The organism is Saccharothrix sp. NBAS 001 (assembly GCF_056640475.1).
Genome location: NZ_CM153251.1, coordinates 2,630,487 through 2,687,380, shown reverse-complemented (window position 1 = coordinate 2,687,380; position 56,894 = coordinate 2,630,487). Strand labels below are relative to the sequence as shown.

At 73.5% G+C, this 56,894-nt stretch carries 55 protein-coding genes and 2 pseudogenes (2 of these 57 cut by a window edge); 27 read left to right on the top strand and 30 right to left on the bottom strand.

All coding sequences use genetic code 11. The annotated features are described in order from the left end of the window. The 8 genes from AC0HI0_RS11215 to AC0HI0_RS11180 form a co-directional block, all read left to right on the top strand. Positions 1–128: the end of a hypothetical protein gene (locus AC0HI0_RS11215; protein ID WP_480932241.1), read on the top strand. The gene continues 1,147 nt to the left of window position 1, outside the view; only the last 128 of its 1,275 coding nucleotides appear in the window; its start codon lies off the left edge, out of view; the stop codon is at positions 126–128. Beyond that, positions 125–1,123: a glutamate ABC transporter substrate-binding protein gene (locus tag AC0HI0_RS11210; RefSeq protein WP_480932240.1), complete on the top strand. Its 999-nt coding sequence runs from the start codon at positions 125–127 to the stop codon at positions 1,121–1,123. Before AC0HI0_RS11215 ends, AC0HI0_RS11210 begins: the two co-directional genes overlap by 4 nt. Before the next feature lie 2 nt (positions 1,124–1,125). Beyond that, entirely contained in the window at positions 1,126–2,208 is a 1,083-nt protein-coding gene (locus tag AC0HI0_RS11205; protein WP_480932239.1) for a hypothetical protein, read from the top strand. Then, on the top strand, positions 2,205–4,448 hold the full coding sequence (locus AC0HI0_RS11200; protein ID WP_480932238.1) for a serine/threonine-protein kinase: 2,244 nt from the start codon (positions 2,205–2,207) through the stop codon (positions 4,446–4,448). The genes AC0HI0_RS11205 and AC0HI0_RS11200 overlap by 4 nt, the downstream gene beginning before the upstream one ends. Before the next feature lie 2 nt (positions 4,449–4,450). Beyond that, entirely contained in the window at positions 4,451–5,590 is a 1,140-nt protein-coding gene (locus AC0HI0_RS11195) for a PP2C family protein-serine/threonine phosphatase (RefSeq protein ID WP_480932237.1), read from the top strand. After that, positions 5,580–6,875 (top strand): vWA domain-containing protein, encoded by a 1,296-nt coding sequence (locus tag AC0HI0_RS11190; RefSeq protein WP_480932236.1) that lies wholly within the window; start codon positions 5,580–5,582, stop codon positions 6,873–6,875. The genes AC0HI0_RS11195 and AC0HI0_RS11190 overlap by 11 nt, the downstream gene beginning before the upstream one ends. Next, positions 6,875–7,567, top strand: coding sequence for an FHA domain-containing protein (locus AC0HI0_RS11185; protein WP_480932235.1), 693 nt, complete (start codon positions 6,875–6,877; stop codon positions 7,565–7,567). Before AC0HI0_RS11190 ends, AC0HI0_RS11185 begins: the two co-directional genes overlap by 1 nt. Positions 7,568–7,694: 127 nt before the next feature. Then, positions 7,695–8,381: a S1 family peptidase gene (locus tag AC0HI0_RS11180; RefSeq protein ID WP_480932234.1), complete on the top strand. Its 687-nt coding sequence runs from the start codon at positions 7,695–7,697 to the stop codon at positions 8,379–8,381. Positions 8,382–8,456: 75 nt separating this feature from the next. Here AC0HI0_RS11180 and AC0HI0_RS11175 read toward each other — a convergent pair whose 3' ends face one another. Continuing rightward, positions 8,457–9,311 (bottom strand): SDR family oxidoreductase, encoded by an 855-nt coding sequence (locus AC0HI0_RS11175; protein WP_480932233.1) that lies wholly within the window; start codon positions 9,309–9,311, stop codon positions 8,457–8,459. Between the two features lie 58 nt (positions 9,312–9,369). Between AC0HI0_RS11175 and AC0HI0_RS11170 the strand changes: the two genes are divergently transcribed. Together AC0HI0_RS11170 and AC0HI0_RS11165 are read left to right on the top strand one after the other, a co-directional pair. After that, positions 9,370–9,852, top strand: coding sequence for a MarR family winged helix-turn-helix transcriptional regulator (locus AC0HI0_RS11170; protein ID WP_480932232.1), 483 nt, complete (start codon positions 9,370–9,372; stop codon positions 9,850–9,852). Positions 9,853–10,078: 226 nt separating this feature from the next. Next, positions 10,079–10,564: a MarR family winged helix-turn-helix transcriptional regulator gene (locus AC0HI0_RS11165; RefSeq protein WP_480932231.1), complete on the top strand. Its 486-nt coding sequence runs from the start codon at positions 10,079–10,081 to the stop codon at positions 10,562–10,564. A 95-nt stretch (positions 10,565–10,659) separates the two neighbouring features. Here the strand turns inward: AC0HI0_RS11165 and AC0HI0_RS11160 are convergent, their stop codons facing one another. The 4 genes from AC0HI0_RS11160 to AC0HI0_RS11145 form a co-directional block, all read right to left on the bottom strand. Beyond that, positions 10,660–10,863: an EF-hand domain-containing protein gene (locus AC0HI0_RS11160; protein WP_480932230.1), complete on the bottom strand. Its 204-nt coding sequence runs from the start codon at positions 10,861–10,863 to the stop codon at positions 10,660–10,662. 136 nt (positions 10,864–10,999) lie between these two features. Then, a complete protein-coding gene (hrpA, locus tag AC0HI0_RS11155; protein WP_480932229.1) occupies positions 11,000–14,902 on the bottom strand; it encodes an ATP-dependent RNA helicase HrpA in 3,903 nt (1,300 codons plus the stop codon). A gap of 67 nt (positions 14,903–14,969) precedes the next feature. Beyond that, on the bottom strand, positions 14,970–15,710 hold the full coding sequence (locus AC0HI0_RS11150) for an isocitrate lyase/PEP mutase family protein (protein WP_480932228.1): 741 nt from the start codon (positions 15,708–15,710) through the stop codon (positions 14,970–14,972). Next, on the bottom strand, positions 15,707–16,147 hold the full coding sequence (locus AC0HI0_RS11145; protein WP_480932227.1) for a carboxymuconolactone decarboxylase family protein: 441 nt from the start codon (positions 16,145–16,147) through the stop codon (positions 15,707–15,709). Before AC0HI0_RS11145 ends, AC0HI0_RS11150 begins: the two co-directional genes overlap by 4 nt. Before the next feature lie 46 nt (positions 16,148–16,193). Here AC0HI0_RS11145 and pdxR point away from each other — a divergent pair, with 46 nt between their 5' ends. Beyond that, positions 16,194–17,558, top strand: coding sequence for a MocR-like pyridoxine biosynthesis transcription factor PdxR (gene pdxR / locus AC0HI0_RS11140; RefSeq protein WP_480932226.1), 1,365 nt, complete (start codon positions 16,194–16,196; stop codon positions 17,556–17,558). A 193-nt stretch (positions 17,559–17,751) separates the two neighbouring features. On the opposite strand, the gene AC0HI0_RS11135 is transcribed toward pdxR, so the two are convergent. Continuing rightward, on the bottom strand, positions 17,752–19,854 hold the full coding sequence (locus AC0HI0_RS11135) for an ATP-binding protein (RefSeq protein ID WP_480932225.1): 2,103 nt from the start codon (positions 19,852–19,854) through the stop codon (positions 17,752–17,754). A 357-nt stretch (positions 19,855–20,211) separates the two neighbouring features. On the opposite strand from AC0HI0_RS11135, the gene AC0HI0_RS11130 reads away from it, so the two are divergent. The 4 genes and pseudogenes from AC0HI0_RS11130 (at position 20,212) to AC0HI0_RS11115 (ending at position 22,403) form a co-directional block, all read left to right on the top strand. After that, a complete protein-coding gene (locus AC0HI0_RS11130) occupies positions 20,212–21,186 on the top strand; it encodes a hypothetical protein (protein WP_480932224.1) in 975 nt (324 codons plus the stop codon). After that, positions 21,183–21,455 (top strand): annotated as a pseudogene (locus tag AC0HI0_RS11125) (MBL fold metallo-hydrolase); the annotation flags it as partial. The gene AC0HI0_RS11130 and the pseudogene AC0HI0_RS11125, both read left to right, overlap by 4 nt. Next, on the top strand, positions 21,353–21,904 hold the full coding sequence (locus AC0HI0_RS11120; protein ID WP_480934284.1) for an MBL fold metallo-hydrolase: 552 nt from the start codon (positions 21,353–21,355) through the stop codon (positions 21,902–21,904). The pseudogene AC0HI0_RS11125 and the gene AC0HI0_RS11120, both read left to right, overlap by 103 nt. 133 nt (positions 21,905–22,037) lie before the next feature. Beyond that, the gene (locus AC0HI0_RS11115; protein ID WP_480932223.1) at positions 22,038–22,403 is read left to right on the top strand and encodes a VOC family protein; all 366 of its coding nucleotides are present in this window, start codon (positions 22,038–22,040) and stop codon (positions 22,401–22,403) included. Positions 22,404–22,407: 4 nt separating this feature from the next. Here AC0HI0_RS11115 and AC0HI0_RS11110 read toward each other — a convergent pair whose 3' ends face one another. Then, entirely contained in the window at positions 22,408–22,716 is a 309-nt protein-coding gene (locus AC0HI0_RS11110; protein ID WP_480932222.1) for an ArsR/SmtB family transcription factor, read from the bottom strand. A gap of 78 nt (positions 22,717–22,794) precedes the next feature. Here AC0HI0_RS11110 and AC0HI0_RS11105 point away from each other — a divergent pair, with 78 nt between their 5' ends. Beyond that, entirely contained in the window at positions 22,795–23,958 is a 1,164-nt protein-coding gene (locus tag AC0HI0_RS11105; RefSeq protein WP_480932221.1) for a site-specific integrase, read from the top strand. Positions 23,959–24,350: 392 nt separating this feature from the next. Here AC0HI0_RS11105 and AC0HI0_RS11100 read toward each other — a convergent pair whose 3' ends face one another. From AC0HI0_RS11100 to AC0HI0_RS11090, 3 genes are read right to left on the bottom strand one after another with little or no spacing between them, the layout of a single operon-like run. Continuing rightward, the gene (locus AC0HI0_RS11100) at positions 24,351–25,052 is read right to left on the bottom strand and encodes a histidine phosphatase family protein (RefSeq protein ID WP_480932220.1); all 702 of its coding nucleotides are present in this window, start codon (positions 25,050–25,052) and stop codon (positions 24,351–24,353) included. Positions 25,053–25,061: 9 nt separating this feature from the next. Next, positions 25,062–25,886 carry an undecaprenyl-diphosphate phosphatase gene (locus AC0HI0_RS11095; protein ID WP_480932219.1) on the bottom strand — a complete coding sequence of 275 codons (825 nt, stop codon included), beginning with the start codon at positions 25,884–25,886 and terminating at the stop codon, positions 25,062–25,064. Continuing rightward, on the bottom strand, positions 25,883–26,932 hold the full coding sequence (locus AC0HI0_RS11090; protein ID WP_480932218.1) for an LLM class F420-dependent oxidoreductase: 1,050 nt from the start codon (positions 26,930–26,932) through the stop codon (positions 25,883–25,885). The genes AC0HI0_RS11095 and AC0HI0_RS11090 overlap by 4 nt, the downstream gene beginning before the upstream one ends. Positions 26,933–27,148: 216 nt before the next feature. Here AC0HI0_RS11090 and AC0HI0_RS11085 point away from each other — a divergent pair, with 216 nt between their 5' ends. After that, a complete protein-coding gene (locus tag AC0HI0_RS11085) occupies positions 27,149–28,114 on the top strand; it encodes an aldo/keto reductase (RefSeq protein ID WP_480932217.1) in 966 nt (321 codons plus the stop codon). Positions 28,115–28,439: 325 nt separating this feature from the next. Here the strand turns inward: AC0HI0_RS11085 and AC0HI0_RS11080 are convergent, their stop codons facing one another. Beyond that, positions 28,440–29,510: a M48 family metalloprotease gene (locus tag AC0HI0_RS11080; protein ID WP_480932216.1), complete on the bottom strand. Its 1,071-nt coding sequence runs from the start codon at positions 29,508–29,510 to the stop codon at positions 28,440–28,442. Positions 29,511–29,686: 176 nt separating this feature from the next. Between AC0HI0_RS11080 and AC0HI0_RS11075 the strand changes: the two genes are divergently transcribed. Then, complete coding sequence (locus AC0HI0_RS11075) at positions 29,687–30,679, top strand: YncE family protein (protein WP_480932215.1); 993 nt, start codon at positions 29,687–29,689, stop codon at positions 30,677–30,679. Beyond that, complete coding sequence (locus AC0HI0_RS11070; protein WP_360732483.1) at positions 30,676–30,888, top strand: DUF5703 family protein; 213 nt, start codon at positions 30,676–30,678, stop codon at positions 30,886–30,888. Before AC0HI0_RS11075 ends, AC0HI0_RS11070 begins: the two co-directional genes overlap by 4 nt. A gap of 52 nt (positions 30,889–30,940) precedes the next feature. Here the strand turns inward: AC0HI0_RS11070 and AC0HI0_RS11065 are convergent, their stop codons facing one another. The 3 genes from AC0HI0_RS11065 to AC0HI0_RS11055 all read right to left on the bottom strand — a co-directional run bounded on the left by AC0HI0_RS11065 (position 30,941) and on the right by AC0HI0_RS11055 (position 35,329). Continuing rightward, entirely contained in the window at positions 30,941–32,038 is a 1,098-nt protein-coding gene (locus AC0HI0_RS11065; RefSeq protein ID WP_480932214.1) for an SWIM zinc finger family protein, read from the bottom strand. Further along, the gene (locus tag AC0HI0_RS11060) at positions 32,035–34,542 is read right to left on the bottom strand and encodes a DEAD/DEAH box helicase (RefSeq protein ID WP_480934283.1); all 2,508 of its coding nucleotides are present in this window, start codon (positions 34,540–34,542) and stop codon (positions 32,035–32,037) included. The genes AC0HI0_RS11065 and AC0HI0_RS11060 overlap by 4 nt, the downstream gene beginning before the upstream one ends. A gap of 205 nt (positions 34,543–34,747) precedes the next feature. Further along, the gene (locus tag AC0HI0_RS11055; RefSeq protein WP_480932213.1) at positions 34,748–35,329 is read right to left on the bottom strand and encodes a PadR family transcriptional regulator; all 582 of its coding nucleotides are present in this window, start codon (positions 35,327–35,329) and stop codon (positions 34,748–34,750) included. Between the two features lie 61 nt (positions 35,330–35,390). Between AC0HI0_RS11055 and AC0HI0_RS11050 the strand changes: the two genes are divergently transcribed. After that, the gene (locus AC0HI0_RS11050; protein ID WP_480932212.1) at positions 35,391–36,542 is read left to right on the top strand and encodes a winged helix DNA-binding domain-containing protein; all 1,152 of its coding nucleotides are present in this window, start codon (positions 35,391–35,393) and stop codon (positions 36,540–36,542) included. Continuing rightward, positions 36,539–37,462: a GNAT family N-acetyltransferase gene (locus AC0HI0_RS11045; RefSeq protein WP_480932211.1), complete on the top strand. Its 924-nt coding sequence runs from the start codon at positions 36,539–36,541 to the stop codon at positions 37,460–37,462. The genes AC0HI0_RS11050 and AC0HI0_RS11045 overlap by 4 nt, the downstream gene beginning before the upstream one ends. Here AC0HI0_RS11045 and AC0HI0_RS11040 read toward each other — a convergent pair. After that, positions 37,437–38,222 carry a putative protein N(5)-glutamine methyltransferase gene (locus AC0HI0_RS11040; RefSeq protein ID WP_480932210.1) on the bottom strand — a complete coding sequence of 262 codons (786 nt, stop codon included), beginning with the start codon at positions 38,220–38,222 and terminating at the stop codon, positions 37,437–37,439. The two genes, AC0HI0_RS11045 and AC0HI0_RS11040, sit on opposite strands and share 26 nt — an antisense overlap. A 134-nt stretch (positions 38,223–38,356) precedes the next feature. Next, entirely contained in the window at positions 38,357–39,148 is a 792-nt protein-coding gene (locus AC0HI0_RS11035; RefSeq protein ID WP_480932209.1) for a TetR/AcrR family transcriptional regulator C-terminal domain-containing protein, read from the bottom strand. Between the two features lie 71 nt (positions 39,149–39,219). On the opposite strand from AC0HI0_RS11035, the gene AC0HI0_RS11030 reads away from it, so the two are divergent. After that, positions 39,220–41,484, top strand: coding sequence for an ATP-binding cassette domain-containing protein (locus AC0HI0_RS11030; RefSeq protein WP_480932208.1), 2,265 nt, complete (start codon positions 39,220–39,222; stop codon positions 41,482–41,484). Between the two features lie 35 nt (positions 41,485–41,519). Beyond that, positions 41,520–42,350 carry a siderophore-interacting protein gene (locus AC0HI0_RS11025; RefSeq protein WP_480932207.1) on the top strand — a complete coding sequence of 277 codons (831 nt, stop codon included), beginning with the start codon at positions 41,520–41,522 and terminating at the stop codon, positions 42,348–42,350. Between the two features lie 48 nt (positions 42,351–42,398). On the opposite strand, the gene AC0HI0_RS11020 is transcribed toward AC0HI0_RS11025, so the two are convergent. Continuing rightward, on the bottom strand, positions 42,399–43,211 hold the full coding sequence (locus AC0HI0_RS11020; protein ID WP_480932206.1) for a hypothetical protein: 813 nt from the start codon (positions 43,209–43,211) through the stop codon (positions 42,399–42,401). Between the two features lie 209 nt (positions 43,212–43,420). Here AC0HI0_RS11020 and AC0HI0_RS11015 point away from each other — a divergent pair, with 209 nt between their 5' ends. Together AC0HI0_RS11015 and coaD are read left to right on the top strand one after the other, a co-directional pair. Next, positions 43,421–43,879: a hypothetical protein gene (locus AC0HI0_RS11015; RefSeq protein WP_480932205.1), complete on the top strand. Its 459-nt coding sequence runs from the start codon at positions 43,421–43,423 to the stop codon at positions 43,877–43,879. A gap of 50 nt (positions 43,880–43,929) precedes the next feature. Further along, entirely contained in the window at positions 43,930–44,340 is a 411-nt protein-coding gene (gene coaD, locus AC0HI0_RS11010; RefSeq protein ID WP_480932204.1) for a pantetheine-phosphate adenylyltransferase, read from the top strand. Between the two features lie 473 nt (positions 44,341–44,813). Here the strand turns inward: coaD and rox are convergent, their stop codons facing one another. The 4 genes from rox to AC0HI0_RS10990 form a co-directional block, all read right to left on the bottom strand. Further along, positions 44,814–46,238, bottom strand: coding sequence for a rifampin monooxygenase (gene rox, locus AC0HI0_RS11005; RefSeq protein WP_480934282.1), 1,425 nt, complete (start codon positions 46,236–46,238; stop codon positions 44,814–44,816). A 310-nt stretch (positions 46,239–46,548) separates the two neighbouring features. Further along, entirely contained in the window at positions 46,549–47,010 is a 462-nt protein-coding gene (locus AC0HI0_RS11000; RefSeq protein ID WP_480932203.1) for a hypothetical protein, read from the bottom strand. A 133-nt stretch (positions 47,011–47,143) separates the two neighbouring features. Beyond that, entirely contained in the window at positions 47,144–47,320 is a 177-nt protein-coding gene (locus AC0HI0_RS10995) for a hypothetical protein (RefSeq protein WP_480932202.1), read from the bottom strand. Between the two features lie 170 nt (positions 47,321–47,490). Then, positions 47,491–47,934, bottom strand: coding sequence for a VOC family protein (locus AC0HI0_RS10990; RefSeq protein WP_480932201.1), 444 nt, complete (start codon positions 47,932–47,934; stop codon positions 47,491–47,493). Between the two features lie 118 nt (positions 47,935–48,052). On the opposite strand from AC0HI0_RS10990, the gene AC0HI0_RS10985 reads away from it, so the two are divergent. Continuing rightward, a complete protein-coding gene (locus AC0HI0_RS10985) occupies positions 48,053–48,778 on the top strand; it encodes a phosphotransferase family protein (protein WP_480932200.1) in 726 nt (241 codons plus the stop codon). Between the two features lie 43 nt (positions 48,779–48,821). Here AC0HI0_RS10985 and AC0HI0_RS10980 read toward each other — a convergent pair whose 3' ends face one another. The 9 genes and pseudogenes from AC0HI0_RS10980 to AC0HI0_RS10940 form a co-directional block, all read right to left on the bottom strand. After that, the gene (locus AC0HI0_RS10980; RefSeq protein ID WP_480932199.1) at positions 48,822–49,541 is read right to left on the bottom strand and encodes a hypothetical protein; all 720 of its coding nucleotides are present in this window, start codon (positions 49,539–49,541) and stop codon (positions 48,822–48,824) included. A 227-nt stretch (positions 49,542–49,768) separates the two neighbouring features. Continuing rightward, complete coding sequence (locus AC0HI0_RS10975; protein ID WP_480932198.1) at positions 49,769–50,413, bottom strand: response regulator; 645 nt, start codon at positions 50,411–50,413, stop codon at positions 49,769–49,771. Further along, positions 50,401–51,507, bottom strand: a complete 1,107-nt coding sequence (locus AC0HI0_RS10970) for a sensor histidine kinase (protein ID WP_480932197.1) — start codon at positions 51,505–51,507, stop codon at positions 50,401–50,403. Before AC0HI0_RS10970 ends, AC0HI0_RS10975 begins: the two co-directional genes overlap by 13 nt. Beyond that, complete coding sequence (locus tag AC0HI0_RS10965; RefSeq protein WP_480932196.1) at positions 51,495–52,061, bottom strand: hypothetical protein; 567 nt, start codon at positions 52,059–52,061, stop codon at positions 51,495–51,497. Before AC0HI0_RS10965 ends, AC0HI0_RS10970 begins: the two co-directional genes overlap by 13 nt. Continuing rightward, positions 52,058–53,074: a hypothetical protein gene (locus AC0HI0_RS10960; protein WP_480932195.1), complete on the bottom strand. Its 1,017-nt coding sequence runs from the start codon at positions 53,072–53,074 to the stop codon at positions 52,058–52,060. Before AC0HI0_RS10960 ends, AC0HI0_RS10965 begins: the two co-directional genes overlap by 4 nt. Positions 53,075–53,085: 11 nt before the next feature. After that, positions 53,086–53,448, bottom strand: a complete 363-nt coding sequence (locus AC0HI0_RS10955) for a hypothetical protein (protein WP_480932194.1) — start codon at positions 53,446–53,448, stop codon at positions 53,086–53,088. Beyond that, the gene (locus AC0HI0_RS10950) at positions 53,445–54,671 is read right to left on the bottom strand and encodes a hypothetical protein (RefSeq protein WP_480932193.1); all 1,227 of its coding nucleotides are present in this window, start codon (positions 54,669–54,671) and stop codon (positions 53,445–53,447) included. Before AC0HI0_RS10950 ends, AC0HI0_RS10955 begins: the two co-directional genes overlap by 4 nt. 628 nt (positions 54,672–55,299) lie before the next feature. After that, on the bottom strand, positions 55,300–55,425 hold the full coding sequence (locus tag AC0HI0_RS10945; RefSeq protein ID WP_480932192.1) for a hypothetical protein: 126 nt from the start codon (positions 55,423–55,425) through the stop codon (positions 55,300–55,302). A gap of 154 nt (positions 55,426–55,579) precedes the next feature. Then, a pseudogene (locus AC0HI0_RS10940) lies at positions 55,580–56,595 on the bottom strand (IS5 family transposase). Positions 56,596–56,876: 281 nt separating this feature from the next. Between AC0HI0_RS10940 and AC0HI0_RS10935 the strand changes: the two are divergent. Further along, positions 56,877–56,894, top strand: the 5' portion of a protein-coding gene (locus AC0HI0_RS10935; RefSeq protein ID WP_480932191.1) for a nuclear transport factor 2 family protein. It continues 384 nt past the right edge of the window; 18 of the gene's 402 nt are visible here — the first part of the coding sequence; the start codon lies at positions 56,877–56,879; the stop codon falls past the right edge of the window.

Sequence of the window (56,894 nt, the reverse complement as noted above, 5' to 3'; positions counted from 1 at the left end):
TGACGGACACGATCGCGCGGGCGCGGGGCGCGTTGTCCGGCGCGGTGCCGGCGGTGGTGCTGCTGGCGCTGATCGCGGCGGCGGCGTCCACGGCGGGCCTGTGGCAGCGGCTGAAGGAGTACCGATGACGAGGCGTTACGGGCGGGCGGCCGTCGGGGTCGCCCCGGTGGTGCTCGCGGTGGTCGCCGCGGTGCTGGTGGCCGGCTGCGGCGCGGTGCCCAGCAGCGCGCCGGAGATCGGCGGGAGTTCGGCGGTGCTGCCCAGACCGACCGGGGTCGCGGAGCTGACCGCGCCGCCCAGCGCGGCGGCCGTGGCGACCCCGTCGTGCGACGCGACGGCGAGCCTGCGGCCGGCCGGCCCGCTGCCCGCCGCCGGGCAGATGCCGACCGGGTCGACCATGGCGCGGATCCAGGCGGCCGGGCGGCTGACCGTGGGCGTGGACCAGAACACCTACCTGATGGGGTTCCGCAACCCGTTCTCCGGCGAGCTGGAGGGATTCGACGTCGACATGGCGCGCGAGGTCGCGCGGGCGGTGTTCGGCGACCCGACCCGGATCAACTTCAAGGTGCTGACCTCCGACCAGCGGATCCCCGCGCTGGAGAAGCAGGAGGTCGACATCGTGGTGCGGACCATGACGGTCAACTGCGAGCGGTGGCAGAAGGTCGCGTTCTCGTCGGTCTACTACCAGGCCGGGCAGCGGGTGCTGGTGCCCAGCACCTCCGACGTGACCGGGATCGAGTCGCTGGGCGGCCGGAAGGTGTGCGCGACCAAGGGGTCCAGCTCGCTGGCGAACGTGGCCAACGCGCCGTCGAAGCCGATCGCGGTGTCGGTGGAGAACTGGACCGACTGCCTGGTGATGCTCCAGCAGGGCCAGGTGGACGCGATCTCCACGGACAACACGATCCTGGCCGGGTTCGCCGCCCAGGACCCGTACACCAAGGTGGTCGGCCCGCAGTTCACCGCCGAGCCCTACGGGATGGCGTTCCCCAAGCAGGACGAGGACTTCGTCCGGTTCGTCAACGCGCTGCTGGAGCGGCTGCGCGCGGACGGCACGTGGGCCTCGATCCACCGCCGCTGGCTGGGCGACCCGCCCGCGCCGCCCGCCGCGTCCTACCGGGACTGAGCGTGGACGCGGGCGACGACGCGGGGCTGGCCGGGCTCCGCGCGGAGAGCGACCGGGTGGCGCAGTCGCTGCTGGCCATGGACGACCACCCCGGTCACCGGCTGCTGCGCGGCACGACGCTGTCCGGGGAGACCGCGCGGCGCTGGGCGTCGGCGAACACCGCGATGGTGGGCCTGTGGGAGTGGTTCGACGCCTACCGGGCGGTGCTGGCGCAGGCGACCGCGACCCGGGATGCGGCCGAGCGCCGGCGGCTGCTGACCGGGCCCGAGGTGGTGCTGTCGGCACCGCCGCCGGCGCGCACGCTGACCGGTCCGGCGGTGGCCGCGGAGCGGATCACGCTCACCGAGCTGGTGGCCCGGATGAAGGACCGCTACGCCGAGCTGACCGCGCTGTTCGACCAGGTGCACGCGGCGTGGTCGGCGCGGCTGGCGGTGCTGGACCCGGTCGCGGCCCGGCTCGCCGGGCTCGCCGAGGCGGCGTCGGTGGCGCGGCTGCGGGCGGAGGTGGCGGCGGCGCACGCGCGGGCGGTGGCCGACCCGCTGACCCCGGACCCGGCGGCGGCGGGGCTGGCCGACCGGGCGGCCGAGGTGGCGGGGCTGCTGGAGGGGTTCGCCGCGCGGGTGGCCTCGGTGACGGCGACGCTGGCGGAGGCGGGCGCGCTGCGTGAGGAGGTGGTCGCGCTGCGGCTCGTAACGGTGGCGGAGATCGCCGGGGAGCACCCCGGGACACCGGAAGTTTCCGGGCCGGCGGGGGCACTGGCGGGGCTCCGGTTGCGTTTTCCTGAGGTGCGGGAGCGGGAGTTGGCCGAGGTGGAATCGGCGGCGGTCGCGGTGCTGGAGCGGATGAGGGCGGTGGCGGCGCAGTTGGCGGGGTCGGTGGAGCGGCGGGCGGAGCTGCGGGGGCGGTTGGACGCCTACCGGGCGAAGGCGACCGCGCGCGGGCACGCCGAGGACGCCGCCCTGTCGGCGCTGCACCGCGAGGCGCGGGACGTGCTGCGCGCCGTGCCGTGCGACCTGCGGGCCGGCACCGTGGCGGTGGCGCGCTACCAGCGCGCGGTGCTGGACCGGACGGAGGCTGCGCGATGAGGACGTGTGCACGGACGGCGTGCGGCGGCACGATCGAGGAGGACGGGTTCTGCGACCGGTGCGGCATGGAGGCCCCGGTGCCGGCGGGCACCGCCGGCACCGCTGCGGGCACGGCCCCGGGAACGGCACCGGGCACCGGTCCGGGCACGGCCGCGTGGACGGCGTCCACCTCGACCTCGTCGGGAGGCCGGTCGCGGCGGGCCTCGACCCGGTCGTCGAGCCGGGGCCGGCTGGGCGCGGGCCTGGTCGAGGTGCCCCGGGTGCCCGCCCGCGACCCGAAGACCGCGGTGCTGGTCGACCCGGAGGTGCCGGAGGCCAAGCGGTTCTGCTCCAGCTGCGGCAAGGAGGTCGGGCGCGGCCGGGAGGGCCGGCCGGGCCGCGTGGAGGGGTTCTGCGCGCACTGCGGCCACCACTACTCGTTCACCCCGAAACTCGCGCCCGGCGAGATGCTGCACGAGCAGTACGAGGTGCTGGGGTGCCTGGCGCACGGCGGCCTGGGCTGGATCTACCTGGCGCTGGACCACGCGGTGAGCAACCGCTGGGTGGTGCTCAAGGGCCTGCTGGACTCCGACGACGCGGACGCGGTGGCGGCGGCGACCGCCGAGCGGCAGTTCCTGGCCGAGGTGTCGCACCCCAACATCGTGGAGATCCACAACTTCGTGCGGCACGCCGACCGGCAGTCCGGCGAGCTGGTCGACTACATCGTGATGGAGTACGTCGGCGGCACGTCGGTCAAGGACATGATCAAGGCGTTGCGGGTGGACGGCTCCGGCCGGGACGCGCTGCCCGTGGCGCAGGCGATCGCCTACGCCCTGGAGGTGCTGCCCGCGCTGGGCTACCTGCACGGCGTCGGCCTGCTGTACTGCGATTTCAAACCGGACAACGTGATCCAGACCGAGGAGCAGTTGAAGTTGATCGACCTGGGGGCGGTGCGGCGGATCGACGACCGGCACTCCGCGATCTACGGCACCATCGGCTACCAGGCCCCGGAGATCGGCACGATCGGCCCGTCGGTGGCCTCGGACCTGTACACCGTGGGCCGGGCGCTGGCGGTGATGAGCTTCGCGTTCGACTTCCGGCGCGCCCACCAGGAGTCGCTGCCCGCGCCGGAGGACCAGCCGGTGCTCGCGCGGCACGACTCGTTCCACCGGTTCCTCAAGCGGGCCACGCACCGCGACCCGGACCAGCGCTTCGCCTCCGCCGAGGAGATGGCCGAGCAGCTCACCGGTGTGCTGCGCGAGGTGCTGGCGCAGCTCGACGAGGTGCCCCGGCCGGGCCTGTCCCGCCAGTTCACGCCCGAGCGGCGGGCGTTCGGCGTGGCCGGCGCGCCGGACGCCCGGGCGGCCGCCGCCGGGCTGCCGGTGCCGCAGGTCGACACCGCGGACGCGGCGGCCGGGTTCCTGGCCACCGCCACCACCGGCGACCCGGACCAGCTGGTCACGGCGCTGCGGGCGGCCCCGGTGCAGACCGTGGAGGTGCGGTTGCAGGTGGTCCGGGCGCTGATCGAGGGCGGCCGGGTGGACGACGCGCTGGCGGAGCTGGACGCGTTGGCGAACCCGGCGACGTTCGACCCGGACGATCCGCGGCAGCCCGCGCCGGACGACTGGCGGCCCGGCTGGTACCGGGGGCTCGCGGCGCTGGTGCAGGACCGACCGGCGGCCGCGCGCGCGGCGTTCGCGCAGGTGTACGACGTGGTGCCGGGCGAGACCGCGCCGAAGCTGGCGCTGGCGGTGTGCGCGGAGCTGGCGGGCGACCTCGACGTCGCCGCGCGGTTCTACCGGGTGGTGTGGCGCACCGACCACGCGTACGTGAGCGCGGCGTTCGGGCTGGCCCGGGTGCTGCTGGCCGCCGGTGGGCGGGACGCGGCGGTGGACGTGCTGCACGCGGTGCCGGACACGTCGAGCCACCACGTGGCGGCACAGGTCGCGGCGGTGCGGGCGCAGGCCGGCGGCGCGCTGGCGGACGTGGTGGCGGCGGGCGCGCGGCTGTCCGGGTTGGCGCTGGACGTGGCCCGGCGCGTGGACCTGACCGCGGAACTGCTGCGCACGGCGCTGGACGCGCTGCCCGCCAACGGGTCCGGCCCGACCGGGCGGCTGCTGGACTGCGAGGTCAGCGAAGCCGGGCTGCGGTCGGGCCTGGAGCGCTGCTACCGCCAGCTGGCCCGGCTGGCGGACACCCCCGAGGAGCGCATCGCTCTCGTCGACCGCGCGAACGCGGTCCGACCCAGGACGTTGGTGTGATCATGGAATCGTCGCCCCGGGAACTGCCGTCCGAGGGGGCCGCGCCCGAACCGGAGGAGTCCCCCGCCGAGCCGTCCCTGGCCGGGATCCTGCCGCCGGAGACTCCCCCGACTCCCCCGTCCGGGCCGACGCCGCCGCGGGCCGCCGGGGAGCCCCCGGCGCGGGAGGTCTCGGCGCGGGAGTCGTGCCCGGCGTGCGCGGCCCCGGTGTCGGCGCAGGACCGGTTCTGCGAGGAGTGCGGGCGCAACCTGCGGGTCCAGCGGACCCCGGTCGGCGGCCCGGAGGCGGTGGCCGACCCGCGCTGCGGGTGCGGTGGCGCGTTCGACGCGGAGGGCTACTGCGGGCAGTGCGGACGGGCGCGGCCGGCGGTGCGGGACCGGGTGGAGTTCGTCCTGCCCGGCCTGGCCGGGGTGAGCGACCGGGGCCGCCGCCGGCAGCGCAACGAGGACTCGATGGCGTTCGGGCGGGCCCGCGCGCGCGGCGTGGCGGCGGTGGTGTGCGACGGGGTGGCGTCCTCGGAGCGCGCCGAGCAGGCCAGCCAGCTGGCCGTCGACGTCGCGCTGGACCTGCTGCTGACGGCCGTGCAGTCCGGCGGCGACCTGGAGGAGGCGACCGGGGACGCGGTGTTGTCGGCGGACGCCGCGGTGGGCCGGCTGGCCCGGCCGGGCGCGGAGGAGGTCGCCCCGTCGTGCACGTTCGTCTCGGCGGTGGTGACCGACGAGATCGCGACGGTCGGCTGGGTCGGCGATTCCCGCGCCTACCTGGTGGGCGAGGCGGGCGCGGCACGGCTGACCACGGACGACACCTGGGCCGCGCAACTGGTCGCGGAGGGCGTGCTGACCGAGGAGGAGGCGCTCACCGACCGGCGGGCGCACGTGCTGTCGCGGTGGCTGGGCGCGGACTCGGGCCTGGACGCGCCGCAGACCGTGACCTTCCGGGTGGAGACGCCCGGGTTGCTGGTGCTGTGCAGCGACGGGCTGTGGAACTACCTGCCGGAACCGGAGGACCTGCTGGCCGTGCTGCCGCGCGGGGTCGCCCCGGTCGAGGTGGCGCGCGAGCTGGTGGAGGTCGCGTTGAAATCCGGTGGGCACGACAACATCACGGTCGTCGTCCTTCAACTGCGGGGTGGGCATGGCGCTTGAGTTCGCCGTCGAGGTGTTCCAGAACGAGTTCCTGCCGGAGGGCGCGGCGGAGGTGAACGCCATCCTCACCGTGTCGGCGACCGGCGAGGCGGCGGGCGACGTCGCGGCCGTGCCGGACGCGGACGCCGCTCAGGTGCTCATCGTGGACACGTCCGGGTCGATGCGGTACCCGCCGGCCAAGCTGGCCGCCGCGAAGCGCGCCACCGAGGTCGCGATCGACACCCTGCGCGACGGGGTGAAGTTCGCCGTGGTCGCGGGCACCGACCAGGCCGCCATGGTGTACCCGAAGGGGCCGGGGCTGGTGGAGGCGTCGGCCGCGACCCGGTCGGCGGCCAAGCGCGCGGTGGCCCGGCTCCAGGCCGACGGCGGCACCGCGATGGGCCAGTGGCTGCTGCTGGCCGAGCGGGTGTTCGGCGACCACGACAGCGGGCCCCGGCACGTGATCCTGCTGACCGACGGGCAGAACCAGCACGAGACGCCGCAGCAGCTGACCAGGGTGCTGGACCAGGTGGCCGGGAAGTTCACCGGCGACTGCCGGGGCGTGGGCACCGACTGGCAGGTCGCGGAGCTGCGCCGGATCTCCGAGGTGCTGCTGGGCACGGTGGACATCGTGGCCGAGCCGGAGGGCCTGGCCGAGGACTTCCGGGCGATGACGGCGACCGCGATGGACAAGGCGGTGGCCGACGTGTCGCTGCGGCTGTGGACGCCGGAGGGCGCGCAGGTCAGGTTCCTCAAGCAGGCGTCCCCCGGCCTGCTGGACCTGACCGACCGCCGGGTGGAGGCCGCGCCGCGCACCGGGGACTACCCGACCGGCGCGTGGAGCGGCGCGGAGAGCCGCGACTACCACCTGTGCGTGCGGGTCGAGCCGGCCAACGTCGGCGACCGGATGCTGGCGGGCCGGGTGAGCCTGGTCGGTCCGGGCGGTGACGTGCTGGGCCAGGGCCGGGTGCTCGCGGTGTGGACCGACGACTCGGCGCTGTCCACCCGGATCAGCCCGGAGGTGGCGCACTACACCGGGCAGGCGGAGTTGGCCGAGGCGATCCAGGACGGCCTGGAGGCGCGCAAGTCCGGCGACGTGGAGACCGCGACGGCCCGGCTGGGCCGGGCGGTGAGGCTCGCGCACGAGTCGGGCAACACCGGCACGGCGAAGCTGCTGGCCAAGGTGGTGGAGGTGAAGGACCCGGCGACCGGGACGGTGAAGCTGCGGGCGCGGGTCGCCGACGTGGACGAGATGACCCTGGACACCCGGTCGACGGTGACCAAGCGGGTCGGGAAGGACCGGTGATGGCGACCTGCCCCGCCGGGCACGCCTCGGCCACCGACGACTACTGCGACGTGTGCGGCGCCCCGCTGGCCGGTGCCGACGCGCCGGTCGCCGCCGGGCCGGCCGCGACGTCGGTCCCCGCGCCGAACCCTGCGCCCGGTGCGTCGCCCGCCGCCGAGGAGACGTGCGCGGCGTGCGGCTCGGCGCGGCTGGGCCGGTTCTGCGAGGAGTGCGGGCACGACTCGCTGGCCCCGGTGCCGTCCGGGACGCCGGCCCCGGCCGCCGCCGCGGTCGCCGCCCCGGCGCAGGCCCGGTGGCACGCGACGGTGGAGGCGGACCGGGCGTACTACCTGCGGGTGGTGTCGGCGGGCGGACCGGACGCGGCGACCGTGGAGTTCCCGGAGTTCTGCCCGCCCCGCCGGTTCGACCTGGTCGGCCCGCAGGTGACGATCGGCCGCCGCAGCCGGTCGCGGGGCATCTTCCCGACGGTGGACCTGGTGGGCCCGCCGGAGGACCCGGGGGTGTCGCACAGCCACGCGCTGCTGGTCTCGGCCGACGGGGTGTGGTCGGTGGTGGACCTGGGCTCGACCAACGGGACGACGGTCAACGGCGAGGACGACCTGCTCAAGCCGAACAAGCCTCGGCGGCTGGTCGACGGCGACCGCGTCCACGTGGGCGCGTGGACCACGATCACGTTGCACCGTTCGGAGTAGCTCCGGTGACCGTGCGGTGATCGCCGGAGCGGTCGGTTCACCTGGCCCGGTCACGTCGCGCGGTCGGCCCGCCACCACCGGGTGACCGGTGTTTCTCCAGGTCAGCGGCGGTGCGAGCCTGGTGGTCATGAGGAGAATCGCATCGGGTCTGCTCGCTCTGGTGGCGTTGCTCTCACTGGCCGGCACCGCCGTGGCCGACCCGCGCATCATCGGCGGCCGGCCCTCGACGGCGGCCTACCCGTTCATGGTCGCGCTGAGCAACAGCTGCGGCGCGAGCCTGGTGTCGTCGACGTGGCTGGTGACGGCGACGCACTGCGGGACTGCGGCGTCGGCCCGGATCGGCTCGCTGCGCAACGACTCCGGCGGCGAGGTGATCCCGATCGACCGCAAGGTGGACCGGGCGGGCACCGACCTGACGATGATGCGGCTGGCCAGGCCGTCCACGAAGACGCCGGTCAAGCGGGCGCCGGGCGTGCCGCCGCCGCTGGCGTCGGTGCGCCTGCTCGGGTGGGGCTGCACGTCGTGGCCCAGGTGCGCGGCCCCGGCGGCGTTGCGGGAGATCGACCTGACCGTGCTGGAGTACTCGGAGTGCGGTGGGGCCGGGCCGAAGGACGTCTGCGTGTCCGGTGACGCGACGCACTCGGCGTGCCACGGCGACTCGGGCGGCCCGGCGCTGTTCTGGTACCAGGACGAGTGGCAGCTCGTCGGCGAGACGCACGGCGCGGGCGACTGGAGCGCGGAGTGCGCGGGCACCACCGTCTACACGGGCACCCACCAGCACAAGGCGTGGATCGAAGCGCAACTGGCGTCCTGACCCCGGTGCTTCGGTGCCGTGCGGTTCCCCTCCCGCACGGCACCCTGCGTCCGCGCGTTGGTCCGGTGTCGGCGGTCAGGCGCGGAACGCGTCGGCGTGCTCGGCGGCCCACTGGGCGTAGGTGCGGGCGGGCCGGCCGGTGACCCGTTCGACGGTGTCGGTGGTGGCGCGGCCCTCGGCGGGGATGTTGCCGTAGAGGCGCAGCACGAACTCGGCCTGCTCGGCGGGGCCGCCCGGGGCGACGTGGAAGATCCGCAGGGCGGGCGGCTGCGCGGTCCACAGGGCGCGGGCCTGGTCGGGGGTGAGTTCGTCGAAGGTCAGGTCGCGGCCGGTGGCCTCGGCGAGCAGCCCGAGCTTGATGCGCGGGGAGAGCAACTGCGGCCCGGTCAGCGCGTAGGTCCGGCCGTGGTGGCCGTCCCCGGTGAGCGCGGCGAGGGCGACGGCGGCGATGTCGGCCTCGTGCACGGGGGTGCCGGGCCGGTCGGCGTAGGGCTCGCGGATCACGTCGCCCGCGCGCAGCACCGGGCCCCAGTCGGCGAGGGTGTTGGCCATGAACTCGCCGGGCCGCACGTGCGTCCACTCCAGCCCGCTGGCCCGGACGGCGGGTTCCAGCGTGCCCTCGGTCCAGCCGCCGAGCAGGGTGACGCGGCGGACGCCGGCGGCCTCGGCGGCGGCGACGATCCCGGGCCCGTTGGTCAGCGGCCGGTAGGTGTGGCCGAAGTTGATCAGGTGGGCGGCGGTGACGCCGGCGAACGCGGCGTGCAGCGTAGCGGTGTCGGTGGTGTCGCCCCGCACGACCTCGACGTCGTCGGGCAGGTCGGCGAGGGCCGGGTCGCGGGTGAGGGCGCGGACCCGGTGCCCGGCGGCGAGCAGTTGGTGGACGAGCGGGCGGCCTACGGTGCCGGTCGCTCCGGTGACGAGGACGGTCATGTGCAGCTACCCCGGTTACGCTTCGACTGAGAGGGATAAGATACGGAGAACATATCATATGAGTTCCATAGAACCGCGCGAGCGGCGTCGGGCGGTCGCCGGGATCAAGGAGTCGCTGCGCGCCCTGCGCAACCAGCTCTCGCTGCTCAACCACCAGGTCGGCACCCGGCTCGAACTGCGCGACGTCGACCTGGACTGCCTGGAGCTGGTGCTGGAGCACGGCCCGCTGACGCCGTCCGCCCTGGCCCGCCGCGCGGGCCTGCACCCCGCGACGGTCACCGGCATCCTCGACCGGCTCCAGCGCGGCGGCTGGGTGGTGCGCGAACGCGACCCGGAGGGGGTCGACCGGCGCGCGGTGCTCGTCCGCGCCCTCAAGGACCGCAACGCCGAGCTGTACGGGCTCTACGCGGGGATGAACACGGCGATCGACGACCTGCTCGCCGACTACGACGAGGAGCAGCTGACCCTGGTGGCCGATTTCCTGCGGCGCACCACCGAAGCGGGTCGCACGGCGACCGAGAACCTGGAACGGGGCGACTAGGACCCCGCGGCGCGGCCGACGTGCCGGCCGCCACGTTCCCCGGGCGCGATCGGCGGAAACGGCCCTGTACCGGGCGCCCGGCTTGGAGTATGGGGGCCGACGGGCGAGGGGGTTCGTGGCCGGCGCGGGCGGGGAGGCCCTTGTCGGGCGGTGATAGTTTCGTGCGAAACTCATTGCGCCGACCCATTCGACGTCGAATGTTGGGGCCACGGGGAGGGGTTTCGCGGTGGGCGACGCGGTCGATCTGGTGATGGCGCAGTGGCAGGTGGAACGGCCCGACGTGGACACGTCGCCGATGGCCGTCCTGGGGCGGGTCGCCCGGCTGTCACGGCTGGTGGAGCGGGAGATCAAGGAGTTCCTGGCGCATTTCGACCTGGAACCGGGAGAGTTCGAGGTGTTGTCCACGCTGCGGCGCGCGGGCGCGGCCGACGGGTTGACCGCCGGCGCGTTCCTCAACGCCGCGTTGGTGACGGCCGGTGCGATCACCAACCGCATCGACCGGATGGCGGCCAAGGGGCTGGTGCAGCGGGAGCCGGACGCGGCCGACCGGCGGGTGGTGCGGATCCGGCTGACCGAGGAGGGCCGGGCGCTGGTCGATTCGATGCTGGCCGCGCACATGGCGCGCTGCGCGACGCTGCTGGAGCCGCTGGACCCGCCGACGCAGGAGGCGGTGGCGGACGCGCTGCGGGCGCTGCTGGAACGGTTCGAGTAGCCGTCGAGCCGGGGAGTGCGCCGTCTGGACGGCGCACTCCCCGGACGCGCGGTGCCCGCGCCGCCTGCCCGACGCCGTGCCAAGCCGGGCCGGGGTCAGGCGAAGAACGACTTGAACTCGGCGAGGCTGATCCGCCGGTCGCCGTCGGTGTCGGCGTCCCGGACGAGGTCGGCGAGCAGGACTCCGTCGATGGCGCCGCTGTGGGCCTTGCCGTACTCCCTCAGTTCACGCAGTCGGATCTGGCCGCTGCGGTCCACGTCGACCTCCGCGAACACGGCCTCCGCCTCGGCCTCGGTCATCCGGCCCATCGCTCCTCCAGGATTCGGGTTCGGGACGGGCCCGAGCGTAGGTCGCCGGTGTTCGCGCGGATCGCCGTTGCACCGCCGGGTCGGCGTGTTGAACCCGATCGTGTGGCCCGACGCGCGAACCGCGCCGCTAGCGGGGTACGGCGTCGAGTGCCTTGAACACCCGCTTGTCGGACACGGTGTAGCGGGTCGGGATGGTCTGGGCGAAGTAGCTCAGCCGCAGTTCCTCGATCATCCACCGCACCTCGTCCAGCTCGGGGTGGGGCTCGTCGGCGGGCAGTTGCGCCTTGAGGTCGCGGTACTCGGCGTGGACCTGGTGCACGCGGTCCATCCAGTCCTGGTCGCGGCGCACGTTCTCGGGCAGCTTCTCCAGCCGCCGCGCACTGCCCTGGAGGTAGCGGTGCAGGTCGGACAGGCGCGCCGCGCCCGACGCGGTGACGAAACCGTTGTACACCAGGCCGTTGAGCTGGGCGCGGACGTCGGCCGCGGACTCGTCGTAGACCGCGCCCTTCACGCCCGCCAGGCGCAGTTCGACCTCCTGCGCGGCGTCGAGCACGTTGCGCACCTCGCGGACGACGTCGAACACCGTCTCCCCCAGGTACTTGCGCACGTAGTCGGTGAGCCGGGTGAAGCCCTTGGCGTTCCACGCGGGCCCGCCGGCCGAGGTGACCAGGTGGTCGACGGCGGCGGAGATGCAGTCGGCGAGCAGCGCGGCGACCCCGCCGTGCGGGTTGCGGGTGAGGGTGAGCTTCTCGGCGTTGGTCAGGCCGCGCTGGAGCAGTTTCACCGGTGACGGCACGGCGAGCAGCAGCAGCCGACGGGTGCCCCGGCGCATCGCGGCGGCCTGCCGGCCGGGGGTGTCGAGGATCTCCACGGCGACGCTGTCGCCCTTGTCGACCAGCGCCGGGTAGGCGGTGACCACGATCCCGGACTGCCGCCGCTGCACGGTCTGGGGCAGCTCGTCGAGATCCCACGTGGTCAGCCCGGTGCGGGTGATGTTGGCCGCCGCGGCGGCGAGGGTCTCCCGGAGCCGGCCGCGCAGCTGCTGCTTGAGCGCGGCGAGGTCCTTGCCCTGCGCGAGTTCGCGGTTGTCCTCGTCCACCACCTGGAAGGTGAGCTTGAGGTGCTCGGGCACCTGGTCGAGCTGCCACTCCTCGCGCGGCACGACCACGCCGGTCAGCGCGCGCAGCTCCCGTTCCAGCGCGGGCAGCAGCGGCTCGTCGGGGTCGATGCGCGAGAGCGCGGCGGCCGCGACGTCGGGCACCGGAACGAAGTTGCGGCGCACCGGCTTGGGCAGCGACCGGATCAGCGCCACGACCAGCTCCGTGCGCAGGCCGGGGACCTGCCAGGACAGCGCGTCGTCGGGCACGGCGGTCAGCGCGGGCAGCGGCAGCCGCACGGTGACCCCGTCCACGGCGGTGCCGGGCTCGAACCGGTAGGTCAGCGGCATCGCGATGCCGCCCCGGGTCAGCTCGTCCGGGTACGCCTCGGGGGTGACCTCGGCGCGGTCGTTGACCAGCATCGCCTTGTCGAAGGTGAGCAGGTCCGGCTCGGTGTGCCGGGTCTTCTTCCACCAGGTGTCGAAGTGCCGGGCGGACACCACGTCCACGCCGACCCGCCGGTCGTAGAACTCGAACAGGGTGTCGTCGTCCACCACGATGTCGCGGCGGCGGGCCCGGTTCTCCAGCTCGGCGACCTCGTCGAGCAGCGCCCGGTTGTGGTGGAAGAACTTGTGGTGGGTGGTCCACTCCCCCTGCACCAGGGCGTGCCGGATGAACAGCTCGCGGCACAGCTGCGGGTCGACCTTGCCGTAGTTCACCTTGCGCGCGCCGACGATCGGCACGCCGTAGAGGGTCACCTTCTCCATCGCCATCACCGCGCCGCGCTTGGCTTCCCAGTGCGGCTCGCTGTAGGTGCGCTTGACCAGGTGCGCGGCCAGGGTCTCGGCCCACTCGGGTTCGATCCGCGCCACGATCCGGCCCCACAGCCGGGAGGTCTCGACCAGTTCGGCGGCCATCACCCACTGCGGCGGCTTCCGGAACAGCGCGGAGCCGGGGAAGATCGCGAACTTGGCGTTGCGCGCGCCCAGGTACTCGCTCGACTGCCGCTTGCCCGGGTCGCGCTTGACGACGTCCTTGAGCCCGATGTGCGACAGCAGCCCGGACAGCAGCGACAGGTGCACCGCGCGCGGCTCGGCGGGCTGCTCGTTGACGTGCACGCCGAGCGTCTTCGCGACCTGCCGCAGCTGGGTGTAGATGTCCTGCCACTCGCGCACCCGCAGGTAGTTGAGGAACTCCGCGCGGCACAGCTTGCGGAACTGGTTGGACGACAGCGCCTTCTGCTGCTCGCGCAGGTACTGCCACAGGTTGAGGTAGGCGATGAAGTCCGAGTCGGGGTCCTTGAACCGGTTGTGCTGCTCGTCGGCGGCCTGCTGCTTGTCCGACGGGCGTTCGCGCGGGTCCTGGATGGACAGTGCGGCGGCGATCACCATGACCTCGCGGACGCACCCGTTGCGGTCGGCCTCGACCACCATGCGGGCCAGTCGCGGGTCGACCGGGAGCTGGGCGAGCTTGCGGCCCAGCGGGGTGAGCTTCTGCTCGGCGGGCACGATCGCGCCCAGTTCCTGGAGCAGCTGCACGCCGTCGTTGATGTTGCGGGCCTCGGGCGGGTCGATGAACGGGAACGCGGCGATGTCGCCCAGGCCGATCGCGGTCATCTGCAGGATCACCGACGCGAGGTTGGTGCGCAGGATCTCCGGGTCGGTGAACTCCGGCCGCGCGTCGAACGAGTCCTCGCTGTACAGGCGCACGCAGATGCCCGCCGAGACCCGGCCGCAGCGGCCCTTGCGCTGGTTGGCCGACGCCTGCGAGATCGGCTCGATGGGCAGCCGCTGCACCTTGAGCCGGTTGCTGTAGCGGGAGATGCGGGCGGTGCCCGGGTCGACCACGTACTTGATGCCCGGCACGGTCAGCGACGTCTCGGCCACGTTGGTGGCCAGCACGACGCGGCGGCCGCGGTGCGCCTGGAACACCCGGTGCTGCTCGCCGAAGGACAGCCGCGCGTACAGCGGCAGGACCTCGGTGTTCGGCAGGCCGAGCGCGGCCAGCGCGTCGGCGGTGTCGCGGATCTCGCGCTCGCCGGACAGGAACACCAGCACGTCGCCGGGCCCCTCGGCCTGCAGCTCGCGGACCGCGTCGCACACCGCCTGGGTCTGGTCGCGGTCCGGGTCGGCGTCCGGGTCGTCGGGGTCCACGATCGGCCGGTAGCGCACCTCGACCGGGTAGGTCCGGCCGGACACCTCGATGATCGGCGCGTCGGCGAAGTGCCGGGAGAACCGCTCCGGGTCGATGGTGGCCGAGGTGATGACGACCTTGAGGTCGGGCCGGCGCGGCAGCAGCTGCTTGAGGTAGCCCAGCAGGAAGTCGACGTTGAGGCTGCGCTCGTGCGCCTCGTCGATGATGATCGTGTCGTAGCGCGACAGCGTCCGGTCGGTCTGGATCTCGGCCAGCAGGATGCCGTCGGTCATCAGCTTGACCAGCGTCTCGTCGCCGGACTGGTCGGTGAACCGGACCTTGTAGCCGACCGCCTGGCCCAGCTGGGTGCCCAGCTCCTGGGCGACCCGCTCGGCGACCGTGCGGGCGGCCAGCCGGCGCGGCTGGGTGTGGCCGATCTGGCCGAGCACGCCCCGGCCGAGTTCCAGGCAGATCTTCGGGATCTGGGTGGTCTTGCCCGAGCCGGTCTCGCCGGCGACGATCACCACCTGGTGGTCGCGGATCAGCGCGGCGATGTCGTCCTTGCGCGCGCTGACCGGCAGCTCCGCCGGGTAGGTGATCTTCGGCACGGCTTCGCGGCGCAGCGCGACGCGCAGCTCGGCCTGGTCGATCTCGGCGGCGATCTCGGCGTGGACGGCGGCGCGGGCCTTGTCGTCGCGGACCTTGCGCGCCCCGTCGAGCCGACGGCCCAGCCGCCGCTGGTCCCCGGACATCAGGTCGGACAGGCGTCGGTGCAGGTCGGAGTGCGCGGTGGTGTTCATGCTGCCGATCAGAATAGTGGTGCGCCGCGACCGGGGCCGCCGAATATCGCCCCGGTCGCGGCGCACGTCACGGCCGGTAGGGCGAACCGCCGTCGCGGATGCCCGCCACCAGCCCCTCCAGGTGCGCCGTGAGCAGGCGGTGCAGCCCCGGCCCGAAGCTGACCCGGGCGGCCCCGAGCGCGCCGAGCCCGGCGGGCGTGGGACTGCCGGGGCCGTGCGCGACGTTCACCGGGCCCGCCACCGCGCGGCAGTACTCGGCGACCCGGTCGGCGGCCAAACCGATCGGGTAGACGCAGTCCGCGCCGGCCGCCAGGTAGGCGCGCCCGCGCTCCACGCCCTCCTCGAACGACGGGTCGGCGCGCAGGAACACGTCGACCCGCGCGTTGAGCACCAGGTCCGGGTCGGCGGCGCGCACCGCGCCCAGGAACTCGACCTGCTCGGCGACCGGCACCAGCGTCGAGGTGGCCGGGTCGGAGTCCTCCAGGTTGCACCCGACCGCGCCCGCGTCGGCCAGCCGGGCCGCGATCCCGGCGGGCGGCAGCCGGTAGCCGCGCTCCACGTCGGCGGTGACCGGCACGTCGACCGCGCGGACCACCCGGGCGACCGCGGCGAACATCTCGTCGGCGGGGGTGCCCTCGCCGTCCGGGTAGCCCAGCGACGCGCTGACCGCGGCGCTGGCCGTGGCCACGGCCGGGAACGCGGCGGCGAGGACCCGCGCGGACGCCGCGTCCCACACGTTCGGCAGCACCACCGGCTCGCCCGGCACGTGCAGGGCTCGCAGCGCGGCGGCGAGCGCGGCGCGGCTCACCGCGGCACCTGCCAGGCGCGCGTGGTGGCCACCATCCGGTTCCAGGTGTTGATGGTGGCGATCACCCACAGCAGTTCGGTCAGCTCCTGCTGGTCGAACCGCTCCGCCGCGTCCGCCCACACGTCCTCGGGCACCCCGTCGGACAGCGTCGTCACGGCTTCGGCCAGGGCGAGCGCGGCCCGTTCCCGCTCGTCGAACCCGGGCGCTTCCCGCCACACCGGCAGCAGGTCCAGCCGCCGCTGCTCCTCGCCGGCCGCGCGCGCCTCGCCGGTGTGCAGGTCGACGCAGTAGGCGCAGCCGTTGACCTGGGAGGCGCGCACCTTCACCAGTTCCTGGAGCTTCGGGTCCAGCGAGTTCTTCTTGGACGCTTTCGAGAGGCCCTGCATCGCCTCCAGCGTCGCCGGCGTCAGGTCGGCCACCGGCAGTCGGATCGTCATGATCCCACCCTAGGTACCCATTGGCTCCTTGCTAAGGTCCAATCCCATGCCGGAGCAGTGGGCCAACCAGGGCGCGGGCGTCGACCTCCACCTGGACCTCGACCCCTCCACGGGCCGCCGCGCCAGCCTGGAGCACGCGCTGCGCGACGCCATCCGCGACGGCCGGCTCGCCCCCGGCGCGCGACTGCCCGCCACCCGCCGGCTGGCCGTCGAACTCGGCCTGGCCCGCAACACCGTCGCCGCCGCCTACGACCAACTCGTCGCCGAGGGCTACCTGACCGCCCGGCGCGGCGCGGGCACCCTGGTCGCACCCCTCACCCCACCGCGCGGCGTCCCACCGGTGACCGGCCGCGACGACACCGCCCCGCGCTACGACCTGCGGCCCGGCAGCCCCGACGTGACCGCGTTCCCCACCGCCGACTGGCTGCGCTCCGCCCGCCGCGCCCTGACCTCCGCCCCCGCCGAAGCCCACGGCTACACCGACCCGCGCGGCCGCATCGAACTGCGCCGCGCCCTCGCGGAGTACCTCGGCCGCACCCGGGGCGTGCAGGCCGACCCCGCGCACGTCGTGATCACCGCCGGGTACGTGCAGGGCCTGTCGCTGCTGGCCGGCGTGCTGGACGGGCCGATCGCCATGGAAGACCCGGGGCTGGCGTTCCACCGCGAGGTGGTGCGCCGAGCGGGCCGCGAGGTCGTGCCGCTGCCGGTGGACGGCGACGGCGCGCACTCGTTCCCCGACGTGGCCGCCGCCGTGGTCACCCCCGCCCACCAGTACCCGACCGGCGTCACCCTGCACCCCGCCCGGCGGCACGCCCTCGTCGCGTGGGCGCGCACGACCGGCGCGGTCGTCGTGGAGGACGACTACGACGGCGAGTACCGCTACGACCGGCAGCCCGTCGGCGCGGTCCAGGGCACCGCGCCCGACCACGTGGTGTACGCGGGCAGCGTGTCCAAGACCCTCGGCCCCGGCGTCCGGCTCGGCTGGCTGGTCCTGCCGCCCCGGCTGGTGGACCCGGTGGTCGACGCCAAGCGGCACACCGACCACCAGACCGAGGCGCTGGGCCAGCTCACCCTCGCCGACCTGATCGGCGGCCACGGCTACGACCGGCACATCCGGGCCTGCCGGCTGCGCTACCGGCGACGGCGCGACCTGCTGGTCGACTGCCTGCGCGAGCACACCGCGCACGGCGTCTCCGCCGGCCTGCACGCCCTGGTCCACCACCCGGACGAAGACGCCGCGACCGCCGCCGCGGCCGGCCTCGGCCTGGCGTTCGGCCGACTGCGCGAACACCGCCACCGGCCCGACCCGGCCGCTTCGCAGGGCCTGATCATCGGCTACGGCACCCCGGCCGAACACGCCTACCGGCCGGCCCTGCGCGCCCTGTCCCGGGTGCTGGCCGCCAAGGGGTGAGCGGGCTGCGCCGGCCGTCATGCCCGCGGAACGGGGTCGACCGGAACCACCGCACGAATGCCACGCGCAAGGGGTGGGGGCAGCGGGTGCAACCGGCGGTGATGAGGGCGGCCAAGCCGCCGGAGGCGGCGGCAGGCAGGACGTCGGCGCCCACGTGCTCCGAGAGGCCGACCCGGATCACCCTCGGGCACCGCTACCCCGAAGACCGCGCCCGCAACCGGCCGGCCTCCTCCTCCCGCCCCTGGACCTCGAACAGCTCCAACGCCTCGTCCCACGCCGCCCGCGCCGCGTCGTGCTCGCCCAACGCCGCGTGCACCCCGCCCAACTCGGCCAACGTGTCCGCGACCTCGTAGGTCCGACCCAGCCCACGCCGCAGCTCCAACGCCGCCCGGCAGTGCGCCACCGCCTCCTCGTACCGCCCGGTGCGGTGCGCGATGTAGCCCAGGCGGGCCAGCACCGCCGCCTCCGCGTCCGGGTACGGGTGGTCGCGGTGCAGCTCCAGCGCCGCCCGGCAGTGCGCCAGCGCACCGTCGAACTCGCCCAGCCGCGCCAACACCCACCCCACCGTGTTCACCGCGTCCGCCTCCTGCAACGGCGAACCGCCCGCCCGGTACAGCACCAACGCCCGCCGCGCGTGCGCCAGCGCCGGCGACAACTCCCCCGCCCGCTCCCTCGTGGTGGCCAGCACCAGGTGCGTGTGCGCCGCCTCCACCGGGTCGTCGTGCGCCTCGGCCAGCTCCAACGCCACCAGCAGGTGCCCGATCGCCTCCTCGTGCCGCCCCAGCCGGGAACACGCCACCCCGAGGAACCGGTTCGCGTCGATCCGGGCCGTCGGCACCGAATCCCGCGCCGCCGCCTCCACCGCCGCCCGCGCGACCAGCAACGCGTCGTGCACCAGGCCCCGCCGCACGTGGAAGGTGTTCAACGCCCGCGCCAACTGCCACACCACGTCGTGCCACCCGCGCCCGACAGCGGTCCGCAACGCCGCCACCACGTTCACGTGCTCCGCGTCCAACCACGCCAGCGCCGCACCCGCGTCGGTCAACGGCAGCGCAGCCACCCCCGACACCGGCGCCGGCAGATCCGGCAGCCGCCGACGCGGCGACAGCAACCGCCCGGCAGCGTGCGCGGTGTGCAGGTAGAACTCCACCACCCGGCGCAACCCCGCCTCCAGCACCTCCTCCGGCAACGGCCGGCGCGCCGCGAAATCCCGGATCAGGTCGTGCATCGCGAACCGGTCCCGCCCGTCCCGGTCCACCAGCGACGCCTCCCGCAACGCCCGCAGCACCCGACCCGCCTCCACCGCCGACAGCCCGCTCACCGCGACCGCCGCCGGCAGACCGGTGTCCGGCCCCGGCGCGACCCCCAACAACCCGAACACCCGCCGCTGCCGCGCCGACAACGCCCGGTACGACGCCGCCAACACCGCCGGCAGGCTCGCCGTCGGATCGTCGTCGTCCAACGCGAGCACCCCCAGCTCCCGCAACTCCGCCGCGAGTTCCGCCAACGCCACCCCCGGATCCACGTGCGCGCGCCCCGCCACGATCCCCAACGCCAACGGGAACCCCCGGCACAACGCCACCAGCCCGTCCACCGCCGCCGGTTCCGCCGCCAACCGCTCCTCGCCCAGCCGGCGCACCAGCAACTCCCGCGACTGCTCGCCGGTCAGGAAATCCAGGTCCAGGTGCCGCGCCCCGTGCCGGGTGATCAACCCGCCCAACGTCCGCCGGCTGGTCACCACCACCGCGCACGACCGCCCGCCCGGCAACAACGGCACCACCTGCTCCACCGAGGCCGCGTTGTCCAACACCACCAGCAACCGCTTGTCCGCCACCAGACTCCGGTACAGCGCCGCCCGCGCGTCCGGCGACACCGGCACCCGGCCCGGCTCCACCCCCAGCGCCTCCAGGAACCCCCGCACCGCCACCTCGGCCGCCACCGGCTCGCCGGCCGGGTCGAACCCGCGCAGGTCCACGAACAGCTGCCCGTCCGGGAACCGCTCCACCCGCTCGTGCGCCCACCGCAACGCCAACCACGTCTTGCCGATCCCGCCCGCGCCACCGACCGCCGACACCACCACCGACGACCCGCTCGCCGACGACCCCTCGGCGAACGCCCGGTCCAGCGCGGCCAACTCCGCCACCCGGCCGGTGAACACCCCCGGCGCGGCCGGCAACTGGCGCGGCGGCACCGGCTGCGCGCCCACCCGGACGTGCACACCCCCGTGCACCACGCCGACCTGCACCGACCCCGACGCGTCCCCGGCCACCACGTTGTGCACCCGCGACTCGCCCACAGGCACCTCCGACCGGTCCCGCGACTGGCCCCCAGCCTGGCACCCGCCCCACCACGACAGGCCGGAATTCACCCGCCCGGACGGCTCCCACCGCCACCTTCCGGCACAGGTGCGGTTACCCCGGCCGGATCGCCGCACCGATGCGGCCGCCCGACACCCGACCGCGCCCCGCCCAGTACACCTCCCCTGGGAAACACCGCCCGACCAGCACGAACACCGCTCCGGACCCGCCACACGCGAACGACGCACGCCTTTCGCCCCAACCACAAACCGCCGTTCGGCGGATACCGGACCACCCGGAGCCTGGTGAGGTTGATCCGGCGATGCGTCGGGGGACCCATCGAGGGGGAGAAGAGCTTGTTCCGACCCGTGCCGGTGCCGGCACTCCCGCCCAGCACCGCACTGGCCGACCTGGCCACGACCGAGACCGACCACGCCTGGCTCGCCGGCACCACCGGCGTGTTCACCAGCCGACCCTCCACCCCGCTCGTCCTGCGCTGGACCGGCGTCGACTGGACCGAGGAGACCCTGCCCGGACTCACCTCCGCCGCCAGCCTCGCCGGCATCTCCGCCAGCGCGCCCGACGACGTGTGGGCCGTCGGCAACAGCGCCGGCCGCCCCCTCGTGCTGCACTACGACGGCCGCCGCTGGCACACCGTCGACACACCCGCCATCCCGTGGGCCAAAGCGGTCACCGCCATCACCCCCGACGACGTCCACATCGTCGGCGCGGGCAGCGACACCCTGCACTGGGACGGCCACGAGTGGACCCGCGCCGGCACCCTCACCTCCGCCCGGGAAACCCTGCACACCATCACCGCCGCCGCGCCCGACGACGTCTGGGCCGGCGGCGGCGGGCTCACCGGAGCCGGCCCCGCCACCTACGAGTACCCCGTCCTCATCCACTGGGACGGCGACACCTGGACCGACCTGCACGGCCCGCGCCCCGACCACGGCCACATCACCGGCCTCGCCGCCGCCGCACCCGACGACCTGTGGCTCGCCCACACCCACGACACCGACGGCCTGCACATCCACCACTACGACGGCCGCCGCTGGCACTCCGTACCCGCGCCCGCCGACGACGACCGGCTCAGCCTGCACGGCGTCGCGCCCGGCTGGACCTGGGGCGTGCGCGCCGGCCACCGCAGCTTCGAGACCCGCCCCGCCTACCACCGGTGGACCGGCGAGGACTGGACCCGCGTCGCCCTGCCCGACGACCTGTCGCGCACCTCCGCCTCGCACGTCGGCCTGGCCACCAACGGCACCACCACCTGGGCCTACCTCAAGACCTCGGCGGGCGTCCACGTCCTGCGGCACACTGCCCCGTGACCTTCACCCTCACCGTCCTGGGCACCGCCACCCCCTACCCGCGCCCCGACCACGCCTGCTCCGGCTACCTGCTGGGCACCCCCGCCACCCGGATCTGGGTCGACGCCGGGCCCGGCAGCCTCGCCAACCTGCAACGCCACACCAGCCCCGACCGGCTCGACGCCGTCTGGATCTCGCACACCCACGCCGACCACACCGCCGACCTGCTGCCCGCCTACTACGCCCTGCTCCACGCCGACCTGCACCCGGCCCGACCGCTCCCGCTCTACGGACCGCCCGGCCTCGCCGACCGCCTGGAGACCTTCCTCGCGAGCACCGGACCCAACCCGCGCACGCCGCGTTCGAGGTCCACGAGCTGCACGACGGCCACCGCGCCGACGTCGGCGACCTCACCCTCACCAGCCACGCCGTCCAGCACGGCGTGCCCGCGTTCGGCCTGCGCGCCACCCACCGCGACCGCACCTTCGCCTACTCCGGCGACACCGGCCCCTGCCCGGCCCTGCACGCCCTGGCCGCCGACGCCGACCTGTTCCTCTGCGAAACCGACAGCGCCGAACCCGGCCCCGCGCACTGCACGCCCGAGGACGCCGCCGACGCCGCACGGGCCGCCGGACGACTCCTGATCACCCACCTCGGCCACACCCTCGCCGAAGCCGAAGCCGTCGAACGCGCCGGCGCACCCGCCGCGCACGACCACGAGACCCACGACATCGGCTGAAACCGAGGACCGGGCATTGATTCCGGAGAAACGAACCGGGCACCGCCGATTGATCGCCGGACCGACCCGGCCGGGCGCGCCACCACCGGCCGTCGCCGCGCCGCCGCGCCCGGCCGCACGGGATACTCGGCCGATGAGGAAGCTCACCGCGACCGTGCTCGACGCACCCGACCCGAGGGCCCTCGCCCGCTTCTACCGCGACCTGCTCGGCTGGGAACTGCGGCGCGACGAGCCCGAGTGGGCCACCGTGCGCCCCGCCGACGGCACCGCGGGGCTGTCGTTCCAGCTCGAACCCGACTTCACCCCGCCCACCTGGCCGGCCGCCGAGGGCCGTCAGCAGATGATGATGCACCTGGACGTCGAGGTGGACGACCTCTCGGCGGAGGGCCAGCGCGCGCTCGACCTGGGCGCGACGGCCGCCGAGTTCCAGCCCCAGGACGACGTGCGGGTCTACCTCGACCCGGCCGGCCACCCGTTCTGCCTGTGGGTGCGCACCTGAGCGGTCAGGCCGCCTCGATCGCGCGGGTGATCGAGTCCAGCACACCCGGGAACCGGCGTTCCAGGTCGGCGGCCCGCAGTTCGTGCGTGCGGTAGCTGCCCTGCGGCGTCACCCGCAACACGCCCGCCTCGCGCAGCACCTTCAGGTGGTGCGACAGCGTCGACATGCTGACCGGGACGTCGAACTGCCCGCACACGATCCCACCGGAGCGGGACAGCTCGGCGACGATCCGCAGCCGCACCGGATCGGCCAGCGCGCTCAGCACCGCGGGCAGGCGCAGGTCCTCCACGTCCGGGTGTTGGAGAGCGCGCATGTGCGGGATCGTAGCGACCACTGTCAAGCATTCATTCCAGTCTGCACTGAAGTAATTTATTCCACTGATACTGATAGGATGATCAGCGTGAGCCTGCCCGAGCCGGTGCGTGCCGAACTGGATCGTGTCACCCACCCGGCCCTGGTCGACGTGGCCGCGCTGGAACAGGTGCGCCGCCGCTTCGACGACGAGCAGGCCGCCGCGCTGGCCGGGTACCTGCACGCCGCCCAGTCCCCCAACACGCTGCGCGCCTACCGGTCCGACTGGGTGGCGTGGGCCGCGTGGTGCGAGCGGGAGGGCCGCCAGGCGCTGCCCGCCGACCCCGTCGACGTCGCGGTGTACCTGGCCGTGGCGGCGCGCGGCGTGAAGCCGGACGGCTCCCCCGCGTTCAGCCCGTCCACGCTGGAGCGCAAGGCCGCCGCGATCGCCGCGGTGCACGCCGCCGGCGGCCTGCCCTCCCCCACCCGTTCGGACGTCGTGCGGCTGACCTTGCGCGGCATCCGGCGGACCCGCCGGGAGCAGCCCCGCCGCAAGCGCCCGGTGCTGCTGGACACCCTGGAGGCGCTGCTCGCCGAACGCCCGGCACCGGGCTGGCCCAGCGGTGCCGCCCGCCGCCGGGACGCGTTGCTGCTGCTGGTCGGGTTCGCGGGCGCGTTGCGGCGCAGCGAGCTGGCGGCGTTGCGCCTGGAGGACGTCACGGTCGACGTCGACCCGCGCACGCACGAGCCGCTGCTGCTGGTGGAGCTGGGCGTGACCAAGACCGACCAGACCGGCGCGCACCGGCAGCGGGTGGTGCTGCCCCGGGGCGCGCGGCGCCCGACGTGCCCGGTGTGCGCGTTCGCCGACTGGGTGGACGTGCTGACCGCGGCCGACCCGAAGGCGTTGCTGGAGGACGAGCCGGAGACCCCGCACACCCACCGCTGCCACTCCTACCGGCCCGAGCGGCCGACCGGCCCGCTGTTCCCGGCGGTCAGCCGGCACGGGCGGCTGGGCGCGCGGTCGATGTCGGACAAGGCGGTCTCGGACGTGGTGAAGCGCTACGCCTCGAAGGCGGGGCTGGACCCGGCGCTGTTCGGCGGCCACTCGCTGCGCGCCGGGTTCGCGACGCAGGCCGCGCTCGGTGGCGCGAGCGACCGGGAGATCATGCGCCAGGGCCGCTGGACCAACCCGCGCACCGTGCACCGCTACATCCGGACGGCGAACCCGTTGGAGGACAACGCTGTCACCCGACTCGGACTGTGACGCACAGCGCACGGCCGGTTGTTAACTGTAAACACGCTCCCTGCGTCCGGACGCAGCCGAACGGCTCAGCGAAATGCGCCGGACGAACGCTTGCCAGGATTTGTTTCCGTGGTGTTTCCACATAGTTTGAGCTGCGGTTTTGCTAGATTTGCGAGGTTTCCGCAGATGTCTGACCTGCACCGCCGGGCTAAACGTGAGATTCACTCGCGTCTAAAGAGAGCATTTACCGGCGCATTAACGCCCATACGATCAGTTCACTTGGTCGACCGCCCCGGCCGATGGCGTTCCGCCGCCCGACCGGTGGCCCCCGGACTACCCTGCACTGTCCGGGGGCCACACGTGAGCCTCACCCGGGTGTGATCGCGCGGGCCGAGCGCCCCGCGCGGCCGCCGTCAGGCGCCGGTCGTGCCGCCCACGACGGCGTCCGAGGACGGCGTGGCGGCTTCGTCGGGCTTGGCCGGAGGCGGCACGAGCCCGGACAGGTCGCCGCCGTTGTCGTTGACCCGCAGCACGAACGGCCGGGTCTCGGTGTACTGGACGACCGACACCGACGCGGGGTCGACCACGATCCGCTGGAAGCCGTCCAGGTGCACGCCCAGCGCGTCGGCCAGGACCGCCTTGATCACGTCGCCGTGGCTGCACGCCACCCACACCGCGCGCGGCCCGAACTCGGCGGTGATCCGGGCGTCGTGGGCGCGGATCGCGGCCACCGCGCGCGCCTGCACGTTCGCCAGGCCCTCTCCGCCGGGGAACACGGCGGCGGACGGGTGCTGCTGCACGACCTGCCAGAGCGGCTCCTTGAGCAGCTCCTTGAGCTCCCGCCCGGTCCACTCGCCGTACTCGACCTCGGCCAGCTCCGGCTCGACCGCGGCCTCCAGGCCCCGGTCGGCGAGCAGCGGCCCGAGGGTCTGCCCGCAGCGCTCCAGCGGCGAGGTGACCACCGCGTCGACCGGCACCCCGGCCAGCCGGCGGACCAGGTCCGCGGCCTGCTCCTCGCCCCGCTCGGCGAGCCGGACGCCGGGTTGGCGGCCGGCGAGCACGCCCGATCCGTTGGCGGTGGAACGGGCGTGTCGGAGCAAGATCACGGTAGCCACGACCCCAGCCTATGTCGCGTTGATGAGTCCCATCGACAGCAGGCCCATCAGCATGATGCCCAGCAGCAGCCGGTACCAGACGAACGCCGAGTAGCTGTGCTTGGAGACGTAGCGCAGCAGCCAGGCGATGGTGGCGTAGCCGACCGCGAACGCGACGACGGTCGCCACGACCATCTGCGGCACGGACGCGGCGTTGGGCTCCGAGCGGTCCAGCACGTCCGGGATCGAGAAGATGCCCGCGCCGAACACGGCGGGCAGCGCCAGCAGGAACGAGTAGCGCGCGGCGGCGGCCCGGTCCAGGCCGAGGAACAGGCCGGCGGTGAGCGTGCCGCCGGAGCGGGACACGCCGGGGATCAGGGCCAGCGCCTGCGCCAGGCCCATGCCGACCGCGTCCTTGAGCTCCAGCTTGGTGCGGATGTGCTTGGCGAACTGGTCGGCCAGGCCCAGCAGCAGGCCGAACACGACCAGCACGGTCGCGGTGATCCACAGGTTGCGCAGCGAGCTGCGGATCTCGTCCTTGAAGATGTAGCCCAGCACGCTGATCGGGATCGACCCGATGATCACGTACCAGGCCATCCGGTAGTCCTCGGTCTGCCGCGCGGCCTTGCTGAACAGGCCCTTGAACCACGCGGCGATGAAGTTCCCGATGTCCTTGGCGAAGTAGATCAGCACCGCCAACTCGGTGCCGAGCTGGATCACCGCCGTGAACGACGCGCCGGCGTCGTTGCCGAAGAACAGCGTCGACACGATCCTCACGTGCGCCGACGACGAAATGGGCAGGAATTCCGTCAGCCCTTGGACCAGTCCGAGGACCAGAGCCTGCAACCAGCTCAACTACCCACTCCTGCCAGATCCAAAGCCTCGGACGCGGTACGCAGTGCCGCGATCCCCTGCTCAAGATCTTGCAGCATGGGCGAAATGGTGAGTGTGGTGACCCCCGCTTCCGCGTAGGCCCGCATCCGCTCGGCGATCCGCTCGCGGGGCCCCAGCAGCGAGGTCGCGTCCAGGAACTCGACCGGCAGCGCGGCCATCGCGCCGTCGTAGTCCCTGGCCAGGTACTTGTCCTGGACCTCGGCGGCCTCGGCGGCGAAGCCCATCCGGACGGCCAGGTCGTTGTAGAAGTTCTTCTCCCGGCTGCCCATGCCGCCCACGTAGAGCGCCGCGTACGGGCGCACCCGGTCCGCGCAGGCCCGCCAGTCGTCGCCGACGAACAGCGGGACGGTCGGCACGACGTCGAATCCGTCGAGCGTTTTGCCCGCTTTCGCCCGGCCTTTCCGCAATGCCGCCAAAGACGCCGCGGAGTGCTCCGGCGAGAAGAAGATGCCCAGCCAGCCGTCCGCGATCTCGCCGGTCAGCTCGACGTTCTTCGGGCCGATCGAGGCGAGGTAGATCGGGATGTGCTCGCGCACCGGGTGCACGGTGAGGGTGAGCGCCTTGCCGGGGCCGTCGGGCAGCGGCAGCGTGTAGTGCTCCCCCTCGTAGCGCAGGCGTTCCCGGCGCAGCGCGAGGCGCACGATGTCCACGTACTCGCGGGTGCGGGCCAGCGGCTTGTCGAAGCGCACCCCGTGCCAGCCCTCGGAGACCTGCGGCCCGGACACGCCCAGGCCCATCCGGAACCGGCCGCCGGAGAGCGTGTCCAGGGTGGCGGCGGTCATCGCGGCCGTGGCCGGCGTCCGCGCCGGGATCTGGAGGATCGCGCTGCCGACGTCGATGCGCCCGGTCTGCGCGGCCACCCACGCCAGCACGGTCGGCACGTCGGAGCCGTACGCCTCGGCGGCCCACACCACCGAGTAGCCCAGTCGGTCGGCTTCCTTGGCCAGTTCGAGGTTCGCGGCGTCGTTGCCCGCGCCCCAGTACCCGAGGTTCAGTCCCAGTCGCACGGGACCGGACCCTACCGGCGGGTAACCGAGTTCGCCAGGGGGCGCGCGCAACCGCCCGCCGGACCAATTCCCGAAAACGCGCGCCGAGCACCCGGACCGGCGATTTCCGGGAATGCCGCCGGCCGTTTTCCCGCGCCTACCCGTGCGGGTGAACACGCGCGGGCGGGAAGGCACCGCGCGCCACCCGCGAGAGGATCACCCTTTAGGCTCCGTCGTGTGGAACAGCGATACCTCGGCCGCAGTGGACTGCGGGTGTCCCGCACGGCCCTGGGCACGATGACCTGGGGCCGCGACACCGACGCGGACGAGGCCGCCACCCAGCTGCTGGCGTTCACCGAGGCGGGCGGCACGCTGGTGGACACCGCCGACGTCTACGTGGAGGGCGAGAGCGAGCGCATCCTGGGCGGCCTGCTGGGCGAGGTGGTGCCGCGCGAGGAGCTGGTGATCGCCACCAAGGCGGTGGCCCGGCGCAACGACGGCCCGTTCGGCGGCGGCGCGTCGCGCGGTGCGCTGCTGGGCGCGCTGGACGGTTCGCTGCGCCGGCTGGCCGTCGACCACGTCGACCTGTGGCAGCTGCACGCCTGGGACCAGGCGGTGCCGCTGGAGGAGACGCTGTCCGCGCTGGACGCCGCCGTCGCGTCGGGCAAGGTGCGCTACGCGGGCGTCTCGAACTACTCGGGCTGGCAGCTCGGCACGGCCGCCGCGCTGCCCGGCCACACCCGGATCGTGTCCACGCAGGTGGAGTACTCGCTGCTGGAGCGCGGTGTGGAGCGCGAGGTCGCCCCGGCCGCCGAGCACCACGGCATCGGCCTGCTGCCGTGGGCCCCGCTGGGCCGGGGCGTGCTGACCGGCAAGTACCGCAACGGCACCCCCTCGGACTCGCGGGGCGCGTCGGCGCACTTCGCCGGGTACGTCGAGCAGCACCGCACGGAACGCGCGGCGCGGATCGTGCAGGCGGTGGCGACGGCGGCGGACGGCCTGGGCACCTCGCCGCTGTGCGTGGCGCTGGCGTGGGTGCGCGACCGGCCGGGGGTGGTGGCCCCGGTGGTGGGCGCGCGGGACACCAACCAGCTGCTGGGCTCGCTGGCCGCCGAGGACCTGACGCTGCCGCCCGCGATCCGGGCGGCGCTCGACGACGTGAGCGCGGTGGAGTTCGGCTACCCGGAACGGCCGATGGGCTGACCGCCCGGCACCGGGAGCACCCGGCTGGCCCGGCCCTGGGTGTGCTTGGTCATCAGGTTGGTGACTGGACGCGGCTGATGGGTGGCTGCCCTTCGAGTGCGGTGTGACCGCGTTCGGTGTCGTAGTGGTCGAGGTTGTAGTGGTCGAGCCGGGGTGCCCGTGCGGCGGGGACGATGCGGTCTGGTGGTCTTGTGGCGGGTGCCGATCGCGGCGGCGAGGTCGCGGGAGACCGGGTGGTTCCCGGCGTCGCAATCACCACCGCACCCGGATGCCTCACCCCATGACCAAGCCGACGCACCGCCACCAACTTGTCGACCGAGGACACCTAGATCCGGACCTCGTCGGCGAGCCGGAACCACTCGCGGACGCCGCCGATCTGGTCTTCCAGCCAGGTCGCGACGTCGGCGGCGAGGTCGAGGGCGCGCGGCGTGCGGACCCGGTCGGCGAGGTGTCCCACGAGCGACTGGATGCGGCGCACCGGGGGCGGGTGGCTGCCCGCGAACGGCACCGCCAGGCCGCGCTCGTCGGCCAGCCGCTCGACCACCTCGTGCAGGAACGGCACCAGCAGGACCGCGCCGACCAGGCACGGCTCGTGCACGTCGAGTTCGCGCGGGGCGAGGTCGTCCAGGGTGCGCAGCATGATCATCGCGGCGATCCGGTCGGCCTCGTGCTCGCGCGGCCAGCCGACCGACAGCGCGTCCAGCGCGCCGACCGGGGTGTTCGGGTCGGTCCAGCGGCGGGCGTTGACCAGGTGCCCGGCGAGCACGTGCCCGATCTCGTGGGCGATCACGAACTGGGTGGCCCGGCGCAGCATCAGCCCGACCAGGGCCAGCCGCTGACCGGACAGCTCGGGCAGCGGCTGCGCCTCCACCGCGCCGTTGCCGTACAGGTAGGCGTTGATGGCCTCGGCGAGCGCGTAGGACGCCTGTTCGGGGGCCAACAGGGGCGGTGTGCCGTAGTTGGGCAGCGCGCAGGTCATGATCTTCAACACAGCGGCGACGAGGTCCGGCAGCCCGCTGTTGACCAGCACCAGGACGCCCCGTCCGGGCACCGGCACGCACACGCCGTCCAGGGTGCCGGTGGGGAACACGCCGGCCAGCACGGGCGTGGTGACCGTCCAGCCCGCCGCGCGGGCCAGGTGCAGCACCTCCGGCTGCAACGCGTCGAGCGTGCGTTGCAGCGCGTGCAGGTGGTGCCGCCGGTACGCGGCGGGCCGCTCGCGCACGTCGGCCAGGCGTTCCAGCCTGGTCCGGACCGGTTCGCCCGCCACCTGGGTCCAGGTGTGGTACCGGTGCACGGCGGGGTGCGCCGTGCGGTTCCCGGGATCGAGGTGGTCCACCACCCGCCGGTCCCGCAGCAGTTCCACGTGCCTGGTCCGCAACTCCTCGACCGTCATCCGCGACGCCTCCCGTTCACCTGGGATAGTCGTCAAAAGGCCGGTCAGGGTACGGGTGGCGGCCGACTACCACCCTCCTAGACCAACGACAACACCCTCCCCCCTGCGTGACGATGGTGGATTCGTGATGGATGCTGGGAGGACGATTCGCGTTCGGGTTAGCTGGAGGTTCGACGTTGCGCCGACTGGCCGCGGTAGTGCTCACCGGAACCGCGCTGCTCTCCGGCTGCTCCACCGAGGGGAACTCCGGCGACCCGCTCCAGATAGCCAACTCGCTGGAGCCGGCCCGGCCCGCGGTGTCCCCCGCGCAGTCCGGCACACCCGAGGGGCGGGTGCTGCCGCTGGGCCGCGCGACGGCCGTCGTGGTGGCCGGCGACCAGGTGGCGGTGGCCGTGGCCGAGCCGCCCTCGGTGCTGCTCTACCCGCTGGCCGCGCCGGCCGACCCGAAGGTGGTGCCGCTGCCCGGCCCGGCCGAGCGGCTGACCGCGCTGGGCGGTGACGTGGAGGCCCCGGTGCCCGGCAGCGGGGTCGTGGTGACCGTCCGCGCGGACGGCACGACCACCGAGCGCAAGGTCGACGGCGGCCCGGTGGACGTGGCCGTGGTGGACGGCCGCACGGTGGTGGCCCGCCGGGACGCCAAGCTCGTCGGCGTGGACGACCGGGTGGTGACCGGGGTGTCCAGCCCGGACCAGGTGGTCGGCGTGGGCGGCGAGGCGGTCGTGCTGGACCGGCCGCGCAGCGCGGTGTTCGACCTGCGCCTGTCCGCCGACCCGGACCCGGACCGCAGCGGTCCGCGACTGGGCGCGGGGCTGCGCGCGGGCGACGGCGCGACCGCGATGGTGGCCGACCGGTACGGGCGGGTGCTGGTGGTGGACACCCGCGGCGGCGAGCTGCTGGCGTTCTCGGTGAACCCGCTGATCATGCGCCAGCGCTACCCGGTGCCGGGCGCGCCGTACGGCATCGCCTACGACTCGCGGCGCGACCTGGTGTGGATCACGCTCACCGGGTTGAACCAGGTCGTGGGGTTCGACGTCGCGGGCGGGGAGCCGGTGGAGAAGCACCGGTACGCCACGGTCCGCCAGCCGGACTCGGTGGCGGTTGATCCAGGCAGCGGGCGCGTGTTCGTCGCGTCCGGGGACGGCCAAGGGATGCAGGTGATCGGGACATGACCGATGGGGTGGTCGACGGGGATTGGGAGTACCGGCCGCTGCGGCTGCCGGCCGGTGTCTCCCGTCGCACGGCGACGACGCAGCTGGCGATCCACGCGGAGTTCTCGGGGTGGGAGTTGTCCCGGACGCTGCTGTTCGGCGACGGTTCCCGGAAGGTCTGGCTGCGCCGCAAGCGGACGGCCGCCGCCCTGCCCGACGTGATCACCTAGTCCTCCCGCGTCGGCACCCACCACACCGGTGGTACCACAGGTGTGGTGGTGGTCAGCCGAGTTCGGCGAACGCGGCCGCGGGGTCGCGTCCGGCGGAGCCGGCGGGCTCCCACTCGCCCGCCCGCGCCCGGTACGGGTACCAGCGGCCGTCCCGCCCGTAGCGCAGTTGCCGGTCGCGCACCGTCCACCGGTTGCGCCAGACCTTCGCCTCGGGCAGCTCCCCCTCCCGCCACGCGGTGCGCGCGCGGGCCGCGTCGGCCTTCGCCGGCGTCCACGCCTCCTCCAGCACGTCCAGCCCGGTCGGTCCGCCCTGCCGCCACGCGTCCAGCTCGCGCGGCCCGACGGTGAGCCGGGCCGCGAGCCCGGGGTGCCCGGCGGCCATCCGGATCCGGTCGCGGCGTTCGTCGAGCACCGCGAGCAGGCCGGTGACCAGCAGTTCGCGCGCCTTGGCGGCGGCGTCGGCGACCAGCAGGGACAGCACCTCGACGTCGAGGCCGGGCGCGGGCTCGAACTCGGGCAGCGGGCCGAGTTCGCCCAGCGGCGGGTCTTCGGGCAGGTCGGCGGGCGTGGCGGCGTAGGCGTCGACCGCGCGGACGCCGGCGGCGGGCCGGGCCCCGGCGACCACCTCGTCCTGGTCGCGGCCGCGCAGCAGGAGCAGCACCCATGGGTCGGCGTCGAGCAGCCAGGCGACCTGGTGGCACAGCGCGGCGGCGTGCCGGCAGGGCAGCTCCCAGCCGGGGCAGGTGCACTCGGGGTCGAGGTCGCCGATGCCGGGCAGCAACTGCACGCCCGCGTCGGCGGCGGCCTCGACGAGTTCGCGCGACATCTCCCGGTCGAGCAGCGCGGCCAGGTGGCCTGCCTTGGCCGCGACCTGGCCGAGGAACCGGTGCCACTCGGCGTCGGTGAACGGGGTCAGCCGCACGGTGGTGCGGTAGGTGTCCTCGGTGTCGTAGACGGTGGCCGAGAGCAGGCCGGGGCTGACCGTGATGGTGCCGACCAGCCCGGCGTTGGCGTACTTGCGGCCCTGCCGCAGCGGGGCCTGGTCCAGCGAGGTGTCCTCGACGGCCTGCAACCAGGCGCGGCCCCACCAGGAGCGGGCGTGCCGCACGCCCTTGGCGAAGGCCGGGAACCCCTTCACGCGCTCGTTCACGCGCCACCCCTCAGTTCGACCAGGTTGGCCAGCTCGTCGTCGGTCAGCTCGGTGAACGCGGCCTCGCCCCGCGACAGCACGGCGTCGGCGAGGCCGCGCTTGGCGCGCAGCATCGCGGCGATCCGGTCCTCGATGGTGCCCTCGGCGATGAGCCGGTGCACCTGCACCGGCCGGGTCTGGCCGATCCGGTAGGCGCGGTCGGTGGCCTGGTCCTCCACAGCGGGGTTCCACCACCGGTCGTAGTGCACGACGTGGTCGGCGCGGGTCAGGTTGAGGCCGGTGCCGGCGGCCTTGAGCGAGAGCAGGAAGACCGGGTCCTCCCCCGCCTGGAACCGGCGCACCATCTCCTCGCGGGCGGGCACCGGCGTGCCGCCGTGCAGCAGTTGGCTGCTCACGCCGCGCGCGGCGAGGTGCTTGCCGATCAGCCGGGCCATCGCGACGTACTGGGTGAACACCAGCACCGCGCCGCCCTCGGCGAGGATCGTGTCCACCAGCTCGTCGAGCAGTTCGAGCTTGCCGGAGCGGCCGGCGAGCTTGGGCTCGCCCTCCTTGAGGTACTGGGCGGGGTGGTTGCAGACCTGCTTGAGGCCGGTGAGCAGCTTGACGATCTTGCCGCGCCGGGCCATCCCGTCGGCCTCGGCGACCTCGGCCATCAGCTCGCGGACCACCGCCTCGTACAGGGCGGCCTGCTCACGGGTGAGCGCGACCGGCTGGTCGGTCTCGGTCTTGGGCGGCAGCTCGGGCGCGATACCGGGGTCGGACTTGCGCCGGCGCAGCAGGAACGGCCTGATCAGCGCGGCGAACCGGGCAGCGGCCCGCTGGTCGTGGTCGGCCTCGATCGGCTTGGCCCACCGCGCCTTGAACGCCGGCAGCGTGCCGAGCAGGCCGGGCGTGGTCCAGTCGAGCACCGCCCACAGCTCGGTGAGGGTGTTCTCCACCGGGGTGCCGGTGAGCGCGACGCGGGCGCGTGCCGGGATGCGGCGCAACGCCTTCGCGGTGTCCGAGGACGGGTTCTTGACGTGCTGGGCCTCGTCGGCGACGACCAGGTCCCACTCGACGTCGGCGAGCCGTTCGGCGTCCAGCCGCATGGTGCCGTAGGTGGTGAGCACGAACCCCTCGTGGGCGACTTCGCGGCCCGCGCCGTGGTAGCGGCGCACGGGCGTGCCGGGGGCGAACCGCTCGATCTCGCGCTGCCAGTTGCCCAGCAGCGACGCCGGGCACACCACGAGGGTGGGGCCCGACGTGGCGTCCCGGGCGCGCAGCAGGTGCAGCGCGATGAGCGTGATGGTCTTGCCCAGGCCCATGTCGTCGGCCAGGCAGCCGCCCAGGCCGAGCGAGGTCATCCGGTCCAGCCAGCGCAGGCCGCGCAGCTGGTAGTCGCGCAGGGTGGCCCGGAGGGCGGCGGGCGGCTCGACCGGCTCGGTGTCGAGCAGGGACAGCTTCGCGCGCAGCTCGTCGAGCCACCCGGTGGCGGCGACCGGGACCTGCTCGCCGTCGACCTCGGTGACGCCGGTCAGCGCCGCGCCCAGCGCGTCGATCGCGGCCACCGGCTTGAGGTCGCGTTCGCGGGCCTTGCGGGCCAGCTCGGGGTCGACCAGGGTCCACCGGTCGCGCAGCCGCACGACCGGCCGGTGCGCCTCGGCGAGCCGGTCCAGCTCCTCGGCGGTCAGCGGGTCGTCGCCGAGCGCGAGCTGCCAGTTGACGCTGGTCAGCTGACCTGCGCCGAAGAACGTGGGGCGATCGCCGTTGTCGCCGCCGAGCACGACCCGGGCCGACAGGTCGCGCACCAGGTCCTTGGGCCAGTGCACGTCCACGCCGACGGCGGCCAGCCGCACCACGCCGTCGCGCAGCAGGTGCTCGACGTCGGAGTCCAGCAGCGCCACCTCGTCGGGCACGGGCAGGTCGAGCAGGCGTTCCAGCGGCGGCCACGCGCGGGCGGCGCGGCGGATCGCGACCATGGCGTCGGACTGCGCGCGCCGGTCGGGCCCGGCCCACAGCCGGGCGGCGTCGAGCACGCTGGTCGGGTCGGCGAGGCTGTGCACCTGCACGACGGCGCGAAAGGACTCCAGGCCCTCCAGCCGCAGCGAGACGCGCACACCCTGGTCGGCCCACTCGCGCAGGTGCGGCACCTGCTGCGGGGCGAGGGCGGTGAACACCGGGCCGCCGGCGACGTGCACGGCGGCCGCGCCGCGCGGCATCATGTCGGCCACGGCGTCGAGGAAGGCGCGCAGCAGCGGTTCGGCCTCGGCGAGTTCCAGCGGGTCGCGGCCGGGCAGCGGCACGGCGCGGGCGTGCGCGGGCATCGCGGCGGCCAGGTCGTGCACGCGGCGGGTGTCGGCGGGGTCGAACGGGCCGAGCCGCCAGGCGTCGAAGTCGCCCTCGGTGACGGCGGGCCGCACCCGGCCCCGGGCGACCAGGTGCAGCGCGACCACGACGGCCGCGCCCCAGAACGCGGCGGCGGGGTGGGCGTTCGCGTCGCGGCGGGCCCGGGACAGCAGCGGCACGGCGTCGGCGATGGGCAGCCGCAGGGCCGCGACCTGCCGGCGGGTGCCGTCCGGGAGGGCGACGGCGAGGTCGCCCAGCTGCTGTCCGGGTTCGGGTTCGGGCAGCTCGGCGCCGTAGAAGGCGACGGTCGACCTGCGTGGCGGGTCCGCGGGTTCGAAGACGACCGCGCACCGTTCGAGACCTGTGATCAGTGCTCCCCCTCGGCTACTCAAGTTTGAGCATAGCCCAGCTGCCGGGCGCTCCGGGCGAGTTCGGCTCGCCCGCCATCGGGTACGCGCCCGCCTCCAGCCGCTCCAGCAGCCCCCGCGTCCACACCGCGCCGCTGTCCGCGGTGTGCTCCCACAGCCCGATCAGCTCCCGCACGTGCGGCGGCTCGGCCCACCCGGCCGCCTGCCGGCGGGCGTCGTCGCCGCGGGCCTGCAGGGCGTCGAGCCGCTCGCGCAGCAGCGCCACCGCCTCCTCGCGGGTCAACGACGGGAGCAGCGCCAGGCCCGCCGCGAGCGTGTCCGGGCGGGTCTCCGGGCGGCGCAGCGCGTCGCGCAGCAGCCGCTGGAACTCCCGCTCGCCCTTCGCGGTGATGGTGTAGTCGGTGCGGGCCGGCGGCACCGTCTCGTCGATCAGGAAGCCGTCCCTGGTCAGCGCCTTGAGCGCGTGGTAGAGCGAACCCCACTTGACGTTGGCCCACTCCCCCGCCCGCCAGGACATCAGGTCGTTGCCGATCAGGTAGCCGTGCGCGCGGCCGTAGCCCCGCACCACCCCGAGGACCAGCAGCCTCGTCGCCGACATCGTGTTCCTGTCCTGCCGAATCCGGTTTCCGCGATCAGGGTAGGCGGGCGAGGATGTGCGGGTGAGCCTCGCCGCGATCTCCGACGACCAGCGGCGCGCCCGGCTGGGCGCGCGTCATCTTCTCGCCGCGCCCGCCGCCGGCGTCGAGCAGGTCGCCGACGCGGTGGTGGGCCTGCACGCCTCCGACCCGGCCTCGGTGTTCCTGTCCGCGCGCGCCCGGCTGGCCGAGCCGACCGTCCATGCGGTGGAGGACGCGCTCTACCGGGACCGCACGCTGGTCCGGCTGCTGTGCATGCGGCGCACCATGTTCGTCGTCACCGCCGAGTCCGCCCCGGTGGTCGACGCCGCCGCCGCGCGGCAGATCGCCGCCAAGGAACGGGTCGGGCTGCTCAAGTACGTCGCGGAGGTGGGCTGGGACGCGGCCCGGCTGGCCGAGGTCGAGCGGGCCACCCTGGCCGCGCTGGCCGCGCGCGGCGAGGCCACCGCCGTCGAACTCGGCCAGGACGTGCCCGCGCTGCTGGAGCAGGTGGTGATCTCCCCCGGCAAGCCCTACGAGGTGCGGCAGAACGTCTCCAGCCGGGTCCTGCGGGTGCTGGCCGCCGACGGCCTGCTGCGCCGGGGCCGGCCGCGCGGCACGTGGATCAGCAGCCAGTTCCGGTGGGAGCCCGGCACGCCGTGGCCCGCGCGGGACGTGGCGCAGGCCCAGGCCGAACTCGTCCGGCGGTGGCTGGCCGCCTACGGCCCCGGCACCGAGGCCGACCTCAAGTGGTGGACCGGGTGGACGCTCGGCGCGGTCCGCAAGGCGCTCGCCGAGGTCGGCGCGCAGCAGGTCGCGCTGGCCGGCGGCACCGGGTACGTGCTGCCCGGCGACGTCGACGCGACCGAGCCCACCCCGTGGGTGGCGCTGCTGCCCGCGCTGGACCCGACCGCGATGGGCTGGCAGGCCCGCGACTGGTACCTCGCCCAGGACCTGCGGCCCGCCCTGTTCGACTACTCCGGCAACGTCGGCCCCACCGCGTGGGTCGACGGCGTCGTGGTCGGCGGGTGGGCGCAGCGCAAGACCGGCGAGGTCGTCTGGAAACCCCTGGTCGACGTGGGCCGCGAGGCCACCGCCGCGATCGACCGCGAAGCCGCCCGGCTGGCCGGGTGGCTCGACGGGATCCGCGTGCTCTCGCGGTTCCCCGCACCCCTGGAGAAGGAGCTGATCCGGTGATCGGCCTGCGCCCGTTGGACGACGACGGCCTGGAACGCCTGCTCGCGCTCGCCGCGACCGACGCCGACCCCGAGGACGTGATGCCGCCCGGCTGGCGGCCGGAACTCGCCGACGAGTTCCGCGCCTTCTACCGGGGGTTCCTCCGGCACGCCTACGAGATCACCGACGGCGACCGCGCGGTGGGCATGATCCGGCTCACCGCCGCCGGCGAGACCGGTCTGTGGGTGGCCCGCTCGGCGCGCGGGCGCGGCGTCGGCCTCACCGCGCTGTGCAAGGTCGTGCAGAAGGCCGCCGGCCTGGGGCTGACCACCGTCCACGCCGAGACGACCAGCGCGAACGCCGCCGCGCTGACCGTGCTGCGCCGGGCCGGCGCCAAGCTGGCCGTGACCGGCGACCGGGCGCACGCCGAGATCCGGGTGCCGACCGAGCCCGCCACCGACCTCGCAGACCCCGCCCGGCTGGTGGTCGACTACCTCGACTTCTACCGCGACACCCTGCTGCGCAAGCTCGACGGCATGTCCGAGCAGGACCTGCGGACCAGCCGGGTGCCCTCCGGCTGGACCCCGCTGGCGCTGGTCAAGCACCTCGCTCACGTCGAACTGCGCTGGATGCGCTGGTGCTTCGCGGGCGAGGACGTCGAGCAGCCGCGCGGCAACCCGGCCGTGCGCGACGCGGAGTGGACGTTGGAGCCCGGGGACACCGCCGAGCGCATCCGGGCGTTCTACCTGGAGCAGTGCGAGCGATCCCGGGCGATCGCCGCCGCCGCCGAGCTGACCGACCTGGCGCGCGACTGGTCCCAGCCCGCGATCCCCCGGCCCACCCTGGCGTGGATCCTGTTCCACCTGGTCCAGGAGTACGCCCGGCACGTCGGCCAGCTCGACGTCGTGCGCGAACTCAGCGACGGGGTGGTCGGCGCGTAAGCCGGCCGACCACGACGGTCGCGTCCACCTCGGCCGACCGCCGCACCCCGGCGTCGAACCCGGCCGCCCGGAACGCCGCGAGCGTGCCGGGCGCGAGCCGTTCGCCGGTCTCGACCAGCAGCGCTCCGCCGGGCGCGAGCCACGCCGGCGCGTCCGCGATCACCCGCCGCTGCACGGCCAACCCGTCGTGGCCGCCGTCCAGCGCGACCAGCGGTTCGTGGTCGCGCGCCTCCGGCGGCATCGTGCCGATCACCGAGGTCGGCACGTACGGCGCGTTGGCCACCACCACGTCCAGCCCACCGCGCAGCCGCTGCGGCAGCGCGTCGAACAGGTCGCCCTCGAACACCCGGTCCGGGTCCACGTTGCGCCGCGCGCACCGCACCGCCGCCGGGTCCACGTCCGCCGCGTACAGCTGCACCGCGGACTCGGCGACCAGCGCCGCGCCCACCGCGCCCGACCCGCAGCACAGGTCCAGCACCACCGCGCCCGACCGCACCTCGGCCAGCGCGCACTCCACCAGGAACCCGGTCCGCCGGCGCGGCACGAACACGCCCGGCTCGACCGCGACCCGCAGCCCCCGGAACTGCGCCCACCCCAGCACCTGCTCCAGCGGCAGGCCCTCGACCCGGCGCGCCACCAGCTCCGCCAACGCCGCCGACGTGCCCGCCGACTCCAGCAGCAGCCTGGCCTCGTCCTCGGCGAACACGCACCCCGCGGCCCTCAGCCGCGCCACCACGAACGGGAAATCGTCAACCGACAAGAGAACGCCCTCCGCACCTTCCGCGGACGTCCCCGACGTTCAGCGCGACTCCGGCACCGAGGGGGACGACCCGACCACCACGACGAAAATGGGTCCCACCTCCTCGCACTCGGCACCGACAGGGCCCGCGAACCCTATCCCACGGTCCGGGCGATGGTCGCCTCGATCCCGTCCGAGAGCACCCGCAGGCCCACCGTGAAGTTCCACTCGGCGTCCCGCTCCAGGTAGGGCGTGCACTCGTCGGCGGCGGGCGGGTGCGTCTCGCCGATCCACACCGCCAGCGGGAACCGCTCACCCAGCCCCTCGGCGAACTCGTCGAGCAGCGGGGACCGGGCGAACCACCACTCCTCGTCGGACACCCCGGTCTCCCGCGCGGCCTGCCGGGCGTCGGCGATCACCGCCGCCGCGCCGCGCACGAACTGCATCACCGCGCCCACCACGCCGCGCAGCACCGAGGGCTCCAGCCCGGTGCCGCGCAGGACCCGCAGCAGCGTCTCCAGCATCGCGAACTCGTTGGGCCCGAGCACCGGCCGGGCCTGCGACACCTGCAGCACCCACGGGTGCGCGAGGTAGAACGCCCGCACGTCGACCGCCCACGCCGCCAGCGCGGGCCGCCACCCCTCCTCCAGCGGGTACCGGTCGGGCAGCCGGCCCAGGACCTTGTCGTACATCAGGTCGACCAGCTCGGCCTTGTTCGGCACGTAGGTGTAGAGCGCCATGGCGGTGCGGCCCAGCCGCTCCCCCACCGCCCGCATCGACAGCGCGGCCATGCCGTGCGCGTCGGCGACGGCGATCGCGGCGTCCACGATGGCGTCCACGGTGAGCCCGGGTCTCGGCCCCGGCCTGGCCGCGCCGGCCGCCGCCGCCGACCGCCACAGCAGCGCCATCGACCGGCGTGCGTCACCTTGCCCGGCGAACACCACCACTTGCCACTCCTTACGCCATAAACTAACCTGTCTCGGACTTTACGGCATAAACAAACCAGGGGGAAGCAGGCATGGCCACCGCCGCCGACAGCCACGACGTGATCGAAGTCCGAGGCGCCCGCGAGAACAACCTCAAAGACGTCAGCGTCGACATCCCCAAACGCCGCCTCACCGTCTTCACCGGCGTTTCCGGCTCCGGCAAGTCGTCCCTCGTGTTCGGCACCATCGCCGCCGAGTCCCAGCGGCTGATCAACGAGACCTACACCGCGTTCGTCCAGTCCTTCATGCCCAGCCTCGGCCGCCCCGACGTCGACGCCCTGCGCAACCTCAGCGCCGCCATCGTCGTGGACCAGGAGCGCATGGGAGCCAACTCGCGCAGCACCGTCGGCACCGCCACCGACGCCCACACCATGCTGCGCATCCTGTTCAGCCGCCTGGGCACCCCGCACGTCGGCACCTCCGGCGCGTTCAGCTTCAACCTCCCCGAGGGCATGTGCCCCGAGTGCGAAGGGCTCGGCCGGGTCTCCACCGTCGACGTCGACGAACTCGTCGACCGCACCAAGTCCCTCAACGAAGGCGCCATCAAGGTCCCCGGCTTCACCCCGGACGCCTGGTACGTGCAGGTCTACGCCAACTCCGGCTTCGTCGACCCCGACGCCAAGCTCCAGGACTACACCGAGCAGCAGTGGGCCGACTTCCTGTACAAGGAGAACACCAAGATCAAGGTCGGCAAGAACAACCTCGGCTACGAAGGACTCGTGGTCAAGGTCCAGCGCCTCTACCTCGGCAAGGACCGCGAATCCCTGCAAGCCCACATCCGCGCCTTCGTCGACCGCGCGGTCACCTTCGCCCCCTGCCCCTCCTGCCGGGGCGCGCGCCTCAACCAGGCCGCCCTGTCCTCCCGCATCGGCGAGGTCAACATCGCCGACTGCTCCGCCATGCAGATCAGCGACCTCGCCCAGTGGGTCGCCAAGATCGAGGACGAGTCCGTCGCCCCGATGACCGCCGGCCTGCGCGACACCCTCGACTCCCTGGTCGAGATCGGCCTGGGCTACCTCAGCCTCGACCGCCAGTCCGCCACCCTCTCCGGCGGCGAGGCCCAGCGCGTCAAGATGGTCCGCCACCTCGGCAGCGCCCTCACCGACGTCACCTACGTCTTCGACGAACCCACCGTCGGCCTGCACCCCCACGACATCCAGCGGATGAACGACCTGCTCCTGCGCCTGCGCGACAAGGGCAACACCGTCCTGGTGGTCGAGCACAAGCCCGAGACCATCGAGATCGCCGACCACGTCGTGGACCTCGGCCCCGGCGCGGGCCGGCACGGCGGCGACCTCTGCTTCACCGGCGACGTCGCCGCCCTGCGCGCCTCCGACACCCTCACCGGCCGCCACCTCGACCACCGCGCCCGGCTGCGCGCCGAAACCCGCACCCCCACCGGGCAGCTAGCCATCACCGGAGCCACCCTGCACAACCTCCAGGACGTCTCGGTCGACATCCCGCTCGGCGTGCTCACCGTCGTCACCGGGGTCGCCGGCTCCGGCAAGAGCTCCCTCGTCCACGGCTCCCTGGCCACCCGCGACGACGTCGTCACCGTCGACCAGTCCCCCATCCGCGGCTCCCGGCGCAGCAACCCCGCCACCTACACCGGCCTGCTCGACCACGTCCGCACCGCGTTCGCCAAGGCCAACGGCGTCAAGCCCGCCCTGTTCAGCGCCAACTCCGAAGGCGCCTGCCCCAAGTGCAAGGGCCTCGGCGTCATCTACACCGACCTCGCCATGATGGCCGGCGTCGCCACCACCTGCGAGGAGTGCGGCGGCAAGCGGTTCACCGCCGAAGTCCTCGGGCACCGGCTGCGCGGCAAGGACATCAGCGAAGTCCTCTTCATGCCCGTCGCCGAAGCCCGCGACTTCTTCACCGAGAAGCAGGCCAAGGCCGTCCTCGACCGGCTCGTCGACGTGGGCCTGGGCTACCTGTCCCTCGGCCAGCCCCTCACCACCCTGTCCGGCGGCGAGCGCCAGCGCCTCAAGCTCGCCATCCACATGGGCGAGAAGGCGTCCACCTACATCCTCGACGAACCCACCACCGGCCTGCACCTCGCCGACGTGGACAAGCTGCTCGCCCTGCTCGACCGGCTCGTGGACGACGGCAACACCGTCATCGTCATCGAGCACCACCAGGCCGTCATGGCCCACGCCGACTGGATCGTCGACCTCGGGCCCGGAGCCGGCCACGACGGCGGGCGGATCGTGTTCACCGGCTCCCCCGCCGACCTCGTCGCGGACGCGGATACCCTCACCGCCCGCCACCTGCGCGCCTACGTGAGCCGACCCTGACCCCACGCCGAACCGCCGTCGGAGGAACCCCCGCCGTGCCACTCCTGCACGTCACCGCCGTCCACCCGGTCACACCGCACGTCATGCGCGTGCGGTTCACCGGGGACGGCCTCGACGACTTCACCACCTGGCCCGACCAGCAGCTCAAGCTCCTGTTCCCCAAGCCCGGCCACCCGGTGCCCGACCTGCCCTCGCCCCGGGACGACAAGTACGGCGTGGCCTGGTACCAGGCCTACCGCGCGCTGCCCGAGGCCGAACGCCCCTGGCTGCGCAGCTACACCGTCCGCCACCACCACCCGGACACCCACGAGATCGACATCGACTTCGCGCTGCACCCCGACGCCGGCCCCGCCACCCGCTGGGCCGGCACCGCAGAGCCCGGCGACACCCTCGGCCGCCACGGCCCGTCCACCCTCTACCGCAAGGCGCTCGGCCGGTCCGACTGGCTGCTCCTGGCCGGCGACGAGACCGCCGTCCCGGCCATCGCCGGCCACCTCGCCGCACTGCCCGCCGGCACCCGCGTGCTCGCCTACGTCGAGATCCGCGGCCCGGCCGAGGAGCAGCCGCTGGACACCGCCGGAGCGCTCGACCTGCACTGGGTGCACCGCGGCGACGAGCCGGCCGGGCGCGGCACCGCCCTGCTCGACGCCGTGCGCGCGGCCGAACTCCCCGACGGCGTCCCGCACGTCTGGCTCGCCGGCGAAGCGACCGCGGTCCGGACCCTGCGCCGGCACCTGCTGGACGACCGGGGCGTCGACAAGCGCCGCGTCGACTTCACCGCCTACTGGCGGCTCGACCTGGCCCAGGACGACGCCCCCACCGAAGAAGACCTGGCCGAAGCGCGGGAACGAGTCGCCAACGACTGACCCGGTGCCGTCCCGCCGACCGGCGGGACGGCACCGGTGCCGGGGCGCTCACGCCGCCTTCGGGAAGTCCTTGCGCTTGATCTTCGCGCGCCGCCCGTCCGGGTGGTGGAACACGATCCCCTCCGCCAGGTTCCCCGGCGAGTAGCGGCTCTCCAGACCCGCCAGGTAGCCGGCCAGCTCCCGGTACCCGCGCGGCACCTCCTCGTACACCGGGGCGGCCACGTCGAACGGCACGCACAGGTGCTCGGCCAGCCCCAGCGGGTTGCCCTGGATGCGCGGCCCGAGCGCCTCGCACGAGTGCTCGCCGTCCACCCACCCGGTCACGTCGGTGCCGGCCGCCGCCGCGATGACCCACTTGTCCTCGGCCGCCTCGGCGACCGCGTCGACGTACCAGCCGTCCACGATCCCCAGCCGCTTCTGCGCCTTGTCCGGGTTGCGCCGCTTCTCGACCCGCACCAGGTGCCCGGACCGCACGGTCAGCCGCACGTTGGTGCCGTCCAGCTTCTCGGTGCCCACGCCCTCGCCGGCGAAGACCCACGCGCACTCGGCCCGTGGCCGGTCGACCACGCGGAACCGGTCGTCGCGCTCGAACAACGTGGGGATCTTCTCCATCGCGGGTCGTCCTCTCACGGCTCTGTCGATCAGTTCGGCGTGGCCGACGGCCCCGGACCCGAGCAACCCGGCCAGCGACCGGACCAGCTCGGCGACCGGCACGCCGGCGTCCACGGCGGCGTGCTTGAGCGCGCGCTTCTCCTCCGGCGAGATCCAGGCGACCAGCCGCGACCAGCCTTCGGGCGGCGTCCAGCGGGCCAACCGCTCCGGATCCTTGCGCGGCCTGCCTCGGCCTTTGCCGTCGTCCACAGCCGGCACGGTACGGCCGTTGTGCCAGTTGGCATAACGGATATTCGGCCGAGGCGGGTTCGTGCAGGTCGGGAGTCCGATCATGGTTGGACTAAATCTTTTATTCCACACTGAAGCTATAAAGATCACTAACTTGGGGGCGCGCCGGGCGCGACACCACCGCAATGGCGCTCGTGCTGCTACTCCCCGTGTCGATAGCGTCACCGATCATGACATCGACTGCGGCGACCTCCGCCAACGCCGGCTCGACCTGGCTCCAGACCGCCCCGCTGGTGTTCCACCACAAGCTCTCCGGAGCCGACCGCTCGTACGAGAAGATCGCCGAGGTGCCGGCGCTGACGATCCCCTTCCCCGGCGTGTGGGAGGTCTCCTACTCCGCGCGCACGAACATCGGCACGCCGTCGAAGACGACGGGGCTCTACGTCAGCACGGCGGTGTTCGCCAACGGCGCGGTCATCCTCGGCACCGAGGCGTTGACCGGCAAGTACTTCGATCCCGGCGAGGCGGCCCAGGACACCATCAGCCAGACGTTCCTGCACACGTTCGCGGTCGGGGACGTGCTGACCCTCCACGCGTTCCGGATCGGGCAGGACGGCGTGACCGACGTCCTGAGCAACACCGACGGGCGCACGCGGGTCACCGCGCACTGGGTCAGTCCGGGCTTCTGACCCGACGACCGCACCGCGCGGCCGCCACCCGATCGCCGGCATCGCAAGCCATGCGCGCCGTGTTCCCCGGTTCCTTCGACCCCGCCACGCAGGGGCACCTCGACGTCGCGCGCCGGGCCGCCCGGATGTTCGACGAACTCGTCGTGTGCGTCCTGACCAACCCCGACAAGACCGGCCACTTCCCCGTCCACGAACGACTTGCCCGGCTGGCCGACCTGACCGGCGACCTCGCCAACGTCACGGTCGACGCCAGTCCCGGCAAGCTGCTGGTCGACTACTGCCGCGAGGCCGGCATCGGCGTCATCGTGCGAGGCGTGCGCACCCCGCGCGACCTGGAGCACGAGTTGCCGATGGCCTTGGCGAACCGTCACCTGACCGGCATCGAAACCCTCTTCGTCCCGACGAGTCCGGCACAGGCGTACATCTCCTCGACCCTGATCACGGCGACGGCGAGGCCGTAACGCCCGTCGCCCCGTGCCGGCGACGGCCACGGTCCTGCTCGGCGGCGGTGGCGTCGCACCGGCCCGCGCGAACTCCGGGCCCCATCCCTGCGCCACCGCCACCGACATCCGCACGGCATCACCGACGTGCCCCTGGACTGGCCCTCCCCCGACCAGGACTGCGCACCCTGCCCGGTTCGGCCCGGAGTCGACTGACCCACTGACCACCGCGCTCCGCGCCGCCGACGAACCGGACGACCTCCACCCACCTCGGCCGGGCGACCCGGCCCCGTTGCGCCGCCTCCTGGACGCGTTCAAGGCAACACTGCCGCCGACCTTCCCGCCGGTTCCCCGATCTGCCCCCGGGCAACGGGCCTTCCTCGCCGCAGCGGTCGCCACCGCCGGCCGGCGAGCTACCACGAGTCACCGGCACCCCTTCACCGCACAGCCGCACTCCCCTGAGGCACCGGGCCGGTGCCTCAGGGGAGGCGCACTCAGTCGGCGGGCTCGCCGAACCAGTGGGCGAGGTGGTCGTCCAGGTCCTGCTGGTCGTCGCCGATCCAGGCGACGTGACCGTCCGGGCGCAGCAGGACGCCCGGGACGTCCAGCCCGGCGGTGGGATCCCCGAGGTAGTCGACCCGGTCCGACCAACCGCCGACGGTCAGCCGTTCGGTGCGGTCCAGCAGCAGACCTCGGCCGTGGTTCAGCAAGTCGTACAGGCGGCCCTGCTTCACGTCGACGTCGCGCAGCCGGCGGCCGAGGAGGTCGGGGCCGGGGCCGAAGTCGTAGCGGATGTCGATCGCGGTGATCTTCTCGATCAGGTAGCGGTTCACCTCGTCGAAGTCCATCAGCCGGGCGAGCAGCCTGCGCAGCGCCTGCGGGCCCGGTTCGGCGGACGACAGCTCCACCTGGGCCCGGGTGTTGTCGAGCACGTCCTCGGCGACCGGACGACGTTCGGACTCGTAGGTGTCCAGCAGCGTCTCCGGTGCCCAGCCGCGCACCTGTGCGGCGAGTTTCCAACCGAGGTTGACCGCGTCCTGAACGCCCAGGTTCAGGCCCTGACCGCCGGCGGGCGGATGGACGTGCGCCGCGTCGCCGGCCAGCAGCACCCGCCCGACCCGGTACTTCTCGGCGAGCCGGGTGGCATCACCGAAACGGGACAACCAGCGCGGCGAGTGCACGCCGAAGTCGGTTCCGGCGATGAGGTGCAGCTGCCGCCGGAAATCCTCCAGGGTGGGCGGTTCCGCGCGATCGCCGACTCCCGCGACGGGGACCACCACGCGGTAGACCCCGCCACCGAACGGGCTGAGGCTGAACACCTTGTCCGACTGCCGGATCTCGGCGACCTTGGCGGCGATTTCCTCCTGCGGCGCACCCACTTCCATCTCGCCCATCAGCGTCTCGTTCCGCGAGGGTTCGCCGGGGAAGCCGACGCCGAGCAGTTTGCGCACCGTGCTGCGCCCACCGTCACAGCCGACGAGGTAGCGCGCACGCAGCCGTTCGCCGCCGGCCAGCTCGACGGTCACGCCCTCGTCGTCCTGCTCGAAGCCGGTCACCGCACCACCGCGCCGGACCTGCGCTCCCAGGTGGACCGCGTGTTGTTCGAGGAGGTGGACGACGACCGGCTGCGGGATGCCCAGCAGGTAGGCGTGCGCGGAATCGAGTCCCTCGGGGGCGGGCTTGTCGATGGCGGCGAAGAACCCGCCGGCCGGACGCCGCCTCCCGTTCTCCAGGATGCGGTCGAGGAGTCCGCGCATGGCCATCAGCTCGATGCTGCGGATGTGCAGACCGACGATGCGGACGAACGACACGGGCTCGGTTTCCCGTTCCAGGACGAGTACCCGCACGCCGTGCAGCCGCAGCTCGGCGGCCAGCATCGCGCCGGTCGGCCCGCACCCGGCGATGATCACGTCGAACACAAGCGGCGCACGGCCGGGGGCGGGCGACCGGTGGCCGGAGACCTCGCCCGCGGTGGAGTCGCGCTCGACCGCGTCGCCGGGCGACGGATCGGCGGTGGACTGCGAAGAACCCATTGGGTGTTGCCCTTCAGGAGTGCCTGTTGTCGAGGCGCTCCCGGCGACACCTACGTCGATCGCCCGACCATGACGGGTAGGGGGAGCACCCACAGCGATACAGCGTTCATGGGGCTCACCTCCTCGGGCGGTGTCACGGTCGAGCGCAAACTACAAGGCCGCGCAGCAGCCCGTCCAATCTTTTCCAACACCACGGTCAGAACAGCGGGGTGAAGTGAACGCGGAAGTTCAATTCCGGCCGCCTGCTGTTGGAGGCCGCCGTCCAGTACTCCCCCGCCCGGACGATGCCGCCGGCGTAGGACTCGTGCGAGCCGCGCGAGTCCACCAGGCCCACCACCCGGGCGGGCGGGTCGTGCGGGCCCACCAGGAGCTGGACCTCGGCCGTCCGGCCGGTGACGAAGTAGACCGCCACGAACCCGGTGACCTCCGCCCGGTACAGGGTGTCGATCCGGCCCTCGAACCCCTGACCGAGCGGCACCGGCAGGGTCCTGGCCTCCAGCGCCCCGGCGGCGGCTTCGGCCCGTGCGGTGAGGGCTTCCAGTCGGGACGTGTCGCCGGGCGACCGTGCCGCGTCGGCCTGCGCGGTCAACGCCCCGACCGCGCGCTCCAACTCGGCGATCCGCCGCTCCAGAGCCTTCTGCCGTGCAGAGCCGAACATGCGACCTCCGGTCCTCTCGACAGTCCCGTCCACAAAACCCGATCGGCAACCGTAGCGGCCCGGGGGCCGTGACCGCACCGACTTGGTCCACTGTGGACGAGGGCTTCGCGCCGACCGCCCCGGCCGTGACCGCTCAAGCGGGGAGGGCGTCTCCGGGGAAGCCGTGGCACGGGTGGACCTCGCAGGTCATCATCCCGGCTCGCACGCACGGGTCCCCGGCCATGATCGCCTCGGCTTCCCCGGCCGGCACGGTCATGATCGCGACGCCGGCCACGGCGTCGGAGGCGACCGGGCACAGGATCGCGATCACCCCCCTCGGCGCGCAGCGCCACCATGCGTCGTCGGTGTTCGAGTTCGATCGCGTCCGCACCGGGCGCGTGCCGCTCCGGCCCCCAGCGCAGCAGCGCCAGGCTGTAGGGCTTCGCGGTCGCGGCCAGCGCCCGGACCTGCTCGTCGGTCACGGTCGTGCTCATGTGTCCCCTACTTCCCGATGCGCTCGGCCAGCGAGACGATGATTCCTTCAGGCCCTCGGACGTAGGCCATCCGCCACGCGCCCTCGAACTCGCCGATGCCGCCCACCAGGCCGTAGCCGTCCGCGGCGGCGCGGTCGACGGCGGCTTGCAGGTCGTGCACCTCGAAGGCGACGTTGCGCAGTCCCAGTTCGTTGGCGGGCGCGGCGGGCGAACCCGGCAGGTGGTCGGGCCGCGTGAAACCGGACAGCTCCAGCGTCGTGCCGCCGCCCGGAACGCGCAGCATGACGATCTCGGTGCGGGCACCGGTCATGCCGATCACGGTGTCCAGGAACTCACCTTCCACGGCCATCTTCCGGTCGGCTTCCAGACCGAGGCCGACGAAGAACGCCGTCACGGCGTCGAGGTCGGCCACGGTGATGCCGACGTGGTCGAAGCGCCTTATGAAGGTCAACGGGTGCCTTTCGCGGGTTCCTCAGGAGCTGTGGAGGAAGGTAGCACCATTAAGTTCCTTAAGGGAACCCTCTTGGTGGTTCGGTGGCGTCGGTGGCCGTGCCGCGACAATGGCCGGTGTGCAGCAGGTGGAGGTCGTCGTCGCCCACCACGAACGCGCGACCCTGCGCGTCGGCGACGTGTTCCTGAAGATCGACGCCGATCAGGCGCGCACCGACGTCGAGGTCGAGGCGATGGCCAGGGCACCGGTCCCGACTCCGGAAGTCCTGTGGCGCAAGCCGCCCGTGCTCGCGCTCGCCGCCCTCCCCGGCACGGCGCTCGGCCGGCTCGGCGAGCCGGCCACCTCGTCGGCGGCGTGGGTTGCGGCCGGCGCGGTCGTGCGGGCGTTGCACGACGCGCCGCTGCCGCCGTGGTCCGGTCGCGGCGTCGACGAGATCTCGTCGCGGCTCGGCGGCGAGTGCGAGTGGCTCCTGGCCAACGGCGTGCTCCCCGGCGACGTGATCACCCGCAACCGGCGGGTCGCCGAGGCCGCGATCCGGCCGTGGACGCCGGTGTTCACGCACGGCGACCTCCAGGTCACGCACGTGTTCGTGGCGGGTGACGAGGTCACCGGCGTGATCGACTGGTCCGAGGCGGCCCCGGGCGATGCCCTGTACGACCTGGCGACCTTGACGCTCGGGCACCGGGAGCGCCTCGGCGACGTCGTCGCGGGCTACGGCACGGACGTCGACCTCGACGTGATCCGCGCGTGGTGGTCGTTGCGGAGCCTGCTGGCGGTCCGCTGGCTGGTCGAGCACGGATTCGACCCGTGGCCCGAGGTCTCCGCGCTGACCGCCCGCCCCTGAGGCCGCCGACGCCGCCGCGACCCATGATCGCGGCGGTGGACGTTCAGCCTTCGAGGGGGCGCTTCAGCTCGGACACCCGGTCCGCCCCGTAGAGCGTGGCGAGCATCTGGTCCACGAACTGGTCCTCCGTGAGCCCCTGCTGACTTGCGGCGTACTTGAACGCCTCATCACCGAGTTGCAGCAACGGTTCGGGGTTGAACTTCCACAGCCCGAACTCCTTGGCGAACTCGAACGCCAACCCGCTCGCCTTCCCGTCGGCGGACGCGACCTGCGCCGTCGCCGAATCCCCCGCCACCGTGACCGAGTCCAGCACGACGCGGTCGAGCGCGCCCTCGCTGACCAACCCCCGGTCCACCGCCGCGGCGACGACGTCCGCCGACGTCATGGGCCGCAACTCGGCCGCGTCGAACTCCGCGCGCAGGGTGTAGACCACGAACCTCCACGTGGTGCCGATCCGGGAGGTCTGCTCCTCCGGCGAGGTGAGGGCCAGTTCCTTCAGTTCCAGGTACGTGCTGAGCATGTTGTCCGACATGGTCCGCACCGCGGCCTTGCCGTCCTTGGCCCGGACGGCTGCCTTGTAGTCGTCGAAGACCTTCCGCACGGCCTGTTCCTCCGCCGCCGCGTCCACCGACGACGTGGTCGTGGCGGTCGCCGACGACGCGGCGGTCGAGGACGCGGGTGCGCCCGTGGTCGTGCCGGCACCGCACGCGCCGAGCAGGAGCGCGGCGACCAGAGCCGGAACGGTCCGAATTGTTCTGTTCACCGGCGCAGCGTACGTGGTGCCCCGGCGCGGATCGGGCGGTTTTCGGTGGCGGTCGGGGCGGTGCGGGAGCGGGAGCCCAACCGGGCGAGACCGTCAGATCCGTTGCCCGTCGGCGACGTTCTCCCCCGCCGTACCCGGTGCCCGACGCCACCACGCGGGTGCGGTTCTTCGTCCCCGGTGACCACCCCGGCCGGCACCACGCCGACCACCTCCCACAGCACGGGCCATCAGATCTGGCCGCGCAGGCGGGACCACGCCAGGACGACGTGCACCCGGTCCGGTGCGCCGAGCTTGCCCAGCACGTTGGAGACGTGGACCTTCACCGTGTAGCGGCTGATGCTCAGCCGGCGGGCGATCTCGTCGTTGGGCAGGCCCTGCGCGAGCAGTTCGCAGACCTCGCGCTCGCGGCGGGACAGGCCCTGCACGGCCGCCAGGAGCCGCTGGTCCTCGTTGGTGGGCATGGTGGGGCGGAACGCGGCGATCATGCGCGCGGTCGCCTCCGGTGCCAGCACGGCCTGACCGGAGGCGACGATGCGGATCGCGTCGCGCAGGCGTTCGCTCGGGGCGTCCTTGAGCAGGAAGCCGCCGGCTCCGGCCTGGAGCGCGGCGTAGACGTAGCTGTCGAGGTCGTAGGTGGTCAGGATCAGCACGCGGGTGCGGCCGGCGATCCGCCGGGTGGCCTCGATGCCGTCCAGCACGGGCATCCGGATGTCCATCAGCACGACGTCCGGCGCGTGCCGGTCGACGGCGGTCACCGCCTCCGCGCCGTTCGCCGCGACGCCGACCACGGACAGGTCCGGCGCCGCGTCGATGATCTTGGCCAGGGCCTCGCGCAGCAGCTGTTCGTCGTCGCAGACCACTACCCGGAGCAAGCCGAGGTCCTCACCGGCAGCACGGCCCGCACCTCGAACCCGCCGTCCGGGACCGGGCCCGCGGTCAGCGTGCCGCCGACGAGCGAGACCCGTTCCCGCATCCCGATCAACCCCATGCCCGTCCCCGGGTTCGGTGCCACGACCGGCCTTTCACTGGTCACGACCACGGACAGGTGGTCGGCGGTGAACGACAGCGCCACCGTGGCCGCGACGGGCCCGGCGTGCTTCACCACGTTGGTCAGGGATTCCTGCACGACGCGGTAGGCGGCGTGCTCGATGCTGGCGTCCAGCCGCCCGGCGGTCCCGGACCGGACGAGCCGGACTTGCGGACCGGGCACCGAGTCGACCAGGGCGTCGACCCGGTCCAGGCCGGGCGGCACGACCAGCGGGTCGTGCTCGGCGGTGGCGTCGGCGCGCAGCACGCCGAGCAGCCGGCGCAGCTCGGCCAGCGAGTCGCGGCCGGTCTGCGCCACGCGGGCCAACGTCTTGCGCGCCTCGTCGGGCGAGGCGGACTCGGCGGCCGTCGCGTCGAGGACCATGGCGGTCACCGAGTGGTTCAGGATGTCGTGCAGTTCCCGGGCCAGCAGCGCGCGTTCCCGTTCCGCCGCGCGCTGCCCCACCTCGGCGCGTTCGGCCTCCAGCTCGACGATCCGCGACCGCTGCCGCGCACCGAGCCACCCGCTCGTCCAGAACCCCACGAACATCAGCGCCACCGACACGATCCCGGCCACCGCGAACACCGGCGGCGCACCGCCGGTGATGCTCAGCACCAAGCCCGTCGCCAGCAACGACAGCCCGATCACCAGGCCGATCCGCTGCTGCCGGGGCCGGCCCCAGGTGCCCAGCGCCGCAGCCGCCGCGAGGAAGCCCACGAACAGCTCCGCGTCGATGGAGACCAGCACGGTCTCCAGGGCCATGACCACCAGCAGGACTGTCAACGGGAAGCGGCGGCTCCAGGCGAGCGCGAAGGTCTGGGCGGCGGCCACCAGCAACACCGGCCAGACGTGCGCCGCCGCGCCCGAACTGTCCAGGATGGACAGCCAGGCGACGGTGATCGGCAACCACGTGGGCAGCCCGTCGCTCAGTCGCTCCACGCGAGCGCGGTCCGCCCGCGGACCCGGGACCAGGTGCGCACCAGGACCACCAGCGCCACGGCCCACGGTGCCATGCCCACCGCCCAGCTCAGCGCCGGCGGCGGTCCGGGGGCCGGGCCCACCGCGAGCGGGAGCGTGCCGGTCGTCTCCCCCTGCGGTCCGCGCACCACGAACTCGAAGCGCCACAGGCCCTCCTCCGGTAGTGCCGTGACGTCCAGGCCCCACACGTCGCGCGCCTTCGGGTGCCGGGGCAGCCGCATGTCCACCTCGCTGCCCAGGCCCACGACGCCCAGCGTCCTCGGTTCCCCGGACGGGGCGAGCGCACGCAACGTGCCGGTGCGGCCCCCGATCCCCCCTTGCGGCTCGAACGTGAAGTCTAGCGACCGCTCGGCTTTCAGGGGCCAGTCCGAGAAGGAGGCGGTCAGCGAAGTGCCGTCGCCGAGCGGAACCCGTTCGCTGTGCACGATCTCCAGCGGCTCGGCCTGCGCGGACGCCACGGCCGGCGCGACCAGCAGCACCAGGCCCACGACCCCGATCACCAGTGGGATCCTCATGCCGCCACCGCCTCGCGCGCGCCCAGGCGGCGCATCAGGGCCGCGCACCGCCACCCGAACACGCCCGCCAGCGCGCCGGACGCGGTGAGGACCACCAGGGTCGGCACGGGGCTCGACGGGGAGTTGTCGGTGACGATCTGGAACACCGAGGCCGCCAGCCCGGCGAACCCGCCCAGCACCGCCATCGTGGCGGTCGGCGACAGCCCACGGCGTCGTGCCGACCGCGCCACCGCCCCGACGACCAGCGCCACCAGCGGGAAGGTGAGCGGCAGCGCCAAGGCGACCACCGGGACCCCGAGCGCGTTGTCCCGGATCGGCTGGCCGATCCCGTCGGCGTACACGCCGGTCGCGAACACCGGGAACGCGGCCGTCGCCGCCAGCACCGCGGCGAACGCCCCGCCGAGGGCGAACACCCACCGGACGTCCCGGACGACCCCGGTGACGGCGGCCAACGTCCAGGCCACCGTCGCGGCTCCCCCGATCGCGCCCAACCCGACCCCGAACACGAACCCGTCGAGCATCAACGCGCCCGCGCCGACGCTGAACGCGGCCGCGAACACCAGCCCCCACCGCCCGGAGGTGGTGGACCGCAGCGCGGCGAACGCCATCACCACCGCGACGGACTGCACGTACATGGCCATCTGGAGGCTCAGGTGCGACGGCGTGGTCTCCAGGATGTCGAACCCGTAGACGGTGTGCCACCACAGGTCCGCCGCCCCGTAGACCAGGTGCCCGGCCGCTCCCAGCCCGCCGACCAGGAACGCGACCGGGGCCCGCAGCCCCGCCACCCGCACCGCGGGCCCCGCCGCGTCGCGCTGCCCGGTGAGCACGACCACCAGGCAGGTCAGCCCGACCAGCGACGAGCCGAAGTAGAACATCAGGTGCGGCGCGGTGAAGAACGTGTCCGGGCCGACGTCGAGGTGCCACTGCCCGTCCCACGCGACACCCAGCCACAGCGAGCAGAACCCGACCAGCAGCAGCCACGCGCCGACCACTTGTCGTTTCGGTAACATCCGACACTCCCTCATCCCACGACGACTTCGAAGGTGACGGTCTCCCCGTCGACCTGTACGGACAGCTCCCAGAGGCCGCTCATCGAGAACAGCTCGCCGGACGCCCGGTAGCGACCCGGCCCCTCCCGCACGGCGGGGACCGGGGGCGTCACGTGCCCCATCTGCGGCATGGTCGCGAACACCGACACCGCCGTCGTGCTCTCCGGGACCTCGATCCCGGCGCTGACGCCGCCCGTGCCGGCCCGGTCCAGCCGCACCGTGACGCCCGAACGGCTGAGGGCGACCGGTCCGGCCCCCGGTGCCGACCTGATGACCAGCACCACCGCGACGACGGCCACGGCCACGGCGAGCACCCACACCACCGGTCGTTTCACGGCACGACCTCGATCACGTGGGCGACGGTGACGATGCGGAAGTCCTCGGCGTACTGGATCCACGCGAAGTAGCGGCCGGGCCGGGGAAAGGCGAGCGTGAAGCGCAAGCTCGGGCCGTGGGCGGCGACCGTGCCGTCCGAGGTCGACATCGCGCCCTGCTCGTGGACGTGCCCGAGGCGGTCGCCGTCGGCCTCGCGGGTGATCAGGTGGCCCGCCATGCCCAGCCACGGTTGCAGCGCCGTGGATCCGGTGTCGAGTTCGACGGTCACGGGCCGGCCGACCGGGAACGTCCGCGTGACCGCGCGCGCCGGTTCGGGCGGTGCGGGGCCGTCGACGTCGAAGGCACCGGACACCAGCTGCCCGCCCGCGTCGGTCCGCTCGAACTCGACGTAGGCCCGGTACCGGCCCGCCCGGTCGGTGTCCAGCCGGGTCTCCAGCCGGCCCCGGCCGGTCCTGCGCGGGTGGACGTGCCGGAAGTACCCGCCGTCCTGGCTGGTGACCACCAGGTGCGCGAGCGCCGAGTGGTGCACCGCCAGGTCGTCGGCGGGCAGGCCGGTCGAGCCGTCCACCAGGTCGAACCGGACGGTGAACTGCTCTCCCACCACCGGCCGGTCCGGCACGACGCTCACGTACGCCTGCACGTACGGCCGTCCCGGATCCCGCTTCCGGTCGACGAGTTCCGGGGACGCCACCGCGACCGTGGCCGCGACGACCAGCGCCACGACACCACCGGCTCCGAGTGCCGTTCCCGCAGCGCGGCGACCCCGGGCACCCGCGATGATCGCCGCCGCGAACAGGAGTCCGGTCGCGCCGAAACCGCCGTACACCACCAGTTCCCAGGTCGCCGGCTGCGGAACCCGCACCGTGAACGGCAGCACCGATGACTCGCCGGACGCCGTGAGGCGCAGCTCGTGCGTGCCCTCGTCGCGGACTCGGAGGACGGCCGGGTAGGTGCCGGCCCGGTCTCGTTGCAGGCGCACGGTTGTGGTGCTGTCGGCCACGGCGAGGTCGATCGCGAGGTCGCGGACCGGTTGGTAGGCGATGAGGTCGACGTGCAACGGACCCGGCACCTCCGGCGTGCGCCGCAGCACCACCGTCAGCTCGACGCCGGCGATGGTCTGTGCCACCTGGAGATCGGCGTTCGCGTTGACCACGTGCGCCGACGCGGGTCTCACGCCGAGCAACAACAGTGCCGACACAGCCAGCACCAGACGGATGAACACGTTGACGAGACTAGGAACCCGCGTCCTGCGATCGCATACGGCTGCGGTACCGACTCCACTAGTTCCCGGGAACTAGTGCTCCAGCCGCACTTCGTGATGGAGAACCGGTCTTCGCTGGTAGTGGGATTGTTCGGCGCGGTGTTGGTGGCGACGCCCGACCTCGCCGAGGGTGAGCGGGACGAGGCCGCTGCCAGGGCTTGTGGGGTGGCGGCGGCGAGGTGGGTGTGGGCGAGCATCGCGAGGGTGACGTGGCGGCACCAGGCGTCGTGTCGGCGGACCTTGCAGTGGTCCAGGCCGACCTCGGTCTTGACGGTCCGGAAGCAGTCCTCGACCGGCCACCCGGGTCAGGCCGTCGTCGGTGGTTCCCGTTGGCGCGCAACACAAGTAGTAGGCCGACTCGTGCTCACCACGATGGTTGGCCACGAGGGAACGGCGGATCAGCAACCATCGCAGCCAACCTGCCGGTGTGGTGTCGGCGTGGACGGGTGACCAGGCCACCGCCCAGTCGAACAGGCGATGTCCCTTGGCACCCTCGCCGCAGATGCGGCGTTTCCACGCGGCTTGCGGGGCGTCGGCGGTCAGGTGGTCGGCGCGGGTGGCACCCGAGGTGGCGGGAATGGTCTGACCGCTAGGCCCGGAATTTCGAGTCACCGCCGTAGCCCTCATCCGAGGTCACCCACCAGGCCGGCACACCGGCGTCCAGCGCCCGGCCCGGCATCGCCCGGGCCAGGGCGGGCTTGGGCGCGAACTCCACGCGTCGGGCACCGCCGCCTCCCGACACCGTTCCCGGTCGGCGATCCAGGACTCGGGCAGGTACAACCCCCGGTCGATCGACATCCGGCCTTTGCCAGTGGCGTAGCTTGATCACGAAGTGCGGCTGGAGTACTAGGAACTGTTCGGGGTTTGGATCATGTGGTTGGGGTCAGGGTCCTCAGCCGCATGATCGCTCCTCGTAGGTGCAGTCCGGCTTCGTAGCTTTGTGGTGTCTTGTCGTAGCGGGTGGCCAGGCCGCGCCATGTCTTGATCTTCTGGAAGCAGCGTTCGACGGTGTTGCGCCGCTTGTAGCGCTCGGGGTCGAAGGCCACGGGCCGCCCTCCGGCGGAGCCCTTGTTCTTGCGGTTGGCCTGTTGGTCGGTCTTCTCCGGGATCACCGCGGTGATCCGGCGGCGGCGCAGGTAGGCCCGGTTGGCCTTGGAGGAGTACGCCTTGTCCGCGGCCACCGCGTCCGGACGGGTGCGGGGCCTACCGGTCGGGCCGGGAACCCGGACCCGGTCCAGCACGACCTCGAACCGTGGGCTGTCCGCTGCCTGGCCCGGGGTGAGCACGAACGCCAACGGCAACCCGGCGGCGTCGACCGCGGCGTGGATCTTGCTGCTCAGCCCGCCCCGGGACCGGCCGAGCCCGGCCGCCGCAGCCCGTGCCTTCCGACGGCGCCGAAGGGCGGCACGGTCCCGATCGGCAGGCGTGTCCGCCTCGGCCGGCGCGGACCGCGGCGCATCACCCGCAGCACGCTCTGTTGTGTGGGCAACGGAGCCCCTTTTTCCTCGGTCAACGCCTGTTCCAGCGCGTCGAGGGTCTCCCCTGCGATCGCGAGACCGGCGGATTCGTGATGCGCCCGCACGATCGTGGAGTCCACACTGACCAGTTCCAACCCGACCTGCCCTCGGGAGGCGGCCTCGGCGATCAGCGCGTCCATCAACGTCTGGAACACCCCCGCCCTGGACCAGGCGTTGAACCGGGAGTAGACGGTGGACCAGGGCCCGTACCGTTCCGGGACGTCACGCCAACCAGACCCGGTGCGAAACCGCCACAGGATCCCGTTGAACTGATCCCGCACCCGCCGCGGCAACGGCCCGGTCGCAGCCACCGGCACATGCGGCTCGATCAGCGCCCACTCGGCATCGTTCAGGTCAAAACGCGCCACACCCGTGTTCTACCAGCCCTACCAGCACACCACCGAGCCCAACCTAGATCCGAACCTCAAACAGCTCCTAGTGTCCCGAAGTGAGAGCCACTCGTTGATCGCCGCGACTGCGACGGCCACGAGATCTCCGGCAATCACGATCGTCTCGCTTCGGGCCGAGCCGGATTTCCCGCGCTCACCGGCCTTCACGTGGTACGAACGTCGTTGACGAACGCGTGACGAGGCCGGTTCACCTACCCGCTCTTCGCCGACCAGAACCGGACGAATGAACAGGAGCGGGTATGACCGACGATGTGGCC

Coding starts and splice junctions, on each gene's coding strand:
- AC0HI0_RS11210 (WP_480932240.1), top strand. CDS start 125: ATGACGAGGCGTTACGGGCGGGCGGCCGTCGGGGTCGCCCCGGTGGTG.
- AC0HI0_RS11200 (WP_480932238.1), top strand. CDS start 2,205: ATGAGGACGTGTGCACGGACGGCGTGCGGCGGCACGATCGAGGAGGAC.
- AC0HI0_RS11195 (WP_480932237.1), top strand. CDS start 4,451: ATGGAATCGTCGCCCCGGGAACTGCCGTCCGAGGGGGCCGCGCCCGAA.
- AC0HI0_RS11190 (WP_480932236.1), top strand. CDS start 5,580: ATGGCGCTTGAGTTCGCCGTCGAGGTGTTCCAGAACGAGTTCCTGCCG.
- AC0HI0_RS11185 (WP_480932235.1), top strand. CDS start 6,875: ATGGCGACCTGCCCCGCCGGGCACGCCTCGGCCACCGACGACTACTGC.
- AC0HI0_RS11180 (WP_480932234.1), top strand. CDS start 7,695: ATGAGGAGAATCGCATCGGGTCTGCTCGCTCTGGTGGCGTTGCTCTCA.
- AC0HI0_RS11175 (WP_480932233.1), bottom strand. CDS start 9,311: ATGACCGTCCTCGTCACCGGAGCGACCGGCACCGTAGGCCGCCCGCTC.
- AC0HI0_RS11170 (WP_480932232.1), top strand. CDS start 9,370: ATGAGTTCCATAGAACCGCGCGAGCGGCGTCGGGCGGTCGCCGGGATC.
- AC0HI0_RS11160 (WP_480932230.1), bottom strand. CDS start 10,863: ATGACCGAGGCCGAGGCGGAGGCCGTGTTCGCGGAGGTCGACGTGGAC.
- hrpA (WP_480932229.1), bottom strand. CDS start 14,902: ATGAACACCACCGCGCACTCCGACCTGCACCGACGCCTGTCCGACCTG.
- AC0HI0_RS11145 (WP_480932227.1), bottom strand. CDS start 16,147: ATGACGATCCGACTGCCGGTGGCCGACCTGACGCCGGCGACGCTGGAG.
- pdxR (WP_480932226.1), top strand. CDS start 16,194: ATGCCGGAGCAGTGGGCCAACCAGGGCGCGGGCGTCGACCTCCACCTG.
- AC0HI0_RS11115 (WP_480932223.1), top strand. CDS start 22,038: ATGAGGAAGCTCACCGCGACCGTGCTCGACGCACCCGACCCGAGGGCC.
- AC0HI0_RS11110 (WP_480932222.1), bottom strand. CDS start 22,716: ATGCGCGCTCTCCAACACCCGGACGTGGAGGACCTGCGCCTGCCCGCG.
- AC0HI0_RS11105 (WP_480932221.1), top strand. CDS start 22,795: ATGATCAGCGTGAGCCTGCCCGAGCCGGTGCGTGCCGAACTGGATCGT.
- AC0HI0_RS11080 (WP_480932216.1), bottom strand. CDS start 29,510: ATGACGGTCGAGGAGTTGCGGACCAGGCACGTGGAACTGCTGCGGGAC.
- AC0HI0_RS11070 (WP_360732483.1), top strand. CDS start 30,676: ATGACCGATGGGGTGGTCGACGGGGATTGGGAGTACCGGCCGCTGCGG.
- AC0HI0_RS11055 (WP_480932213.1), bottom strand. CDS start 35,329: ATGTCGGCGACGAGGCTGCTGGTCCTCGGGGTGGTGCGGGGCTACGGC.
- AC0HI0_RS11030 (WP_480932208.1), top strand. CDS start 39,220: ATGGCCACCGCCGCCGACAGCCACGACGTGATCGAAGTCCGAGGCGCC.
- AC0HI0_RS11015 (WP_480932205.1), top strand. CDS start 43,421: ATGACATCGACTGCGGCGACCTCCGCCAACGCCGGCTCGACCTGGCTC.
- coaD (WP_480932204.1), top strand. CDS start 43,930: ATGCGCGCCGTGTTCCCCGGTTCCTTCGACCCCGCCACGCAGGGGCAC.
- AC0HI0_RS11000 (WP_480932203.1), bottom strand. CDS start 47,010: ATGTTCGGCTCTGCACGGCAGAAGGCTCTGGAGCGGCGGATCGCCGAG.
- AC0HI0_RS10965 (WP_480932196.1), bottom strand. CDS start 52,061: ATGAGGATCCCACTGGTGATCGGGGTCGTGGGCCTGGTGCTGCTGGTC.
- AC0HI0_RS10960 (WP_480932195.1), bottom strand. CDS start 53,074: ATGTTACCGAAACGACAAGTGGTCGGCGCGTGGCTGCTGCTGGTCGGG.